The organism is Kitasatospora sp. NPDC004240, assembly GCF_053603215.1.
The window spans coordinates 1-54,202 of sequence record NZ_JBSGFD010000039.1 but is presented as its reverse complement, the minus strand read 5'-3'; the positions used below and the strand labels follow the sequence as shown (position 1 = coordinate 54,202).

The window sequence follows — 54,202 nt, the reverse complement described above, 5'->3', positions numbered from 1 at the left end:
GCCCGCGCGGCGCCCGCCGCCGCGGCCGCCGGGTCCGGCTTGGTCCGCGAGCGGCGCACCGCGACCCCGCGCGCCAGGTCGAAGGCGAGCGCCGGGTCGTCCTCCCCCGTCCACGGGTACGACCCGCACCACGGGCCCAGCAGCCGGAACTGCTCCAGCGCCTCCGCGTGCAGCCCGACCCGGCCGAGGTGGTACGCCAGCCGGTGCCGCAGCTGCCAGAGGTGCTCGTCGTCCTCGGGGACCGTCGCCAGCGAGGCGGCCACCGCGGTCAGCAGGTCCCGCGCAGCCCGGTCCTTCGGCAGCGCGCCCGCGCCGTTGCGCTTCTCCAGCTCCTGCAGCGCGTACAGGTGGATCCCCGCCAGCGGGCTGCCCGCCGGGGCCTTGCGCACGGCCTGCTCGGCGAAGTCCAGCATCTCCTCGTCGGAGCCGAACCACTTGGCGCACCAGTACTGCATCGCCTGCCAGTGCGCGTCGTAGTGGAACGGCGCGCGGGCGACCAGCTCGTCCCAGAGCGGCCGGAAGCGGTCCGGCTCGTACTGGGCCCCGCGGGCCGCGGTGATCATGACCACCCACGGGCCGGGGTTCTCCGGTGCCAGCAGCGAGGCCCGGCGCGCGGCCTCGATCGCGGCGGGCAGCAGGCGGCGGAACTCGGCCATGTCCGCCTCCGGCACCTCGTGCGCGTACTTGCTGCCGCGGATCTCCCAGGCCCGGTGCACCATCAGGCGGGCCTCCAGGGTGGCGGCGTCGCAGTCGCCCGGCTCGGCCGAGCGCCACGACTCCAGCCACTCGTCGCCCTTGGTGGCGATGTGTTCGAGCAGCTGGATCCGCGACCAGCGCTCGTCCCAGTCGTCCCGGGCCGAGGCCACGTACGCGGCGGCCGGCCGCCAGTCGCCCTGCCACGCGGAGTCGGCGATCGCCTGTATCTCCCGGCGGCGGTAGGACGGGCCGGGAGGTCCGGAACGCGCGGGCTCCAGTTCGTCGCGCGGCACCAGTCCGTAGGCGGCCGCGTCGAACGACCTCCGCGCCCAGTCACGGGCGCCGTCGTCGGCGTCGGCGGCGTCGCCGGAGGGGAAGAACTTTCGGAACAGGGCGGTGAGGAGGGCGGCCCCGAGAACGGCCAGGAGTGCAGTCACGGCCGGAGATCATCCCGTCCCGGCCGGGTAGCGCGCAACGTAAATCCGACCGCCCCCGAAGCGGCCCGTGGAATCATGGCGGCATGACCGGGACGCGGCCCATCCTGCGGGGAGAACTGGTGCGGCTCCGGCCGCCGACCGGCGAGGACGTGCCGGTCCTCGCGGCCATCCGGGCCGAGCCCGAGGTGTACGGACGCTGGCGCGGGGGCGACGACCTGACGGCGGCGGTCACCGACGACCTGGCCGACCCGGACGCGGAGACCTTCGCGATCGAGTACGAGGGCCGGGTGGTCGGCGCGATCCAGTGGTACGCCGAGGCGGACCCCGACTACCGCCACGCGGGCATCGACATCTACCTCGGCACCGCCGTCCACGGCCGCGGCGTCGGCACGGACGCCGTCCGCACCCTCGCCCGCCACCTCGTCGACGACCTGGGCCACCACCGGCTGGTCATCGACCCGGCGACCGACAACCTGGCGGCGATCCGCTGCTACACCAAGGTCGGCTTCCGCCCCGTGGGCATCCTGCGCCGGTACGAGCGCGGCCCCGACGGCAGTTGGCACGACGGGCTGCTGATGGACCTGCTGGCCGAGGAGCTGACCCGCTGACCCACGCAAACCGCGGACCCCCTGACCCGCAGACTCCGCGACCCGCCGGCCCCCGGAGTCGCCGGCGGTGTGTGACGGTCAGAGCGCGAGCGTGCGCCAGCCCAGGGTGATCTCCTCCCGGAGCGCGCCCGCGTCCGGCCGGGTGTGGCCGGGCCCCTCGGGTGCGGTGAGCAGGTCCAGCAGGGCGGCGCCGTCGGCGGGCCGCTCGGCGGCCTCGACGGCCAGCGCCCGGCGGACGGTCGCCGCGAGGGAGGGGTCGAGCGCCTCGACCGTCGCCATCGAGGCCGGTTCCGGGCCGGTGTCCACGATGCGGCGGATCACCGCGCCGGTGCTGGTCGCCGCGAACGGGCTGGCCCCGTGCGCCGCGCACACCACGCAGCAGGCCCAGGCCCAGACGTCGGCGGCCGGGCCCACCGGCTCGTCGCCGAACTGCTCGGGTGCCATGTAGGTCAGTGTCCCCGGGCCGCCGCCGGTCCGGGTCAGCCGGGTGCCGTCGACGATCGCCGCGATGCCGAAGTCCAACAGGCGCGGTCCGGCGGTGGTGAGCATGATGTTGCCGGGCTTGAGGTCCCGGTGGACCAGCCCGAGCCGGTGGACCCCGGCGAGCGCGGTCGCCAGCGCGAGGGCCAGGGCCCGCAGCGCCTGCGGCGAGCGGATCGGGCCCTGTTCGCGCAGGTGCGCGTCGAGAGGGCGTCCGTCCAGCAGTTCCATCGCCAGGTAGGGCCGCCCGTCCGCCACCCCGGTGTCCAGCACCCGTGCCGTGTACGCGCCGGACACCATGCCCAGCACCTCGGCCTCCCGTTCGAAGCGGCGCAACAGCTCGGTGTCGTCGAGCAGTTCGGGGTTGATGGTCTTCAGCGCCACCTGCGTCGCCGATCCCTCCCGGCGCGCCAGGTACACCGTCCCCATGCCACCCGTGCCGATCCGCCCGAGCAGCCGGTACCCGCCGATCACCCGTGGCTCGTACCCGCGCAGCTCCTGGTGCGGCACGGACCCGGCGGGCGCGGTGGGTACGGGCGCGGGCACGGGGGCGTGCGCGCCGGCACGGTCGACCTGGGTGGGCGTGTACGGCCGGGGCGCCGGAACGCCCTGGGGTGCGGACGCGGGTACAGGCACGGGTACGGGTGCCGGCGGGGTGGTCCCGGGGACGACCGGGGCCGGCCGCCGGCTGGCCGTGAAGGCGGCCGCCTGGAACACCAGGGCCGCGAGGACCAGCCCGATCGGCAGCACGAGCAGCCCGGTCACCAGCCCCGCGATGAGCCCCGCGACGATCCGCCCCCGGGCGGCCGCCCAGGCCGGTGCGGGCATGCCGATGGTCAGCAGGTTGCGCCGGGTCAGGAACCACAGCCACAGCCAGCCCACCAGGACGACCAGCGCGAGGCCGAGTTGTGGGCCGTAGAGCCAGTCGTAGTGGTGGCCGTACACGAGGCTGTAGGGCGAGAGCGGGCTGGTCACGATGGCGCCCCTCAGCTCCGGGAACCACAGGTCCCACAGGCTCCCCGTCTCGGCCTGCAGCAGGAGGAGGACGCCGACCACGGTGAGGCCGGTGACCAGCCGGTTGCCGAGCGCCGACGGCCCGCGCTCCGGCACCGGCACGCCGTGCGCCGCGGCCGCCCGCCGCCGTCCGGCCGCCTGGGCGTTGAGCAGCAGCGGGTACGTCCCCAGTCGTACGAGCAGGGCCGACCCGGCCACGACGGCTGCCGGTGTGCTCAGCAGCGCCCATCCCGCGATGGAAGCCTCGGCCATGTCCCACCCCTGTCCGAAAATCCCCGGCTCAAGCAGGGGGAGTATAGGGGGATCTGACGGTCGGTCGGAGAGGATCACGCCGAGCTGTCCAGCGGGATCCAGATGTCCGGCGCCGGGGCGGGTGTCGCGGTTCACGCGGGACGGCGGACGTACGCCCCCACCTTCGCCGCCGCGGCCGCGGCCCCCGCGGAGCGCTCGGCGTCCGCCGGGGTGGGCGGGTCCGGGCAGGTCAGCAGTCGGTAGTAGAGCGGGGCGGAGACCGCGCGGACGACTTCGCGCGGGTCGGTGCCGGGCGGCGCCTCGCCCCGCTCGACGGCCCGGTCGACGCAGGGCGCCCACTCGTCGACGCGGACGGCGTAGAAGCGGTGCAGCGCCTCGGCGGCCTTGGCGTCGCAGCTCGCGGCGGTGAGCAGGGCCCGGAACAGGGGGCCCTGCCGGGGGTCGGTCAGGGTGCGCTGGACGAGCAGGGCGTTGGCGGTCAGGTCGTCCAGCAGCGAGCCGGCGTCGGTGCGCGGCAGGGACTGCTCGGCCATGTCGGCGAGCAGGTCCGCGAGCAGGCCGGTCATCGAGCCCCAGCGGCGGTAGACGGTGGTCTTGCCGACCTCGGCCCGCCGGGCGACCTCGGCCAGGTCGGTCCCGGCGAAGCCGTGCTCGGCCAGGGTGTCGCCGGCCGCTCGGAGCACCGCCGCCCGCACCCGGGCCGTGCGCCCACCGGGCCGGACCGTGCCGGGATCGCCCGGATCACCCGGATCACCCGGGTCGCCCGCCTGGTCGGCGTCCTGGCCGGCGTCCTGGCCGGAGCCATGGTCGGGGCCCTTCGCGTGGGCCTGGCCGGAGCCCTGTGCGGGGCCCCTCGGCAGGCCCTGCGGGGTGCCCGCGAGGGCATCCTGCTCCTTCATAACGGGACTCCAGTTCCATTAGCGGCGTTCATCGTGTTACCGTCGATCACGAGCCTAACGGAACCACAGACCCGTTAGTGCTTGCTCACGCTATCGTCCCTGGGGGTTGAGATGGAATACAGGCAGCTGGGTGCGTCCGGACTCAAGGTCTCCGCGCTGAGCTTCGGAGCCGGCACCTTCGGCGGCCGGGGGCCGCTCTTCGAGGCCTGGGGCAACACCGGCGTGCAGGCCGCGCGCCGGCTCGTGGACATCTGCCTGGACGCGGGCATCACCATGTTCGACACGGCGGACGTCTACTCCGACGGGGCCTCCGAGGAGGTGCTGGGCGCGGCGGTCAAGGGCCGCCGGGACAAGGTGATCATCTCCACCAAGGCCGGGCTGCCCCTCGGGGACGGCCCGATGGACGCCGGGACCTCCCGCTCCCGCCTGATCGCGGCCGTCGACGCTGCCCTGCGCCGGCTCGACACCGACTACCTCGACCTCTTCCAGTTGCACGCCTACGACGCGGCGACCCCGGTCGAGGAGGTGGTCGCCACGCTGGAGACCCTGGTCCAGGCCGGCAAGGTCCGCTACCTGGGCGTGTCCAACTTCTCCGGCTGGCAGACCATGAAGTCGCTCGCCGCCGCCGATCGGCACGGCCGGCCCCGCTACGTCGCCCAGCAGGTCTACTACTCGCTGATCGGGCGTGACTACGAGTGGGAGCTGATGCCGCTGGGCGCCGACCAGGGCCTCGGGGCCGTGGTGTGGAGCCCGCTCGGCTGGGGCCGGCTGACCGGCCGGATCCGCCGCGGCGAGCCGCTCCCGGCCGGCAGCCGGCTGCACCGGACCGCCGACTACGGCCCGCCGGTGGCCGACGAGGACCTCTACCGGGTGGTCGACGCGCTCGACGGGATCGCCGCCGAGACCGGCCGGGCCGTCCCGCAGATCGCCCTCAACTGGCTGCTCCAGCGGCCCACCGTCTCGTCCGTGATCATCGGTGCCCGGGACGAGGAGCAGCTGAGGCAGAACCTCGGCGCGGTCGGCTGGCAGCTCACCCCCGACCAGATGGCCCGGTTGGACGCCGCGAGCGCCAGGCCGGCCCCGTACCCGTACTTCCCGTACGAGCGCCAGGAGGGCTTCGCCCGGCTCAACCCGCCGCTCACGGCCGCCCGCTGACACCGCCGTCCCCGGGTGCACCGCCGCCGTCCGCCCGTCCGCCCGTCCGCCCGTCGAGCGCAGGCGGGCGGACGGGCCCGCCGGCGGGCGCCTCAGGCCACCGCCGCGGCGCGGACGCAGAGCACGTCCGGGAGGTGGGAGACCAGCAGCCGCCAGGTCAGACCCTCGTCCCGGCTGGCGTAGACCTCGCCGGTGCGGTTGCCGAAGTAGATGCCGGCCGGTTCGAGGTCGTCGGTGCGCAGCGCGTCGCGCAGCACCACGCCGTAGTGGTCCTCGTCGGGGAGGCCGTCGGAGAGCGGCTGCCAGGTGGTGCCGGCGTCCTCGGTGCGGAACACCCGGCAGCGCCGGCCGGGCGGGATGCGGTCCCCGGAGCCGCCGAGCGGGAACAGGTAGGCGGTGTCCGCCCGGCTCGGGTGGGCGGCCACCGCGAAGCCGAAGTCGGCGGGCAGGCCGTCGGCGATGAACCGCCAGCTGTGGCCGGCGTCGTCGCTGCGGTAGACGCCGCCGTGGTTCTGCAGGTACAGGCGGTCCGGGTCGGCGGCGTCCTGGGCGATCTTGTGCACGCACTGGCCGAACTCGGGGTACTGGCTCTCCTCGGGCAGGAACTCGGCCCGCAGACCGGTGTTGGACGGCTGCCAGCCGGCACCGCCGTCCTTGGTCCGGTAGACGCCGCCGCTGGAGACCGCGACCAGCAGCCGCTGGGGGTCCCGGGGGTCGGTGACGATGGTGTGCAGGCCCTGGCCGCCGTAGCCGGCGCCCCATTCGGCGCGCTGCGGGTGCTCCCAGAGGGCCTCGACCAGCGAGAAGGTCTCGCCGCCGTCCTCGGAGCGGAACAGCGCGGCGGGCTCGGTGCCCGCGTACACCACCCCGGGCGCCTCCCGTCCGGCCGGCTGGAGCTGCCAGACCCGGGTGAGGGCGGCCCCGGTGTGCTCGGGGAAGCGGATCGCGGGGCGCGGCGGCTCGAACCAGCTCGCCCCGAGGTCGTCCGAGCGCCAGACCGACGGGCCCCAGTGGCTGCTGTCGGCGCCCACCAGGATCCGCACCCGGTCGGCGCGCCGGTCGACGGAGACGGAGTAGATCGCGTTCATCGCGAAGTGCGGCCCGCTGAACTCCCAGTCCAGCCGGTCGCGACTGCGGCCGAGAAAGAGGCCCTTCTCGGTTCCGACGGCCAACAGCACCTCGGTCAATTCCCTCACACCACCCGGGTCGGCGAAACGGCCCCCGGGAGCCCCTCCCCGGCTCCACCGGCCAGTCTGCCGCCGGACCGGCGCGGCCACATCCCGCCGCGCCGGTCTCCCGTGCGGGCGGCGGGCCGCGCCCGGCGTCTCCCGTACGGGCGGGGCGTCACCCCCGGCAACCCTCCAGCAGCCGCAGCCAGACCTCGCTGATCGTCGGGTACGCGGGCACGGCGTGCCAGAGCCGGTCGACGGGCACCTCGCCGACCACCGCGACGGTCGCGGAGTGCAGCAGTTCGGCGACGCCCGGGCCGGTGAGGCAGGCGCCGACCAGCACCAATCGGTCCAGGTCGACCACCACCCGGGCCCGGCCCCGGTAGTCGTCGCCGTACAGCGAGGCCCCGGCGACGGCGCCGAGGTCGTGGTCGACGGCCCGGACCCGCAGACCGGCCCGCTCGGCGGCCTCCAGGGTGAGGCCCACGGCCGCGACCTCCGGCTCGGTGAACACCACCTGGGGCGCCCCGGCGGTGTCGGCGGAGGCGGTGTGCGCGCCCCAGCGCGCGGTGTCCAGCTCGCTCCCCTTGGCGCGCGCGCCGATCACCGCGCCGGCGATCCGGGCCTGGTACTTGCCCTGATGGGTGAGCAGCGCCCGGTGGTTGACGTCGCCGGCCGCGTACAGCCAGTCGCCGTCCACCCCGCGCACGGTGCAGCTGTCGTCCACCGCCAGCCAGTCGCCGGGCTTCAGCCCCACCGTCTCCAGCCCGATGTCCGCGGTGCGCGGGGCGCGGCCCGTCGCGTACAGCACCTCGTCGGCGTGCAGCGGACCGCCCTCGGTGAGGGTGAGCGTCACGCCGTCCCCGTCGCGCGCCACGGCGCTCACCCCGGTGCCGAAGCGGAGGTCGACCCCGGCCGCGCGCAGCCCCTCGGCGACCAGCTCGCCGGCGAAGGGCTCCATCCGGGGCAGCAGCCGGTCGCCGCGGACCAGCAGCACCACCTCGCTGCCCAGCGCCCGCCAGGCGGTGGCCAGCTCCACGCCGACCACGCCGCCGCCGACCACCGCGAGCCTCCCGGGCACGGCCCGGGCGCCGGTCGCCTCCCGGTTGGTCCACGGTCGGGCGTCCGCCAGGCCGGGCACGTCGTGCGGCAGCACCGGGCGGCTGCCGGTGCAGACGGCGACGGCGTGCCGGGCGGTCAGCCGCCGTTCGGCGCCGTCCGCGGTCGCCACCGTCACCGTCCGTTCGCCGGCCAGCCGGCCGTGCCCGCGCACCAGGTCGATCCCGGTGTCGCGGAGCCACTTCACCTGGCCGTCGTCCTGCCAGTGGGAGGTGAAGGAGTCCCGGCGTGCCAGCACCGCCGCCGCGTTCAGCCGGCCGCCGCCCACGGCCTCCCGGGCGCCGGCCACCGAACGGGCCGCTTCGAGCGCCGCGACCGGCCGCAGCAGCGCCTTGCTCGGCATGCAGGCCCAGTACGAGCACTCGCCGCCGACCAGCCCGCTCTCCACGATCACCGTGCGCAGGCCGGCGGCGACCGTGCGGTCGGCGACGTTCTCCCCGGTGGAGCCGGCGCCCAGCACGATGACGTCGTACTCCTCGGCGTCCCCGCTCCCGCCGTGCGTGCCGGACCCGCCGCCGTGCTGCCCGCTCATACCCGCTCCTCCGTGGTGCCGTCGGTCACCCCGGCGGGCTGCGCCGGGGTGACCGGTTCACTGTTGGTCAGGGGCTCCGCGTACCCGGTGCCGCGCGGGCGTACACGTGTACACGTGTGTCCTGCACACGTGTGTCCGCGTGCGCGGTCAGGGTGTGGTCGGGGTGTGGTCGGGGTGCGGACGGGCGCCCGCCGGACGCCCCGTCGGGCTCAGCCCGCCGCGATCTCCGCCAGCGCCGCCGCCGTGTCGGCCGGCCGGGAGAACATCGGCCAGTGCCCGGTGGGCAGCTCGCGCAGCTCCCACTCGTCCCCGCCCAGCGCGGAGAAGAACGGGTGCCCGGAGGCGATCATGGCCCGCACCTGCTCCAGCGGGAACGAGCAGGTCAGCAGCGTCTTCGGCAGCTTCTCGCCGCCCCCGGTGAGCCGCAGCGGCCGGTTGACCGCCCCGAGCGGCTCCGGGGTCGCCCGCTCGCGGAAGCGGGCCAGCGCCGCCTCGTCGAGGCCGTCCAGGCTGGAGCCCTCGGCGGTCAGCTCCTCCCAGGACGGCAGCGGGTAGCCCCAGCCGTCGACCAGGGTGGCCGCGATCCGGGCGTTGGTCTCCGGCGGGAACAGGTCGGCGAGCGAGCTGCCGTCGAGGAGCGGGCCGCTGTCCACGTACACCACGCGGCTGATCCGCTCGGGCATTCGGTCGGCGGCGCCGGTGACCGGGGCGCCCCCGCCGCTGTGACCGACCAGGACGACGTCCCAGAGGTCCTCGCGGGTGAGCAGATCGGTCAGGTCGGTGATGTGGGTCTCCAGGTCGACCCCGGGCCCGCCCTCGGCGGAGCGCTCGGCCAGGCCGGTGGGCGTCACGGCGTGGACGGTGTGCCCGGCCTCGCGCAGCGGCCGGGCGACGTCGTCCCAGGCCCAGGCGCCGAGCCAGAAACCGGGAACGAGAACGAACGTGCTCATGGTGATCCACCTCGGGAGATCGCGGGACTTCCGACGTCTCCGACTCTAGGATCGAATCAGGACGGAACCCGCCCGGATTCGGGCCCGATGGGCGAGGAGTACGGATGGATCATCCGGTCAGCCGCGTGCTCGCCCTGCTGGAACTGCTCCAGGACCGGCCCGGCCTCACCGGCCCCGAACTGGCCGAGCGCCTGGACGTGGACGAGCGCACGGTGCGCCGCTACACCGCGCGGCTGGTCGAGCTCGGCATCCCGGTCCGGGCCGAGCGCGGCCGGTACGGCGGCTACCGGCTGCTGCCCGGCTACCGGCTGCCGCCGCTGATGCTGACCGCGGACGAGGCCGCCTCGGTGGTGCTCGGACTGCTCGCCGGGCGCCGCTCCGGGCTGTCCGTGGGCGAGCGGGCGGCGGAGTCCGCGCTCGCCAAGATCCAGCGGGTGCTGCCGCCGGCGCTGCGCGAACGGGTCGAGGCGGTGGAACTGACCCTCGGCCTGACCGCCGCCCCCGCCGCCGGGCCCAGTCCGGCCGCCGCCGCCCTGTTCACCCTCGCCGAGGCCACCCGCCGGGGCCGGCGCACCCGGCTCTCCTACCGGGACCGGCACGGGGAGCCCAGCGACCGCGAGTTCGACCCGTACGGGCTGGTCTTCCACTCCGGCCGCTGGTACACCACCGGCCTGGACCACCGCAGCGGCGAGCCGCGCACCTTCCGGGTGGACCGGATCACGCGCGCCGAACTGCGGGAGGTCGTGTTCGAACCGCCGGAGGGCTTCGACCCGGTGCGGCGGGTCATGGAGTCGCTGGCGGCGGTGCCCTGGCAGCACGAGGTCGAGGTGGTCCTGGACACCACCCTGGACGCCGCCCGGCTGCGCATCCCGCCCACCGCCGGCACGGTCACCGGGACCGGGGACGGCCGGGTGCTGCTGAGGGCCCGGGCCCAGCACCTGGACGGGATGGCGGTGATGCTGGCCGGACTGGGCTGGCCGTTCACCGTGCGCACCCCGGACGCCCTGCGCGAGGAGGTGCGGGCCCTCGCCGGGCGGCTCGACCGGTGGAGCGCGGGCTGACGGCCCCGCGGCCCCCCGCCCCTGCGGGCCCCGCCCCCGGGCGGCTCAGCGCGCCGCCGGCCACGCTCATCCCGACCTGGTCGTACGCCTGCTCCTCGACGGCCTCGCCGCACGCCTGCTGGCATGACGACGGGCCCGGGGTGCGTCACACCCCGGGCCGCTCGTCACGCCCGCCGAGGCCGGCGGGCGGCGGCTCAGACCGTCGCGTCCTCCGCGCCGCCCTGCTCGGCGACCTTCCGCTTCACCTCGGCCATGTCCAGCTTCCGGGCCTGGCCGATCAGGTCCTCGAACACCGCCTCCGGCAGCGCACCGGGCTGCGAGAACACCATGACGCCCTCCCGGATGATCGCCAACGTGGGGATCGACTGGATCCCGAACGCCGCCGCCAGCTCCTGCTGCGCCTCGGTGTCCACCTTGGCGAAGACCAGGTCGGAGTGCCGCTCGGCCGCCTTCTCGAAGACCGGCGCGAACTGCCGGCACGGGCCGCACCAGGCCGCCCAGAAGTCGATGAAGACGAAGTCCTTGCCCTCGGGGCCGGGGACGATCTCGTCGAAGTTCTCCTTGGTCAGCTCGACCGTGTTGCTCATGTCGGTAATCCTGCCTTCCGGAGGTGGCTCGATGCTGGTTCAGGCCGTGCGCCCCGGACAACGGCCCGCACCGCGCGGCTATTCCGGGCCCGCCCGCCCCGTCCGGGGGTACCGTGGCGGGCCCCTCGCCGGTCGCGGCCGTTCCGCCCGTACGGGCGGGGCATCCCCTGCCCGCGAGCCGGTGGCCGTTCCGACCCGACCCGACCCGACCCGACCCGACCCGACCCGACGAGTCGGCAAGGTTCCCGTTCCCACGGGTCGGGAACCGTCCCGTCCCCGCGGGCCGGGAGCCCGTTCGAACCCGCCGGAAAAAAATCCGCCGGGCGTTGAGCGATCTGCGGATCCGGTCCGTACTCATGGGCACGGGCGCCGCAGGAGGTGCCCGCACCGACACGACGGGACCGGCTCCGGGAGCGTGCCGGTCCGCGCCCACCCAGGGGGAACACCGATGCGCACCACCAGCCGAACCGGCCGCACCGCACTGCTGACCGCGGCGGGCCTCACCACGCTCGCCCTGGTGACGGCCTGCGGCTCCTCCGGTGACGGCGGAGCCGCCGCCCCGGCCACCTCCGCCCCGGCCACTTCCGCCGCTCCGTCCGCGCCCCCGACCGGGGCACCCGCCGGCGGCTCCCCGCTCCAGGTGGCCACGGACCCCAAGCTCGGTCCGATCGTCACTGACGCGGCGGGCCTGACGCTCTACCGCTTCGACAAGGACACCGCCAAGCCGCCGGTCTCCAACTGCAACGGGAACTGCGCCGTCACCTGGCCGCCCGTCCCCGCCGGGGACCCGGCCGCCGTGAAGGGCCTGGACGCCAAGCTCGTCGGCAGCGTCACCCGGGCCGACGGCGCCAAGCAGCTCACCCTGAACGGCTGGCCGCTCTACCGCTACGCCCCGGACACCAAGCCGGGCGAGACCAAGGGCCAGGGGGTCGGCGGCAACTGGTTCGTCGTCGCCCCGACCGGCGAGAAGGCGGCCGCGCCCACCGGGTCGGGCACCCCCGGCTACGGCGGCTACTGAGCCGGCGGCCGGCCCGGGGGCGCCCGTGGCCGGTCACCGTGCGAACGGACAGCCCCGAGCGCCCGCACCACCCGGCCGCTCGGGGCCGTGGAAACTCGACCCGGAGGTGATGGGTGCGCAAGGATGGCGTGGTGACTGGGGAGCACCGCCATAGCGACCCTGCGGCGCGCGGATCGTCCGCGCCCGATGAGGAGCTGATGCGCGCCCTGTACCGGGAGCACGCCGGGCCGCTGCTCGGCTTCGTGCTGCACCTGGTCGCGGGCGACCGCCAGCGCGCCGAGGACGTGGTGCAGGAGACCCTGGTCCGGGCCTGGCGCAACATCCACCGGCTCGATCCGGATTCCGGTTCGCTGCGGCCGTGGCTGGTCACGGTCGCGCGGCGGATCGTCATCGACGGCCACCGCAGCAGCCAGGCCCGTCCGCGCGAGGTGGACCCGGCGCCGCTGGAACTGCTGCCCGCCGAGGACGAACTCGACCGGGCGCTCCGGCTGATGACCATCTCCGAGGCGCTCAACGACCTGACCGAGGCGCACCGCCGGGTCATCGTCGAGACCTACCTGATGGGCCGGACGGTCAACGAGGCGGCCGTGGAACTCGGCATCCCCGCCGGTACCGTACGGTCACGGGTGTTCTACGCACTGCGGTCGCTGAAGCTCGCGCTGGAGGAAAGGGGAGTGACATCGTGACGCCGTCCGGGCAGGACCACGTCGACGTCGGCGCGTACGTCCTCAACGTGCTCGATCCGGCCGAGCGCGCCGCCTTCGAGGTGCACCTGGCCGGGTGCCCGGAGTGCGCCCGGCAGGTCGGCGAACTCTCCTTCATGGAGCGGTTGCTGGCCGAGTACGTGGCAGCCGCCGACCCGGCCGCGGGCTACGCCGCCCCGGCCGCTCCCGGCCCGCAGGACTCGGGAAGCTCCCGGCAGGGCTCGGGGGGCTCGGGGGGCTCCCCGCAGAACTCGGAGCACGAGGAGAGCCCGGCGAGCCTGGAGCGGCTGGTCGCCGAGGTGTCCACCCGGCGCCGTCGTGGCCGGACGCGTCGCCTCGTGCTGGCGCTGGCGGCCTCCGTACTGGTGATCGGCGGCCCGGCGGTCACCGCCGTCCTGGTCTCCGCCGACCCGGCGCCTCCCGCCACCGTCGCCGCGCCGCAGTTCGCCGCCACCGACCCGGACACCGGCGCACAGGCGCGCGTCGGCGTGGAGAGCAAGGGCTGGGGGAGCCAGGTGAGCCTCGAACTCTCCCGCCTGCAGGGGCCTTTGACCTGCAGCCTGATCGCCGTCGGACGCACCGGGGAGCGCCAGACCGTCACCAGTTGGAGCGTCCCCGCGGTCGGCTACGGTACGAGCGACATGCCCGCGCCCCTGCGCACTGTCGGCGGTGTGGGCTTCCGTCCCGCCGACATCGATCACTTCGAGGTACGCACCCTGGACGGGGGCAAGCTCCTGGTGAGCGTGCCGGCGGCGCCCGCCTGATCGCCGGGCCGGGCGCTGCGCCGGTGGGCTCTCACGTCGGTGACTTCTCAGGCCGGCGTGCTCCCGTGCCGGCCCATTCCCGCGGCCTGCTCTCAGTCCGCGGGAGCGGGGGGCGGGGCCGGGGGCTACGCCGGGGCCGGGGCCGGGGCCAGGGCGAGGTCGGGGCCGGGGTCGAGCGCGCGGGCGAGCGCGGCGGTGACCGGCGCGACGTGCCGGGCCGGGAGGGTGACGGCAGCCCAGCGGCCGGCCAGGTCCAGGAAGTCGACGAGGTCGCGCTCGGCCCCGGCGACGAGCCGGCGCAGCTCGGTGGCGGGCAGCTCGATCACCGGGCTGTCCTCCCGCTCGTTCGCCACGGTCAACCGGGCGGTGTCGCCGAGGAGTTCGGCGGAGGGGGAGGGGGAGGGGGAGGGGTCGTGACCGAAGCCGCGGGGGCCGTGCCCGTCGAGCATGTCCAGCCAGTCGCGCCACTCCTCGACTCCGTTGCAGCAGCCGGGAACGAGTACGGCACCGGTGGACGGGTCGGCCACCCGGAACCCGCCCGGCGCGTACGGCTGTTCGCAGTGGGCCGGCCCGCACAGCAGGGCGTCGAACGGGTCCTCGGCCTTGCCGTCGGGCCGGTCGGGCTCCTCCGGCTCGGCCCGCTTGTGGTCGGCGATCCGGGCGACGGCCGCGCCGACCTGCTCCGGGGTCATCGAACCGTCGAGCGCCAGGAAGCCGTACGGCTCGACCTCGGCGACGGGCCAGAGGTCGAAGTCGTCGGGGAGGACGATCTCAAGGACGGGCTGCAACACGATCACAAGAGGAGTCTTCCGTACGGCGGGCCCGTGCGCCGGTCGCCTCCCGGCTGGCGACTACCGCGCGGTGGAGGCGATTCGGGTCAGTGCGCGGCCGCAGGCACGGGCGAACAGCCGCTGGCCGAGTGGCATCAGCGGCCCTGCCGCCCGGGCGAGCCGGCTCTGCGGTCGGCTGAAGGCGTTGACGGTGAACCAGACCGCCTTGTCCGGGGCCATCTCCACCAGGAAGGTCTCCTCGCCGACGGCCAGGTGGCCCTCCCGGGTGCCGTACGCGAAGCCGTACCGGTCGGGGCCGCGCTCGCTCCAGATCACCCGGCAGGGGGCGCCGACCCGCAGCGGACCGAGGCCGATCGCGCAGGTGACAGCCGCCCCGGGCTCCGCCCGTACCGCGTCGGAGGTGACCAGCACGCCGCCCGCGCGGTGCATCCGCCAGTCGAGCACGGCCTCGCCTGCGGCCTCCAGGGCGGCGCGGCCGTGGCCGAGGAGCACCCGGTGGTGCAGGTGGCGGTAGCCCACGGGCAGCGGACCGGGCCGGGTACTGGCGCCGACCTCGGGGTAGTTGAGGTCGGGGTGGGTGCCGGGGTCCGGGTTCACGGGCGGGCCTCCTGGGGTGTGTGGTCGGGTGTGCGGACGGCTGTGTGGTCGGGTGTGCGGACGGGCGCCTCGGTGGCTCCGTGGCCGGGTGCGCCGCCGAGGCGGCGCCAGGCGAGCAGGGAGCAGAGGGCGAAGCCCAGCGCGTTGCCGACGCCGTGGGTGGCCGCCATCCAGCTCAGCGTGGGGTGAGGGATGCCGGAGGCCTCGCCCAGTGCCCACCAGAGGGCGAGCAGCATGGTCGCGGCGAGGACGGCCGAGGAGACGGCGAGCAGGGTGGCGGTGCCCCGGTCGGGGGTGCGGGTTCTCAGGTCGCGCCAGCCGAGCAGCCCGACCAGCCACATCCCGGCGGTCAGGACCACGGCGCCGGCGAGCTCGACCCAGTCCCCGGTGAAGTAGCCGGCCAGCACCAGCAGGGTGCCGCACGGCACGCTGAGCGCGGCCCAGCGGGCCTCGGCGCGGTCGGGCGCGGCGCGGCAGACCAGTCCGGCGACCAGGGCGGCGGTGAAGCCCGCGTAGTGGAAGTGCGGCACGGTGAGCGCCAGGATGTCGAGGTCGAAGCCGAGCAGCCGGTGACCGGAGCGTTCGGCGACCAGCGCGATCCCGGCGACGGGCGGCGAGGCCAGCGCGGTCAGCACGGCGATCTCGCGCGGGGCGAGGGAACGCTCCCGCAGCAGTCGCACCGGGGCGTGGGCGGCGACCGCGAGCGTACCGAGCGCGTACAGGGTCGCGCAGCCGGCGGCCAGGGCGCCGCGCGGAAGCCAGAGCGAGAGCGCGCCGGGTACGGCGGCCAGCGGCCACCAGCGGCGGAGGCGGGCGAGCCCGGGTTCGTCGATCAGCGCGAGGCCGAGGGGGATCACGGCGCCCATGCCGAGCAGGACGAGGAGGTTGACCAGTTCGGTGGTTCCGGCGGGCAAGGCGGACATCGGCGCACCTGTCTTGAACGTGTTCAAGTTCCTTCGTCGAGGACTGTACGCGGGAGATTGAACGCGTTCAAGTCCGCCATCTCTGGTGTTCACGCTGGGTGCGGCGCACTCTGGAGAGGTAACCGATGGAGGTGATCCGCCATGAAGACTCTGGTCGGTTGGCACATCGAGATGGAGTTCCGCGAAGAAGGGGCCAGGACGTCCGCGGCCGCGTTGCTCAGGCTGAGCGACGGTACGGAGCTGCGGGCGCACGGCTACACCAGCAGGCACCCGTCCGACCCGGAGCAACTGAGGGTCGGCGAGGAGATCTCGGCGGCGCGTGCGCTCAACGACCTTGCCTCGCAGCTCCTCGGCAAGGCGCACGGGGAGATCCAGGCGCTCAGCCCGATCCCGACCCACCCGCTGACCTGACCTCGGCGGGCGCCGGGCGGCCGGCGACCGGTGGCCGGTGCCAGGTGGCCGGCGGCCGGTGGCCGGCCGATGGCGCCGGTGGCCCTCGGAGGTGCCGGCTCGGGCCCGGCGGTTTCCAGGCAGGTTTCCCGTGGGGCATACGGAGGGAGGTCCGGATGCCGACAATCCCGCTGATCTGCCCGCGTTGTGGCCACCCGCAGTTGGTGGTGCCCAGCGACTCGGCGCGGCCGATTCTCGTGGTGCACGAGGGCACCGGCCGTGAGGCCTGTGAACCGGGGGACCTCGCCAGAGCCCCCGAGGACGTGACCCTGGAGGAGGCTCCTCGGGCAGTGGCATGCGGTGAACGATGACGGTGTGGTGAGCCGTGGCGCTCCGGTGAGCGTTCACGATCCGGTGAATGCCGGGGTTGTGGTGAGCGTTCACGGGAACGTGAACAGTGCCCGCGTGGTGGACCCTCACTCCAGGGTGAGCGGTGGCGCCATGGTGAACGGGAGCGCCGCGGTGCGTCGTGGTGTCGCCGTGAACGCCAACCCATCAGTGAACGTTCACGTAGCAGTGAACGCCGATGGGATGGTGAACGTCGGCGCAACGGTGAACGCCGACATGGCAGTGAACGCTGCCGAAACCGTGAATGCCAATGCCAACGTGAACATCAACCCCGCCGTAAACGCCACCGCAGCCGTGAACATCATTGCGGCAGTGAACGCGGACACAACGGTGAAGCCGACACAACAGTGAACGAGACGCGGGGCCGGCCCGAAGGCCGCCCCCGCGTCCCCGCCCGCTGCCGATCGTCGCCGTCCCACGCCGTCGGTCCCGGGCGCACCCTCGCCGTGGGCGGGACCCGGTGGGGTCGCGCCCTCAGTTCGGGCAGTACGTGGCCGGCAGCTCCCACTCCGGTCCGATCAGGCGTCGCTCGATCTCGCTGAGGGTGATGCGGATGCCGACCGTGCCGGCCAGGCCCACCTTGATGCGGCTGCGGGCGAGGGCGAACAGGGCGGTGAGGCCGTACTTGTTGATCAGCGAGGTCCGGTAGCGGGCGGTGTCGTCCTCGTCGCAGACGGCGGCGCGGGCCGGCAACCGACGCCCGGTGGGGCGGCCGTGGGCGTCGCAGGGGCCGATCAGGACCCGGGGGTGGCGGCGGATGCGTTCGGCCTCGCCGGAGTGGGTCGGGGTCCAGATGCCGAGTGCGGGGCCGTCGGCGACCACCCAGATCTGCGACTCCACCCGGCGGCCGTCCTCGTCGAAGGTGGTGAGCAGGAGGTATCTGCTGTCGGCGAGCCGGTCGGTGCGGTGGTGCACGGTGTCCTCCTCGCGTCCCGGGGCGACGGGCGGCCTGACCTCAGTGGCCGTGGTCGCCGGTGAGTTCGTGGTCCGAGCGGTCCGAGCGGTCCGAGCGGTTCGAGTGGCCTGAGTACCCCGGCCCCGAGTGCCCCGGCTCAGGGTCACCCGAGTGCCCCGGCCCGAGGTCACCCGGCCCCGCGTGCAGCGCCCGGTACTCCTCGGCCGTGGGCTTCGGGATCCGGTTGCCCTCCCCGTACAGCCCGTGGGAGAGCCGGGCCCGGGTGCGGGCGAGGATCCCCGTCCGCCGGGCGACACCATTCTCGTCCACCGGGGCCGGCAGTTCGAGGGCTCGGGGCTGCTCGTGCGCGGTGAGCCGGTGCAGTTCGGCCTGCGGGAGCGGTGCGTGCGCCTCGACGAACTCGCCGTGCGGCAGCCGCCGGATGACGCCGGTCTCGCGTCCGTGCAGCACCTTCTCGCGGTCGCGCCGCTGGAGGCCCAGGCACCAGCGGCGGGTGATGGCGAAGACCGCGACGGGAACCACGAAGAAGCCCACCCGTACGGCGTAGGTGATGGTGTTGAGCGACAGGTGGAGGTGGGTGGCGAAGAGGTCGTTGCCGCCGCCGGCCAGCATTACCAGGTAGAGGGAGATCCACGCGGCGCCGAGGGCGGTGCGGACGGGGGCGTTGCGCGGGCGGTCCAGCAGGTGGTGTTCCCGCTCGTCGTCGGTGATCCAGCTCTCGACGAACGGGTAGACCGCGATCGCGCCGAGGACCAGCGGGAACAGCGTGAACGGGATCAGCACGCCCAGGTTCAGCGTGTGGCCCCACAGGCCGATCTCCCAGCCCGGCATGACCCGGATCAGGCCCTCGGCGAAGCCCATGTACCAGTCCGGCTGGGCGTCGGTGGAGACCTGGTCGGGGCGGTACGGGCCGTACGCCCAGATCGGGTTGATGGTGGCGACGGCCGACATCACCGCGACGACGCCGAAGACCAGGAAGAAGAACCCGCCGGCCTTGGCCATGTACACCGGCATCAGCGGCATGCCGACCACGTTGCGCTCGGTGCGGCCGGGCCCGGCCCACTGGGTGTGCTTGTGGAAGAAGACCAGGATCAGGTGCGCGACGAGCAGGCCCACCATGATCCCGGGGACCAGCAGGACGTGGATGGTGAAGAACCTCGGGATGATGTCGGTGCCGGGGAACTCGCCGCCGAACAGGAACATCTGCACGTACGTGCCGACCAGCGGCAGGGCCAGCACGACGCCCTCGATGAACCGGATGCCGGTGCCGGACAGCAGGTCGTCGGGGAGCGAGTAGCCGAAGAAGCCGTCCAGCATGCCGAGGAAGAGCAGCAGGAAGCCGAACAGCCAGTTGATCTCGCGCGGCTTGCGGAAGGCCCCGGTGAAGAACACCCGCATCATGTGGACGAACATCGCCGCGACGAAGACCACCGCCGCCCAGTGGTGGATCTGGCGGACCAGCAGTCCGCCGCGCACCTCGAAGCTGAGGTCCACCGTGGAGGCGTAGGCCTCGGACATCGGCACGCCCTTGAGCGGCACGTACGAGCCGTCGTAGATCACCTCGCCCATGGACGGCTTGAAGAAGAGCGTCAGGTAGACGCCGCTGAGGATGATGATCACGAAGGTGTAGAGGCAGATCTCGCCCAGCATGAAGGACCAGTGGTCCGGAAAGATCTTGCGCAGATTGGCCCTGGCCAGGGTGTGGAGGCCCAGTCGGCCGTCCGCCCAGTCGGCCGCGCGCCGGGCGCGTCCGGGAGCCGGTGTGCGGGTCATGTCCCACTTCCCCCTGTCCGGTGGGCGCCGTGGCGGGCACCCCGAGGTTAAGCGGGGATTGCTCCCCGCTTTCGCGTGCGGGGACCACAATAACCGGGGGGTTCTCCCCGTTTGCTTCGGGGGTCCGTCCCGCCGACGACCCGGAGCCCTGGAGCCACGACGCTCCAGAGCCCCGACGCCCCAGAGCCCCGCGACCTGGAACCCCGGCCGCAGAGCCCCGGCGACCCGGAGGCGGAAAGCCGAAGCGGCCCGCCCGGTGACTCGCACCGGACGGGCCGCTCCTCATTCGCTCGGCCCGACCCGACTGGGCCCGGTCCGCCCGGGTCCCAGGCCGGCCGGTTCGCCCAGCTCCCGGTCCGCCCGGGTCCCAGGCCGGCCGGCTTGCCCGGCTTCCGGCCCGGCCGCCGCTAGTGGGCCATCACCGGCACCTTCTCCGCCTCGCCCGCGCCGGCCGCCGAGCCGGCGACCGTGCCCGCGCCGCCCGGCCGGCCGGTGTTGATCAGCGTGAACGCGATCGCGGCCGCGGCCAGCAGGATCCCGAAGGACCACCAGATGGCGGTGGAGTAGCCGTGCACCATGCCCTGGAACTGGAGGACCTTGGCGGCGGCCGGGGTGGCCGCGCCCTCCGCCGCGTGCGCGGCGAGGTAGGTCGCGGTGGCGCTGGCCGCGATGGTGTTCAGCAGCGCGGTGCCGATCGCGCCGCCGACCTGCTGCGAGGTGTTGACCATGGCGGACGCCACGCCGGCGTCGCGCGGCTGGACGCCGTGCGTGGCCAGGCTCATCGCCGGCATGAAGGCGGTGCCCATGCCGAGGCCCATCAGGATCAGGCCGGGCATGATCAGCGCCGGGTAGGAGCTGTCCAGGTCGATCTGGGTGAGGATCAGCATGCCCAGCGAGGCGACCAGGAAGCCGGGGGCCATCAGGTACCGCGGGGCGACCCGGGTCATCAGCCGGGCGCCGATCTGGGTGGAGCCGATGATCATGCCGGCCACCATCGGGAGGAAGGCCACGCCGCTGATCACCGGGCTGTAGCCCAGCACCACCTGGAGGTAGAAGGTCAGGAACAGGAAGAGGCCGAACATGCCGATCACGGCCAGGCCGAGCGACAGGTAGACCCCGCCGCGGTTGCGGTCCAGGACGACGCGCAGCGGCAGCAGCGGCGCCTTGACGACCCGCTCGACCAGGACGAACGCACCCAGCAGCACGGCGGCGGCGACGAACATCGCGATGGTCACGCCCGAGCTCCAGCCGTCGGACTCGGCGCGGGTGAAGCCGTACACCAGGGCCACCAGGCCGGTGGTCACCAGCAGCACGCCGGGGATGTCGAGCCGGTCGCGGTTGCGGCCCCCGGCGGGCTCGCGGATCACCAGGACGGCGCCGACGGCGGCGACCACGGCGAAGGGGATGTTGACGTAGAAGGTCCAGCGCCAGTTGAGGTACTCGGTCAGCAGGCCGCCGAGGATCAGGCCGATCGCGCCGCCACCGCCGGCGATGGCGCCGTAGATGCCGAACGCCTTGGCGCGCTCCTTGGCCTCGGTGAACATCACGGCGAGCAGCGACAGCGCGGCCGGTGCCAACAGTGCGCCGAAGACGCCCTGCAGGGCGCGGGCGCCGAGCAGCATCGGGGTGTTGACGGCCGCGCCGCCGAGCGCGGAGGCGGCCGCGAAGCCGACCAGGCCGACCACGAAGGCGCGCTTGCGTCCCCACAGGTCGGCGATCCGGCCGCCGAACAGCAGCAGTCCGCCGAAGGCCAGGGCGTAGGCGGTGATCACCCACTGGCGGTTGCCGTCGGATATGCCGAGGTCGCGCTGGGCGGAGGGGAGGGCGATGTTCACGATGGTCGCGTCGAGGACGACCATCAGCTGGGCGAGGCCGATGAAGATCAGGGCCTTCCAGCGCCTCGGATCGGGCAGCGCGGCGGCCGGTGTCGCGGCGGTTCGGGACATGGGGGTACTCACTTCACGGGTCAGGGCTTGCGAATGAAGGGCGGTGCGTGTGCGGACGCTATGGGTTCGGGTCAGACGTAAGGCGACAGGCTCAAGGCGGCAGGTGTAAGGCGCAGGTGTAAGGAGGCAGGCAGGGAACGGGCGTGACGGTCCGCGGGCATGCGGGTCGCGCCGGGGTTGTGCGGGGGCGTAAGGGGCGGGCCGGGTCGGGCCCCGGGGGCCGGGGGTCAGTCCTGCGGCCGGAAGTCCTCGAAGGTCGCCGCCCGGCCGGGCAGGGTGGAGCGGGCGGGCGCCCGCAGGCCGTCCAGGAACAGCTGCAGGTGCCGGTGGACGAAGTCGTCGAGCAGTACGCAGGACGTACCCGGCAGTGGGCGGGTCAGTTGGCTGACCACGATGAACAGGTCGGTGGGGTCGACGTCCGGCCGCAGTTCGCCCGCCTCGCGGGCGTGTTCCACGAGGGCGCCGACGCTGGCGGTGAGGCGCTCGCGCGTCTCGACCAGGGCCGGGTCCTCGGGGTCGAGGCGCCGGGTGAGCAGGGGGCAGAGCGCGCCGAGCTGCTCGTCCGCCGCCGCGTGCGCGAAGCGCTCCAGGGCGTTGAACGGGCCGGTGCTCTCCGCGGGTGCGGCCTCGGCGGCCGCCAGGATGCGGTTCTTGACCAGGAGCACCACCTCGCGGATCAGTGCGAGGCGGTCGGGGAAGTTCCGGTACAGCGTCGCGTTGCCCACGCCGGCCCGCTTGGCGATCTCGTCCAGCGGCGCGTCCGCGCCGAGCTCGACGAACACCTCCCGGGCGGCCAGCACGATCCGCTCGCGATTGCGGGTCGCGTCCGCCCGCAGCCTGGGCGTGCGGACGGCCTGCGTCGGGGCGGCGGCGCTGCTCACGGTTCTCCTCCTACGCTTCCGATGATAGCGGGGAAGTCTTCCCCGTTTTCACGTACGGAGGGTTAAACGGGGACTCCATCCCCGGTATTTCGATCTCAAGTGTGACCTGCATCACATCGCGGTCACATCGCCGTCACGTCGTACTGCGACCGGCCCGGACCAGGGCCGGGCGGTGCAGCGGGATCTCGAAGTGGACGGTGGCGACCCCGGGCCCGTGCTCACCGGTCGGGCGGGCGTCGTACACCTCCTCGGCGAGGCTGCGCCAGAACGCCTCGGCGCCCGGGATCGCCGTGTTGGTGTGCAGGTAGACCTGCCGGTAGCCGCCCTCGGCGGCCGCGAACCCGCAGGCCCGGCGGACGAGCTCGCGGGCCAGCCCGTGCCGGCGGTGCTCGGCGCGCACGTACACCCGGACCAGCTGGGCGGTCGGTCCGGACGGGTAGCGGTCGGCCAGGTCGCGCGGGTGCGGAGGGTGGGCCGGGCCGGTGGAGTGCAGCGCGGTGGTGGCCACCACCTCGGGCCCGTGGCGTGCGACCAGCAGGGTGTGGCGGGGGTGGTCCAGGTAGTGGCCCTGGAGGTCGACCACGTCGGCGTGCCAGTCGGGGACGTAGCCGTAGCCGAACTCGCGGTAGAGCGTGTCGAGGATCAGCCGACGGGCACCGGGGACGTCCTCGGGGAGCGCATGGCGGATCAGGTAAGGAGATTGACGCTTCATCAGATAGCTCCGGCGGGTGACGGCGGGCTGGGGCGAGCGGTAGCCTACATGAAAACGACTTTCATCTGCCGAACCGTCGAATGCATGTTGAAAATGAAAACGAATGCCGTTAAGTTCTCCCTCGGCACCACCCGGCCCCTCCGGCCGGGGCCGTCGACGAGGGAGAGCCGTGGCGCATCTGTTGGTCATCGAGAGCTGGGTCGGCTCCATGAGCAGGCTGTTGCCCAGGGCCCTGGGCGAGGGCGGCCACCGCTTCACCTTCCTCACCCGCGACCTGCACCACTACCTGCGCGCCGCCGGGGCACCGGCCGACGGCCCGCACCCGCTGCTCGCCGCCGAGAACGTCCTCACCGCCGACACCAACGACCCCGCCGCCCTGCTCCCGTACGCCGAGCGGCTGCACCGGGTGCTCGGCTTCGACGGGGTGCTCTCCTCCTGCGACTACTACCTGCCCGCCGTCGCCCGGGTCGCCCGCCACCTCGGTCTGCCCGGGCCCGACCCGGAGGCCGTCACCGCCGCCTGCCGCAAGGACCTCACCCGCGGCGCGCTCGGCGCGGCCGACGTCGCCGGGCCCGCGTACGCGCTCTGCGCCGACCGCGAGCAGGCCTTCGCCGCCGCCCGCGCCATCGGCTACCCGCTGGTGGTCAAGCCGGTCGACCTGTGCGCCGGGATGTACGTCCGCGAGGTCGCCGACCGGCGTGAACTCGACGCGGCGATGCGGGCGTTGGAGGGGTTCCCGGTGAACGCCCGGGGGCAGCGCCGGGAGTCCGCCGTGCTGCTGGAGGAACTGCTCACCGGCCCCGAGGTCAGCGTCGAGACGGTCTCCTACGGCGGCGCCACCCATGTGGTCGGGATCACCGACAAGAGCCTCGGCGGCGCGCCGTCCTTCGTCGAGACCGGCCACATGTTCCCCGCCGCGCTGGGCCCCGCGGACGCCCGGGCCGCCGCCGGCACCGCCGTCGCCGCGCTCGACGCCCTGGGCCTGGACCAGGTGGTCGCGCACACCGAGATCAGGCTCACCCCCGGCGGCCCCCGGGTGGTCGAGGTGAATCCGCGCCCGGCCGGCAACCGGATCACCGAGCTGGTCCGCCGGGTCACCGGGGTCGACCTCGCCGCCGCCGCGGTGGACGTCGCCCTCGGCCGGGTGCCCGACCTGGCCGTCCACCCCACCGGTGTGGCCAGCGCCGCCATCGCCTTCCTGCTGCCGGAGCGCGACGGGCTGCTGGAGGGCTTCGACGGGGAGCCCGAGGTGCGCCGCGACCCCGCCGTGGTGGAGCTGTCGCTGGCCGGCCCCGGCCGCGAGGTCCGGCCCGCGACCAGCAACAACGAGTACCTGGGCCACCTGATGACGGCCGACACCGAGGGCGCCGGCGCCCGCCGTACGGCCGAACGGCTGCTCGCCGCGCTCACCCCGCGCTACGCCGCCGAGGCGTGTCCGGCCGCCGAGCCGCAGGCGGTGCCCGCGTGACGACCCCCGCCGACCTCCGTACGCCCGCCGGCAACCAAGCCCCCGCCGGCAACCAAGCCCCCGCCGGCGACCAGGCCCCCACCGGCGACCAGGCCCCCGCCGTGGCGCGACGCCCCCCGGTCCTGGAGTCGCTGGCCGAGCGGGCCCGCGCCGGGCGGTACGGCCCCGACCCGGCGGGGGAGCGGATCGCCCTCGCCTTCACCACCACCCAGGCCGTCCGGCACGAGGGCCGTGCCAGTGGCTACCGCAACGAGGTGCTCGGCCTGCGGCTCGGCGCCGCCGTCGGCTCCTGCGCCGTCGAACCCGGTGAACTGCCCGCCGACGCCCTCACCGACTGCGTCGGCGCCAGCGTCGCCGAACTGCTCGACCACCCGCTCACGCCCGTCCGGGCCGCCGCCCTCGACGCCTACCTGATGCACTGCCGCCCGCACACCCCCGCCCACGGCGCCCGGCCCCACCGGCTGCCGGCCGGCTCCTCGCTGGAGAAGTCCCGGGCCCGCGCCCGGGCCGTGGCCGGTCTGCTGCCATCGGCCGGCATCCGCCGGGTCCTGGTCATCGGCGTGGTCAACTCCCTTCTGGAACAGCTGCGTTCGCGCGGTGTCGACTACCTGCCGTGTGACCTCAAGGGTGGCCGCACCGAGTGGGACGAACCGGTGCGCACCGACGCCGCCGCCCACCTGGCGGAGTGCGACGCGATCCTCGCCTCCGGCATGACCCTCGGCAACGGCAGCCTCGACCCGCTGCTCGACCACGCCCGCGCCACCGGCAAGCCGTTGGTGCTGTTCGCCCAGAGCGGCAGCGCCGTCCTGCCGCTGCTGCTCGGCGACGGGGTGAGCGCGGTCAGCGCCGAGCCCTACCCGTTCTTCTGGCTCGACGGCGGTCCGGGCGTGATCCACCTCTACGGCGGCCCCGACACGGCCCACCCGAACGCGGCCCACCTGCCCCTGACGCCTCACTCCCGGGCCAACCCGCCCCGGCCCCGCCCGTACGGCGCGCCGACGGTGAACGGAGGTGCCGCCCGATGACCGCCCTGCTCTCCACCGCGCTCGGCAACCCCGACCTGCTGTCCCTGCTCGGCCGCACCCCGCTCGCCCGGATCCGCACCCCGCTGCCGCACCCCCACCCCGGCTTCTGGGCCAAGCTCGAAGGCCTCGGCGCCGGCGGCATGAAGGCCCGCTCCGCCGTCGCGATGCTGCGCGGCGCCCACGCCCGCGGCGAACTCCGGCCCGGTGCCACCGTGGTGGAGTCCACCTCGGGCACCCTCGGTATCGGTCTGGCCTTCGCCGGACAGGCCCTCGGCCACCCCGTGGTGCTCATCGGCGACGCCGAACTGGAGCCTTCGATGCGGCAGTTGCTGCGCTCCTACGGCGCCCGGCTGGAGCTCGTCGACCGGCCCGCCCGGGAGGGCGGCTGGCAGGCCGCCCGGCTGCGGCGGCTGCACGAGGTGCTCGACCGGATCCCCGGCGCCTACTGGCCGGACCAGTACAACAATCCCGACAACGCGGCCGGTTACCACGCCATGGCACAGGAGTTCACCGCCGAGCTCGACCGGCTGGACGTCCTGGTGTGCAGTGTCGGCACCGGCGGGCACAGCGCAGGCCTCGCCGCCCCGCTGCGCCGCCGCTGGCCGGGCCTCACCGTGATCGGCGTGGACTCGGTCGGCTCCACCATCTTCGGCCAGCCGGCCCGCCCCCGGCTGATGCGCGGCCTCGGCAGCTCCATCCACCCGCGCAACGTCGCCCACCAGGTCTTCGACGAGGTGCACTGGGTCGGCCCGGCCGAGGCCGTCGACGCCTGTCGCCGACTGGCCCGGGGCTGCTTCGTCAGCGGCGGCTGGTCCACCGGGGCGGTCGCCCTGGTCGCCGCCTGGGCCGCCCGGGTCCACCCCGGGGCCACCGTCGCCACGGTCTTCCCGGACGGCCCGCACCGCTACCTCGGCACCGTGTACGACGACGCCTTCTGCCGCCGCCACGGCCTGGAGCCGGAACGGGCCGCGCCGCGCCCGATCGAGATCCCGCACCCGGGCGCGGTCGAGGTCACCGGCTGGGCCCGCTGCCGCACGGTCACCGATCCGGCTCGCCACACCGTCACCGATCCGGCCCACCGCGCCGTCACCGTCCCGGCCCGCCACCCGGCTGCCGATCCGGCCCACCGCGCCGCCGCCGTCACCGACCCGAACCACCACATCGCCGCCGTCCCCGGCCAGGCCTCCGAGCCCCGCCCGACCGACCACCCCAGGGAGCGCCCATGAGGCTCGACGTCCGTACCGTACGGCTTCAGCTGGCCGAGCCGCTGCGGATCTCCCGCTCGGTCATGGCCCACCGCGACGCCGTCCAGCTGGCGTTGCGCCACGGTGGGCTGACCGGGCACGGCGAGGCCGTCAGCAGCACCCACCTGCGCCTGCCCACCAGCCGCATCCTGCGCGAACTCGACGACGTGCGGCCCGCGTTGGAGCGGTTCCCGGATCCCGAGCAGGCGCTGGTCGAACTCCAGCGCGGCGACGCCCGGTTCAAGGAGCTGCCGGCCGGGGTGCTGGCCGCCGTCGAGGCCGCGCTGCTCGACCTGGTCGGCAAGCGGGCCGGCGCGCCCGTCCACCAACTCCTCGGCAGCCTGGCCCCGGTGGCCGCCCCGACCGCCCGCACCATCGGCATCTGCGAGCCCGCGCTCGCCGCCGTCCAGGCCGACCGGCTGGCCGCCGCCGGATTCCGGCTGCTCAAGGTCAAGGCCGGGTCCCCGGACCCCGCCGAGGACCTCGCCCGGGTCCGCGCCGTGCACGAGGCCGCCCCCGCCGTACGGCTGCTGCTCGACCCCAACGGCGCCTGGACGGCCGAGCAGGCGCTGCGGCTGATCCCGGCCTTCGCGGAGGCGGGCGTCGAGGCCGTCGAACAGCCGATCACCCCCGGCCACCCGGACGCCCTCGCCGCGGTCGCCGCCCGCTCCCCGCTCCCGGTGATCGCCGACGAGGACGCGGTCACCGTCGAGGACGCCGCCCGCCTCGCCGGCCGGGTCCAGGGCGTCAACGTCAAGCTCGCCAAGTGCGGCGGCGTCCACCGGGCGCTGCGCATCGAGCAGGCGCTCCGGGGCAGCGGCACCGAGCTGATGCTCGGCTGCCTGGCGGCCAGCTCCCTGGGCATCGCACCCGCCGTGCACCTCGCCGACCGCGCCCGCTGGGTCGACCTCGACGGGCACCTGCTGCTCGCCCACGACCCGTGGCAGGGCATCGGCGGCGCCGACGGCACCGTCCGCACCCCCGACCGCGGCGGCCTCGGCGTCCTGCCCACCCCGAACCCGACCGACCAGACCGACCTGGCCCACCCGGCCCACCCGGTCCGCCCGGACGGCCCCGCGAGCAGCCACCCCGCGAACAGTCACTTCGCGAGCAGCCACCCCACGAGCGGCCACCCCGCGAACGCGCACCGGACGAACGGCCACCGACCGGACGGCCACCCGGCGGCCGGCCGGTGAGGATACTGCGCGCCGTACGGTCCTTCCCGCTGCCCGTACGGCTGCTGCTGGTGAACCAGCTCGGTGTGAACACCGGCTTCTACCTGCTCATCCCGTACCTCGCCGGCCACCTCACCCAGGACCTCGGGCTCTCCGCCGTCGCCGTCGGCGTCGTCCTCGGGGTGCGCAACCTCAGCCAGCAGGGCCTGTTCATCATCGGCGGCTCGGCCGCCGACCGCCTCGGCGCCCGCGGCGTCATCATCGCCGGCTGCGCCCTGCGCACCCTCGGCTTCGGCCTGTTCGCGCTCGGCGACTCGCTCGGGGTGCTGCTCGCCGCCTCCGCGCTCAGCGGTCTGGCCGGCGCGCTGTTCAACCCCGCCGTCCGCACCTACCTCGCCCACGAGGCCGCCGACCGCAGGGCCGAGGCCTTCGCCCTGTTCAACGTGTTCGCCACCACCGGCGCGTTGGCCGGCCCGCTGCTCGGCACCCTCCTGCTGCTGGTCGACTTCCGCGCCGCCGCCCTCACCGCCGCCGGCATCTTCGCCCTGCTCACCGTCGCCCAGGCGCTGGTCCTGCCCGCCCGTACCGTCACCCCGCCCGACCGGGGCGTGCTCGCCGACTGGCGGGTGGTCGTCGCCGACCGGCGCTTCCTCGCCTTCGCCCTCGCCATGGTCGGCCTCTACGGGATGGAGAACCAGCTCTACCTGCTGCTGCCCGACGCCGCCCGCCGGGCCACCGGCTGGACCGGCGCCGTGGGAATGGTCTTCCTCACCTCCACCCTCGCCAACCTCGCCCTGCAACTGCGCGTCACCACCCGGCTGAAGCGGTACGCCGACCCGGCCCGCTGGATCGCCACCGGCCTGGCCACCGCGGGCAGCGGGTTCCTGCTGCCGCTCGCCGTACCCGGCCTGCCCGGCGTCCTCGGCGGCGTCCTGCTGCTCCAGCTGGGCCTGATGACCGCGCAGCCCTTCGTCATGGAGCTGATACCGGCCTTCGCCGGCCCCGGCCTGACCGGCACCTACTACGGCCTGTACTACGTGGTCTCCGGCCTCGCCGCCGCCCTCGGCAACGCCGCCGTCGGCCGGGCCATGGACACCGCCCCCGCCGCCCCCTGGCTGCTCTGCTGCGCCCTCGGCCTCGGCTCGGCCGCCGCCCTCACCCGGCTGCGCCGCACCGGCCGCCTCCCCGTTCCCGAGCACCCGATCCCCAGCGAGGCCCGATGAACCCGCCACCCCCGCCCCACCCGCCGGCCCCGGCCCACCTCACCGACCCACCGGCCCCGACGACACCGCCGGCCACCGACGGCAACCGCCCCACCTCCGGCAACCTGCTCACCGACAACCCCGCCCTCTACGAACTGCGCTTCCCCGACCCGGAGTTCACCGCCGCCCGGTGGGCCGAGTCCGCCCTGCGGGCCCACCGGGCCGGGCCCGAGCTGCTGGACCTCGGCTGCGGCACCGGCCGTGACGCCGGCTGGCTCCACCGCACCGCCGGGCGTACGGTCACCGGCCTGGACAGTTCCCCGGCGATGATCGCCCACGCCCGCGCGCACCACCCCGGACCGGACTACCACGTCGGCGACATGCGGGACTTCGACCTCGGCCGCCGCTTCGACGCCGCGCTCTGCCTCGACAGCGCCCTGCTCCACTGCCACACCAACCGGGACCTCGACGCCCTGCTCGGCCGGCTCCGCGCCCATCTGCGCCCCGGCGGGCTGCTGGTCGCCGAGATGCGCAACGGCGCCTTCTTCCTCGGCCGTACGGAACTCCTCGACGCCCCCCGCACCGACACCGTCACCCGCGACGGCACCACCCACACCTCGCACACCACCCTGTGGATCGACCACGCCGCCCAACTCCTGCGCCGCGCAAGGGTCTGGACCGCCGACGACGGCACCGGTCCGGTCGAGCAGCACTCCGCCTGGCGGCTGCTGTTCCCGCAGGAGCTGCGCTACGTCCTGGCCGCCAACGGCTTCGACGTCCTCGCCCTCTACGACCGGCCCGGACCGCGCACCGAGCCGCCCTGGACCGAGGGCGACCGGCCCGCCGACACCGCCGCCGAGGACCGCCTCCACCTGATCGCCAGACTCAACACCAGACCCACCGAAGGCAGTTGACACCCGCATGAGCAGCCTCCGTACGAGCACCCCCGGCCTGAGCACCCCCGGCATGAGCACCCCCCGCACGGACAGCCCCCGCACGGACAACCCCCCGTCCCGCCGCACCCTCCTCGCCGCCGGCACCACCGCGGGCCTCGCCGCCCTCGGTCTCGCCGCACCGGTCCTCACCGCCTGCACCCCCGCCCCCGCCACCCCGGGCACCGCCGCCGACGCCGCCGCGGCGGCCACCCCGCGCGCCGGAGGACGGCTGCGCGCCGTCTTCGCCGGCGGCGGCGCCAACGAGACCCTCGACCCGCACCTGACCAACCTCTTCGCCGACGCGGCCCGCGCCAAGGCCCTGTACGACAAGCTCGCCGACCTCGGCCCCGACCTGGCCGCCGTCCCCCGGCTGGCGAGCGGCTGGGAGCCCAACCCCACCCTCGACGTGTGGACGGTGCGGCTGCGCCGGGCCGCCTTCCACGACGGCCGCCCGGTGACCGCCGCCGACGTGCTGTACAGCTACCGCCGGATCGCCGACCCCGGGCGGGCCTTTCGGGCCAAGGCCTCGCTGGAGCCGGTCGACCTCGCCGCCAGCCGGGCCGTCGACGCCGCCACCGTCGAGTTCCGCCTCAAGCGCCCCTACGCCGAATTCCCCAACGTGCTGGCCGCGTTCGGTGCCTACATCGTCCCCGAGGGCACCGAGGACTTCGGCCGGCCGGTCGGCAGCGGCCCGTTCGCCTTCGTCTCGTTCCGGCCCGGCGCCTCCCTGCTGCTCCGCCGCCACCCGGACCACTGGGACGGCGCCCCGCACCTGGACGAGCTGGAGATCCTGGTGGCCAACGAGGAGTCCGCCCGGGTCAACGCCCTGCTCGGCGGACAGGCCGAGTACGCCCACGAGTTGGCCCCCGCCACCGCCCGCGCCCACCAGGGCGGCGGACGGATCGGCATCGTCCGGCTGCGCAACAGCGCCATGCAGGGCTTCGTGATGAAGACCGACCGGCCGCCCTTCGACGACCGGCGGGTCCGCCAGGCCTTCTTCCTGATCGCGGACCGGCAGGAGCTGGTGGACGGCGCGCTCTCCGGGGCCGGCGAGATCGGCAACGACCTCTTCGGCAAGGGCGCCCGGTACTACCCGGCCGGTCTGCCGCAGCGCGTCCAGGACCTCGACCGGGCCCGCGCCCTGCTGCGCGAGGCCGGTGCCGAGGGCCTGCGGGTCACCCTGGACACCTCCCCGGTCGCGGCGGGCTTCGTCGAGGCCGCCGGGATCTTCAAGGAGCAGGCGGCGAGGGCCGGCGTCACCGTGGAGGTCAGGGTGGGGAACAAGGACACGTACTGGAAGGACATCCTGGACGGCGGAGTCCTCGCCTCCTACCGCTCCGGCGCGCTGCCGATCGAGTCCCACCTCTCGCAGCGGCTGCTCAGCGGCTCGACCACCAACGCCACCCACTGGCGGCACCGCGACTTCGACGACCTGTACACCCAGGCGCAGTCGACCGGGGACGACGCCGCCCGCACCGCGCTCTACGAGCGGATGCAGCGCCGGCTGTACGAGGAGGGCGGCTTCCTGATCTGGGGCTTCGCCGACTGGATCGTCGGCACCTCGACCCGGCTGCGCGGCATACGCTCCGACGCCCCCGCCAACACGCTGGACTGGGCCCGCTTCGACAAGGTCTGGCTGGCGTGAGCCCCCTGCGCGGATGGTTCGGCCGTCGGCTGCTGCTCGGAGCGGTCCAGGCGGCGGCCGTGCCGGTCCTGGTCTTCGCGCTCACCGAGACGCTGCCGGGGGACGCCGCGGTGGCCCTCGCCGGGGACGACCCGGACCCGGCGCGGATCGCGCTGATCCGTGCCCGGATGGGCCTCGACCGGCCCGCCGGGGAGCGCTTCCTGGACTGGGCGGGGGAGCTCGCCCACCTGGACCTCGGCGTCTCGCTGGTCTCCGGCCGCCCGGTGGCCGGCTACCTGGCGGACGGGCTGGCCCCGACCCTGCTGCTGGCCGGCCTCACCCTCGCCCTGCTGGTCCCGGTGGGCCTGGGCCTGGGCATGCTGGCCGCCCGCCGGGAGGGCGGCCCGCTGGACCGCGTGATCAGCACCCTCGCCCTCGCCCTGTACGCGGTACCGGAGTTCGCCCTCGGGGTGCTGCTGACCTCGGTGTTCGCGCTGCGTCTCGGCTGGCTGCCGCCGACCGCGGTCGGCGGGGTGTGGCAGCAGCCGGCGGTGCTGGTGCTGCCGGTGGCGGTGCTGCTGGCCCGTCCCGTCTGCTCGATCGCCCGGCTGGTCCGGGCCGGTTCGATCGAGGCGCTGGCGGCCCCGTACGCGGTGCACGCCCGCCGGTGCGGGGTCCCGGCGGGCCGGGTGCGGTGGGCGCACGCGCTGCCCAACGCGCTGGCCCCGGCCGTCCAGCAACTCGCCCGCACCGCCGACTGGTTGCTCTGCGGGGTGATCGTGGCGGAGGCGCTGTTCGTGATCCCCGGCCTCGGCACGGTGCTGCTGGACGCGGTGGCGGCCCGGGACGTCCCGGTGGTCCAGGGGCTCGCGGTGCTGTTCGGCCTGGTCGCGGTGGTGCTCAACCTGGGCGCCGACCTGGTCGCCCGGCGGCTGGCCCCGCGCGCGGAGGTGGCCGGATGAGGTCCCGCTACGCGCTGGGGGCGGCCCTGGTCGCCGTCCCGCTGCTGCTCGCCCTGTTCGGCCCGCTGATCGCCGGCGAACCGGGCCCGCGCGCGGTCTCCTTCACCACCGGCGGCGGTCACTGGCTCGGCACCGACTTCACCGGCCGGGACGTCTGGCGCCAGGTCCTGCTCGGCGGCCGCCCGGTGGTGCTGGTCGCGCTGGCGGCCACCGCGTTGGCGTACGCGCTGGCGCTGCCGCTCGCCCTGGCCGCCGCGCTCACCGGTCGGTCCTGGCTGGAGGAACTGCTGCTGCGGCCGCTGGACGTGCTGATCGCGATCCCCTCGCTGCTGCTGGTGCTGCTGGTCGCCACCGCCCTGCGGCCCGGCCCGGCGGGGCTGACCCTGCTGGTCGCGCTGGCCGCCGTCCCCGACGTGGCGCGGGTGGTGCACGCGGCGGCGGTCGAGGCGGCGGCCCGGCCGGTGGTGGAGGCGCTGCGGCTGCACGGCGAGTCCTGGTGGCGGATCGCCTTCGACCAGGTGGCCCGGACCGTCCGGCGCACCCTCGCCGCCGACGCGGGCACCCGGCTGGTCGGCGCGCTCTACCTGGTCAGCACGGCCGCCTTCCTGGGCGTCGGGGTGGAGACGGACGCCGCCGACTGGGCGGTGATGGTCGACCGCAACCGGCCCGGCCTCTTCCTCCAGCCCTGGGCGGTGGTCGTCCCCGCGCTGCTGATCGCCGGCCTGTCCACCGGCACCAACCTGCTGTTCGACGCGGCCCTCCAGGGCCGGCCCGCCCTCCGGCGGACGCCCGCCCTCCGGAGCCCACGGAACGCGGCCCCGCGTGGCCCGCGGAAGGAGGCACGCGGATGACCGAGCCGGCCGCGCTGGCCGTGATCGAGGACCTGCGGATCGAGGTGGCCGGCCGCGCCCTGGTCGACGGGGTCGCCCTGCGGGTGCGGCCCGGCCGGGTGACCGCGCTGGTCGGGCCCTCCGGCAGCGGCAAGACCACCACCGCCCTCGCCCTGCTCGGCGAGTACCCGCCCGGCGCCCTGGTCCGCGGCACGGTGACCACCGGCGCGGGCCCGGTCGGGTACGTGCCGCAGCACCCCGCCGCCGTGCTCAACCCGGCCCGCCGGGTCGGCGTCCTGCTGCGCGACATCGCCCGGCGCACCGGCGGCGGCCCCGGAGCCGTCCGCGAGGCCCTGCGGCAGGCGCAGCTCACCGAGGTCGAGGCGGTGGCCCGGCGCTACCCGCACCAGCTCTCCGGCGGACAGCAGCAGCGCGTGGTGCTCGCCCAGGCGCTGCTGCTCGGAGCCCGGGTGATCGTCGCCGACGAGCCCACCACCGGCCAGGACGAGGCCACCAAGCGACGGATCACCGCCGAGCTGGCCGCCCTCGTGGCGGGCGGCATCGGCCTGGTCCTGCTCAGCCACGACCTGGACGTGGTCAGGGAGTTGGCCGACGAGGTGGTGGTCCTGCGGCAGGGGCGCACGGTCGCGGCCGGGCCGCCCTCGGCGGTCCTGCCCGCGCCCGCGGCCGCCCCCGGCCGTGCCGCCGGACCTCCTGCGGGGCCGGTCCGGCTGGAGGTCGCCGGGCTCACCGCCCGCCACCCCGGCGGGGCGCCCGTGCTGCACGGGGTCGGCTTCGGCCTGCGTGCGGGGGAGTGCCTGGCCCTGACCGGCCGTTCCGGCAGCGGCAAGACCACCCTCGGCCGCTGCCTCGCCGGCCTGCACCCGCGCCACCACGGCACCGTCCTGCTCGACGGCCGCCCGCTGCCGCGCGCCACCCGGCACCGCGACCGGGCCCGACTCGCCGCCGTGCAGTACGTGTTCCAGGACGCCCGGGCCGCCTTCGCGGAGCACCGCCCGATCGCCGACCAGGTGGCCCGGGCCGCCGTCCGGCTGCGCGGCCGGTCCGCCGGGGAGGCCCGCCGGGAGGCGCTGGACCTGCTCGGCGCACTCGGCCTCACCGCCGGCCAGGCCGCCCGGACGCCCGCCGGGCTCTCCGGCGGGGAGCTCCAACGGGCCGCGTTGGCGCGGGCGTTGATCGTCCGTCCGGAGGTGCTGGTCTGCGACGAGATCACCTCCGGCCTGGACACCGTCACCCGGGAGGCGATCCTCGACGAGCTCGCCGCCCGGCGGGCCGCCGAGGGGCTGGCGGTCGTCCTGATCACCCACGATCCCGCGGCGGCGGCCCGCGCCGACACCGTGGCCGAACTGGCCGCGGGCCGGCTCGTCCACCACGGCTCCGCCGCCGCCACCACGGCCCCGGCGCCCCGCTGACGGGCTGTCGGAGGGCTGGTCTAGAGTCCCGGCATGAACTCCGCGATTCCCACCGATGCCGATCTCGCCAAGCTGGTCGACGTGCTGCTCGCCGACGAGGACGAGGGCCGCGACCGGGCCGGGCTGGAGGCCTTCGCCCGCGAGCGCTTCGCCGCCGAGGTGCCGGGCGAGCTGCCCGACCACTGGTGGATCGCCGTTCCGGGGGAGACCTACGAGGCGGCGTTCGAGGTGCTCGGCCTGCACGACCGGATCCCGGTCACCGTGCGCTACGGCCACGACTCCCAGCCGAACGACGACAAGTTCACCCCGGAGCCCGTGTACCGGGTGTTCATCACCCCCGAGTACGCCGGCTGGCGGCTGATCTACGCCAACAGCCCGCTCGGGCAGAACCAGTGGTGGTACTTCGACGTCGCCGAGCGGCTCAGCAAGGCCTGCGGCCGGGCCCAGGCGTACTACCAGGACCCGTTCGCCGACGGCATGATCTGGGCGGCCGCGGAGGACGGCGTCCTGGTGCGCTCGTACGCCCGTAGCGGCGAGCCCGAGTGGACCGGCGAGCCGCTGCCCTGGGAGGAGGTGCTGACCGTGGACGACTTCGACGACCAGGAGCACTACGAGGACCACTACCTGGAGCCCAACCAGTCCGAGTGCGCCGACGTCAACACCGCCGCCGCCCACCTCTCGCTGGACCCCTCGATGATCACCGCCGACACCCCGGTCCGCGGCCACGCCTGGCTGGCCCTGACCGTCGCCGGCGCCGGCTTCGACGGCTTCGACGAGACCCCGGAGCTCTGACGGCCCTCGCCCCGGTCCGCGTGCCGTGCCGCGCCCCGGTCACCTTCTGAGCCTAGGCTGAGGGCGTCCGGGCGGCCCGAACGGCCGCGGGGAGCCGGGAGGGGCCCGGCGGGCGGGCGGAGGAGGTACGGATGGGCAGCGGTGGGAGCTCCGACGAGTCCGCCCCGGTGCGCTGCGTGGCGGCCGTGCCGTGCTGGGTGAGCCTGATGGCCCACGATCTCGACGGGGCGAAGGCCTTCTACGGCCCGCTGCTCGGCTGGGACTTCGAACCCGGACCGGACCGCTTCGGCCCGTACGTGCACGCGGTGGCCGGCGGCGAGGCGGTCGCGGGCCTGGGCACGTCCGGCGCCGGCTGGGGCATGCCGGTCGCCTGGACCAGCTACTTCGGCACCGAGAGCGCGGACTACGCCGCGGACGCCGTCCGTGAGCGCGGGGCGACCCTGGCGGTCGGCCCGCTGGCCTTCGACGCCGGCCGGGTGGCCTTCGCGGCCGACCCGGCCGGCGCGGTCTTCGGCATCTGGGAGGGGCCGCTCGGCCGCGCCCGGAAGCTGGACCTGCCGGGCGCGCCGGTCTGGATCGAGCTGCGCACGCCCGACCCGTTCGCCGCGGCGCTCTTCTACGGCGAGGTGTTCCGCTGGGACGGCCGCGACCCGGAGCAGTTCGAGGTGCGCTGGGAGCACGACCGGGTGGTGCTGCGCGCCGAGGGCCACAGCGTGGCGGCGCTCGCCCGCGAGCAGGCCGGCGGCCCGGCCGGCATGCCGCCGCACTGGGAGGTCTCCTTCTCGGTGCCGGACACCGACGCGGCGGTGGAGCGGGCCCGCGGGCTCGGCGGCGCGACGCTCGGCCCCGCCTTCGACTCCCCGTACGGCCGGGTGGCCCGGCTGCAGGACCCCGAGGGCGGCCGGTTCGCGGTGATCAGCCCCAAGGGCTGAACGGGTGAGCCGCCCCCGGCCCCGGACCGGCCGGGCGGCTCAGGCCTCCGCCACCCGCTCCGCCCGCAGCCGGTCGCCCAGCTCGCCCCGGACGGCGGCGGGCAGCGCCTTGCGGGCGGCCGGGTAGAGCCGCGCCTCCTCGGTCGCCAGGTGACGCCGGACGATGTCGGTCAGGCCGCCCAGCAGGGTGATGAACACCGGGTCGCCCGGTGACAGTCCTTGCAGGTCGGAGAGGTACTGGCCGATCGCCAGGTGCTCGTGGATGCTCGCGAACACCAGCGACCCGCCGCCCGTCACGTCGTGCTGGACGGCCGGGAACAGGTGCTCCTCCTCGGCGGCGCAGTGGCTGAACAGCAGATCGGTCAGCCGGGTCAGCAGCTCGGCCCGCTCGGGCCCGCCCTCGGGGGCGGTCTCCAGGCGGGCGAGCAGGTCGGTGACCGCCTGGTGCTCCGCGGTCAGCTCGCCGAGGATGTCCGGCCTGCGGCTCATGGTCGCCTCGCCCGTCTCGCTGGTACTGGCACTTCCAGTATCCGGCCCGGCGTGCGGTCCCGGGTGAACCCGCGGGTCAGCACCGACCGGCCGGCGCGGGGCGGCTCACGGCCGGTCGCGACGGCCGGTGAGCGCCAGCAGCCGGGTCTGCGGGCTCGCGTCGTCGGGGACCGGCAGCGGCGGGTCGAACAGGCCGCTGCCGGAGAGGTCGCCGTACCCGCCGATCTCGGTCAGCGCGAAGTCGACCAGCGCGGCGGGCAGCCGGGTGCGCCGGTTGATGCCCTCCGCGAGGTCCCAGGTGTGCACGACCGCGTCGGCGGTGAGCTGGTCCAGGTAGGCCCGCGAGGAGACCTCGCCGTACGACAGGTGGACGGTGAGCCCGGTCGAGCCGGGCACCCGGAACGCGTCCGCGGCGGCCTGCGCGGCGGTGGTCCAGGCGGCGACCGGGTCGTCGCCCAGCACGTCGCCGTCGAAGCGGTCACCGACCTCGCCGATCGTCGCGCCCATCAGCAGCTCCGGCACCCAGAGCTGCTCGGCGGTGAGGTGGTTGACGAGGTCCCGGACGGACCACTCGGTGCACGGCGTCGGATCCCCCCACTGCCCGGGCGCGACCAGCCGCACCCGGCTGCCGAACTCGTCCAACGCCTCCTCGTACGGCGCGGCGGGGCGCGCCTTGTCACGCTGAGCCATACCTCCACCCTCCCGCACCCGGCCCCACCCCACCACCGGTCACCCGCACCCGGTCCCTCCCGCCCCTTCTCCCGCCCGGTCCCGCCCGCCCGCACCTTGCCTGCCCGCGCCGCGCCCCGCACCCCGCCCACCCGCGCCGCGAGCCGCCCCTCCCGGCCTCCCGCCCCCGCCGGACGGCGGGCTCGAAGACCCCCCGAAGGCAAGTTGTTCAAATTCAAACTTCCGGGTACGGTCAAACTCGCTGTTCGAATTTGAACAACCTCCCGCTCCCGACCCCGATGGAGACGACCATGCCGAGCACCAGCCCGAGCACGACCGCCCCCACCGCCGCCACGGCCTCCCCGCACGCCTACGACGCCGGCCTCCTGCTGCTGAGGCTGGCCCTCGGCCTGACGATGGCCGCGCACGGCAGCCAGAAGCTGTTCGGCTGGTTCGGCGGTGGCGGGCTCGACGGCACCGGGAAGTTCTTCACGATGAGCGGCTACCCGGCCGGCGACGCGATGGCCGTGGTGGCCGGTCTCAGCGAGACGCTGGGCGGCCTCGCGCTGGCCGTCGGCCTGCTCACCCCGCTGGCCGCCGCCGCGCTGGTCGGCGTGATGGTCAACGCGCTCGCGGTGACCTGGGGCGGTGGCTTCTTCGCGCCGAAGGGCAGCGAGTACGAACTGCTGCTGACCGCCGGCGCCGCCGCGCTCGCGCTGACCGGGCCGGGCCGCTACGCCGTGGACCGCTTCCTGCCGGTGGTCCGCGCGCACCGCCTGGCGTACGGCGCGGCCGCCCTCGTGGTGGGCCTGGCGACCGCCGGCGTGACCCTCCTGCTGCGCAAGTAGTGGGTGGTCCGGCCCGGTTCGCCAAGTGGCGGACGGGCCGCCGTAGTTCATCGCCCGACGGAACGGCCGTCGCGACGGGAGGTCAGATCCCCCTGTCGCGGCGGCCGTTCCGGTCGTGCTCACGTCACGGGCCTTCCCATGCGATGTGGCGTGTGCCATGGTACATGTCACACTCCCCACCGTGCGTACGGCGTGTGCCACCCCTCGGCGCCGCCGTGAACGGTCCTCGCTCCGTTACGGCCGCGCCCCCAACGCGGCCGATGAAGGCCCGGAGGCCCCCACGTGAGTACCGCCCGAATACTCCGACTGCCGCAACTGGCGCGGCTGTTGACCCTCGCGCTGGCGCTCTGCCTGGCGCTCGGCCTGTTCGCCCCGAGCGGTCAGGCCGCCCCCGCCCCGACCGCGCCCGCCCCGGCCGGCGGCCCCGGCTCGGGCTCCGGTTCCGGCTCCGACGCGTGGGCCCCGCAGCCCGCCCCCGGCAGCTCGCGGCAGACCGCGGAGGCCGAGCACGGCACCGGTGAGGGCGTCGCCGCCCGGGAGCGCGTGCCGCTCACCCCGGACCTGACCACGCTCGCGTCCGCCAAGTCCCTCGGCCTGCAGGCCCCTTCGGCCGCCGCGGCCGCCGCGTGCAACACCGCCGACTTCACCAACCGCAGCGGCGACGCCCTGGTCCAGCTGATCAAGGCGTCCGAGACCGGCTGCGTCAACCAACTGTTCAGCCTCACCGGCAGCGCCGCCCACGGCGCCTTCCGGGAGGCCCAGATGGTGACCGTGGCGGACGCGCTGCGCGCCAACGCCGCCGCGTACCCGGGTGACAACAGCACCTCGACGGCCCAGCTGGTGCTCTTCCTGCGGGCCGGCTACTTCGTCCAGTGGTACAACGCCGACGCGGTCGGCACCTACGGCACCGCCCTGCGGACCTCGATCCGCGGCGCGCTGGACACCTTCTTCAACAGCGCCCACTCCCGCGACGTCACCGCAGCCAACGCCGGCATCCTCGGCGAGTCGGTCGTCCTGATCGACAGCTCACTGGAGAACGCCCGCTACCTCCCGGTCGTCAAGCGGATCCTGACGGACTACGACCCGGCGAGGTACAACGGCGTGCAGGGCATGGCGGGCGCGGTCAACGGCGTCTTCACCGTGCTGTTCCGCGGCCACCAGATGACCGGGTTCCCGGCCGCGGTCGAGGCCGACCCGAGCGTGCTCGACACCCTGTACTCCTTCGCCGCGCGTAACAGCGCGCTGCTCGGCACCGACTTCGGCTACCTGGTCTACAACGCCACCCGCGAGCTCGGCCGCTTCCTGCAGTACGGCACGCTCCAGCCGAAGACCCGTCCGCTGCTCGCGGGCCTGGCACAGCAGAGCTCCCCGAGCGGGCGCACCGCCTACCAGTGGGCCGCCGTCGCCGAGATGGTCGCCGAGTACGACGCGGCCAACACCGCCTACTACGGCACCACCGACGCGGCCGCCCGGCTGCGCGCCGGCATCCTGACGGTCACGCACAGCTGCAGCCCGAGCATCCGGGTGCTGGCCCAGCAGGTGACCCCCGAGCAGCTGAACACCGCCTGCCAGAGCCTGATCTCCCAGGACGCGTACTTCCACTCGGTCGCCCGGGACAACGGGCCGGTGGCCGATGACCGCAACGGCACCATCGAGGTCGTGGTCTTCGACACCCGCTTCGACTACCAGGTGTTCGCCGCCGCGATCTACGGCATCCGCACCGACAACGGCGGCATGTACCTGGAGGGCAACCCGGCCGCGGCCGGCAACCAGCCGCGCTTCCTCGCCTACGAGGCGGACTGGGTGAAGCCCGAGTTCCAGGTGTGGAACCTCAACCACGAGTACACCCACTACCTCGACGGCCGGTTCGACATGCACGGCGACTTCAACGCCGGCGTGACCACCCCGACCATCTGGTGGATCGAGGGCTTCGCCGAGTACGTCTCGTACTCCTACCGCAAGGTGACCTACGACGCGGCGATCGCCGAGGCGGGCAAGCACACCTACGCGCTGAGCACCCTGTTCGACACCACGTACGAGAACACCAACAGCGACCGCACCTACCGCTGGGGCTACCTGGCCGTGCGCTACATGCTGGAGAAGCACCGGGCGGACGTGGACGCGGTGCTGGCCAAGTACCGTACGGGGGACTGGAACGGCGCCCGGACGCTGCTGAAGACCACCATCGGTACCCGCTACGACGCCGACTTCGACGCCTGGCTGACCGCCTGCGCCGCCGGTGCCTGCGGGACCACCCAGCCGCCCGCCAACAAGGCGCCGACGGCCGCGTTCACCGCCTCCGTCAACGGGCTGAGCGTCACCTTCGGCGACCTGTCCACCGACGCCGACGGCACCGTGGTGGCCCGGAGCTGGAACTTCGGCGACGGCTCCGGCTCCACCACCGCCAACCCGTACAAGACCTACTCGGCGGCCGGTACCTACACCGTGACCCTGACGGTCACCGACGACAAGGGCGCCAAGGCGACCAGCAGCCGCAGCCTGGTCGTCGGTGCGGCGGCCGAGTGCACCGACCCCGACCCGCGGAAGCTGGACCGCAACTGCCGGCGGGTCAACGTCACGGCCGCGACCGGCAATTACGCCCACTTCTACCTGTACGTGCCGGCCGGGACCAGGAACCTGACCGTCACCAGCAGCGGCGGCACCGGCAACGGCGACCTGTACTACAACGCCACCGGCTGGGCCTACACCGACAGCTACACCACCCGCTCGGCCCAGGCCGGCAACGGTGAGAGCCTGACCGTGACGGACCCGCCGGCCGGGTACGTGTACTTCAGCCTCTACGCCCAGGAGGGCTTCTCCGGGGCGACGGTCACCGCACGCTACTGACCGCGTCGCCGTACGGATGACCCCGTCGCCGTACGGACGGTGGCCCCGGCCGAGCGCACCCGCGCCCGCCGGGGCCACCGGCGTGCCCCCGGCCCACCCGTCCGCCCCTCCCGTGCGGCCCACCCGTCCGTCCCTCCGCCCTCCCGCCCGCCTCACTCGCCGATCCGGACCAGCGCCAGCGTGATGTTGTCCGGGCCGCCCGCCTCGATCGCGGCCTTCCACAGCTCGAACGCGGCCCGGCCGTCGGCCCGTTCGGCCTCGTCGAGGGAGTGGACGAGGACCTGGTGGAGCTCCTCCTCGGTGACCGGGTCGGTGAGGCCGTCGCTGCACACCAGATAGCGGTCGCCGGCCGCCAGCGGTGCCTCGTTCACGTGCGGCTCGACGTAGGTCAGGCCGAGCGAGCCGCCGAGGGTCTGGGTGACCACGGAGGTGGTCCGCGCGCCGGGCGCGGGCGGCGGGCTGTCGTCGACGCTGACCCGGGTGAGGCCTTCGCCCCCGATCCGGTAGACCCGGCTGTCGCCCACGTTGAAGACCACCGCCCGCTCGGGGAGCAGCAGCACACCGGCCACCGTGGTGCCCATCGCGGCCAGCTCGGGTTCGCCGGCCGCGGCCGCGTACACCGCGCGGTTGCAGTCCCGGAGCTCCTCGCGGACGGTCTCCTCGCCGTCCAGGGACGGGCCGTCGGCGGCCAGCCGGCAGGCGACCAGGGCGCTCGCCACCTCGCCGCCCGGGTGGCCGCCGAGGCCGTCGGCCACCGCGACCACGCAGGGCGGGCCGAGCGGGAAGAGCAGGGTCTGCGGATTGGTGGTGACCGTCGCGCAGAGTGTCCACGGTCCGACGGTCAGGCTGTCCTCGTTGTGCTCCCGGATCAGTCCCTCGTGGCTCAGCGCGCTCACCGCGATATAGCCCGCCATCGGCCTGCCGCCTTCCGGTACTCCGGGCCGGCCCTCTTCCGTGCACCTCCCATTGTGGCTCCCGCCCCGGGCGGCGGCCCCCGCGGCGGGGGTGGGCGGGCCCGCAGTGGGGTGGGCGGGCCCGTGACGGGCCGGGAACAGCCCCGGGCCGCCCGGTGCTAGGATGGTTGAAACTTTGACGATCGGCTCGATCGAGTCGACCGCCTGGAGCACCTGGAGCGTGGTGAGCAGCATGCAGTTCGGAATCTTCACCGTTGGTGACGTCACCCCCGACCCCACCACCGGCCGCACCCCGACCGAGCACGAGCGGATCAAGGCCATGGTGGCCATCGCCCGCAAGGCCGAGGAGGTCGGTCTGGACGTCTTCGCGACCGGTGAGCACCACAACCCGCCGTTCGTGCCGTCCTCGCCGACCACCATGCTCGGCTACATAGCCGCGCAGACCGAGCGGATCATCCTCTCCACCTCGACCACCCTGATCACCACCAACGACCCGGTGAAGATCGCCGAGGACTTCGCCATGCTCCAGCACCTGGCCGAGGGCCGGGTGGACGTGATGATGGGCCGCGGCAACACCGGCCCGGTCTACCCGTGGTTCGGCAAGGACATCCGCCAGGGCATCCCGCTCGCCGTCGAGAACTACGCGCTGCTGCACCAGCTCTGGCGCGAGGACGTGGTCGACTGGCAGGGCCGCTTCCGCACCCCGCTGCAGTCCTTCACCTCCACCCCGCGCCCGCTGGACGGCGTGCCGCCGTTCGTCTGGCACGGCTCGATCCGCAGCCCGGAGATCGCCGAGCAGGCCGCGTACTACGGCGACGGCTTCTTCGCCAACAACATCTTCTGGCCCAAGGAGCACTTCCAGAAGCTGATCGACCTCTACCGCGCCCGCTACGCCCACTACGGCCACGGCACGCCCGAGCAGGCGTACGTCGGCCTCGGCGGGCAGGTGTTCATGCGGAAGAACTCGCAGGACGCGGTGCGGGAGTTCCGCCCGTACTTCGACAACGCCCCGGTGTACGGCCACGGGCCCTCGCTGGAGGAGTTCACCGAGCAGACGCCGCTCACCGTGGGCAGCCCGCAGGAGGTCATCGAGAAGACGCTGACCTTCCGCGACTCCTTCGGCGACTACCAGCGCCAGCTGTTCCTGATGGACCACGCCGGCCTGCCGCTGAAGACCGTGCTGGAGCAGCTCGACCTGCTCGGTGAGGAGGTCGTGCCGGTGCTGCGCGAGGAGTTCGCCAAGAACCGTCCGAGCGAGGTGCCGGACGGACCGACGCACGCCGCCCGGGTGGCCGAGCGGCTGCGGGAGCCGGAGGTGACGCCGTGACCGGGATCGTCGTGATCAGCGCCGGACTGAGCAAGCCGTCCTCGACGCGGCTGCTGGCCGACCGTCTGGCGGAGGCGACGACCCGCCGGCTCGGCGGCGGGGAGGTGACGGTGATCGAGCTGCGCGACCTCGCGACCGAGATCGCCCACAACTTCGTCACCGGATTCCCCGGGGCGCGGCTGCGTGAGGCGGTCGAGGCGGTGACCCGGGCGGACGCCGTGATCGCGGTGACACCGATCTTCACCGCCTCGTACAGCGGCTTGTTCAAGTCCTTCTTCGACGTGATCGACAACGACGCGCTCACCGGCAAGCCGGTGCTGATCGCCGCCACCGGCGGCACGCCCCGGCACTCCCTCGCCCTGGAGCACGCCGTCCGTCCGCTCTTCACCTACCTGCGGGCGGTGGTCGTCCCCACCGCGGTCTACGCGGCCACCGACGACTGGGGCGGCGCCGGCGACGCGCACACCGACGGCCTGCCGGCCCGGATCGAGCGCGCCGCGGGCGAGCTGGCCGCGCTGCTGGCGGGCCGCCCGGCGGCGGTGCCGGGCCAGCAGACCGAGGAGGTCGTGCCCTTCGCCGAGCAGCTGGCGGCGCTGCGGACCGGCTGAGCCGCCGTCACCGCGAGGGCGGGCCGTGGTGGCGACCACGGCCCGCCCCGGCGCGTCCGGCGGGGTCCGGGCGGAGGTGCGCAGGAACGGAGAGGCGCAGGAGCGGACGGCGGGTCAGGCGGACGGCCGGGCCGGGACGGGGGACTCCTGCTCCACCCGCGCGTCGTAGCGCGCCCGGGCCGCGGCGATCTCCTGCCGGTGCGACTCCGTCCAGGTCACCAGCGACCGGATGGTGGTGTGCAGGGTGCGGCCGAGGGGGGTCAGCGCGTAGTCCACCCGGGGCGGCACCACGGGGTGGACGGTGCGCAACACCAGCCCGTCCCGCTCCAGTTGGCGCAGGGTCACGGTCAGCATCCGCTGGCTGACGCCGTCGATCTCCCGCCGCAGCTCGGTGAACCGCAGCGAACGGCGGTCCAGCAGGGCGATCACCAGCAGCGACCACTTGTCGGCGATCCGGTCGAGGATCTGCCGGACCTCGCAGTCCTCCCGGGAGTCCCACTGGAGGACGTCGTAGTCGGCCTCGGTTCCCGTGCAGTGACTCGGTGACTTCGAAGTGCCTTCTTCCACGTCTCCCGATGCTGCCGCAGGATGGCGGTGGTTACAAGAGGGAACTGACAGGCCGTGAGAGAACCGCGCCGGCCGCCGCCCTCGCCTTCCCCGCCGCGAGGAGACATCGCATGTCCGTGTCATCAGCCGTGCCCGAAACCGCCCCGGCGCCCCCGCCGGCCGGCCCGCAACGGATCACCGGCCGGCCCGCCGCCGTCCTGCTCGTCCTGTGCGGGGCGATCTTCCTGGAGGGCATCGACGTCGCGATGCTCAACGTGGCGCTGCCCGCCATCCGCGCCGACCTGGGCATGGACACCGGCGCGCTGAGCTGGGTGCTCAGCGCGTACGTCCTCGGCTACGGCGGGTTCATGCTGCTCGGCGGCCGGACGGCCGACCTGTTCGGCCGGCGCCGGATGTTCCTGCTCTGGCTCACCGTGTTCGTCCTCTTCTCCGGCCTCGGCGGGCTCGCCACCGAGGGCTGGGTGCTGATCCTCGCCCGCTTCGTCACCGGGCTGTCCGCCGCCTTCATGACCCCCGCCGGGCTGGCGATCATCACCACCACCTTCGAGGAGGGCGCCCGGCGCAACCGCGCCCTGCTGGTCTACGCGGGCACCGCGGCCGCCGGGTTCTCCCTCGGCCTGGTGGCGGGCGGCCTGCTCGCCGCCGTCAGCTGGCGCTGGGTGTTCTTCGCCCCGGTCCTGCTCGCCGGAGCCCTGCTGGTCGCCGCCCTCCCGCTGATCCCGCGCGACCCGGACGGCGGGCGGCCCGGCGGCCGCTTCGACCTGGCCGGCGCCGTCACCGCCACCGGCGCGATGCTGCTGCTCGTCCACACCGTCGTCCGGCTCGGCGAACCGGACGCGGCCGTCGGCCGGACCGTCGCCACGGCGGCCGGCGGACTGCTCCTGCTGGCGGCCTTCGTCGCGGTCGAACGCCGCTCGGCCTCGCCGCTGGTGCGCCTGGGCATCCTCCGGTCCGGCCCCCTGGTGCGGGCCAACCTCGGCGCGATGCTCTTCGCCGGTTCGTTCTTCGGCTTCCAGTTCGTGGTGACCCTCTACCTCCAGGACCTGCGCGGCTGGTCCTCCCTGCAGACCGGCCTGGCCCTGCTCGCGATCGGCGTCGACGCCGTCCTCGCCCCCACGCTCACCCCCAGGCTGGTCGAGCGGTACGGCAACGTGCGGGTGATCCTCGGCGGCTTCTGCCTCGCCGTGCTCTCCTACGCGCTGTTCCTGCCGGTCGGACTCGACTGGACGTACCCGATGATGTTCCCGACCATGCTGCTCACCGGCCTCGCCTTCGCCCTCGCGTACGGGCCGCTGACCATCGCCGCCACCGACGGCGTCGCGGAGGAGGAGCAGGGGCTGGCCGGCGGCCTGCTCAACACCTCCTTCCAGTTCGGCGCGGCGCTCGGCCTGTCGGTGGTGACGGCCGTCAACCTCGCCGTCACCGACGCGTCCGGCGCGGTCCTCGCGGGCGAGGCGGGTCTCGACGGCTTCCGTGCCGCGCTGGTGGTGCCCGTCGTGGCGGTGGCCCTGGGCGCGGTGGTCACCGCCACGGGCCTGCGCCGCCGTACCGCCGCCTGATCCGCCCGCCGCCCCCTCCGGGCCCGCCGCCCCCGCCGGGCCCCTGCCGGACCTCCGTCCGGTAGGGGCCCGGGTGCGTCCGGGGTGCGTGTTGACCGTGGCGATATGTCCGCTGTGCGGTGTAATCGTCCGCGTGATCAGACGTGCGCCGGCCGCCACCCCGCCACCCCGGCCGGCCGGGCCCCAGGCCTCCTGACCCGTCCGGAGCTGACATGCCACCCCAACCGCAGGCCGTGCTCGCCCCGCTCACCCGCGCGGCGCTCTTCCTCACCCTCACCGTCGACCCCGGCGGCGAGGACACCGTCCGCGCGCTGCTGCCCGACCTCGCCGCCCTGCGTCGGGCGGTCGGCTTCCGGGCCCTGGACGGCGGGCTCACCTGCGTCACCGGCATCGGCTCCGCCGTCTGGGACCGCCTCTTCGCCGGCCCCCGGCCCGCCGGACTGCACCCCTTCACCGAGCTCGACGGCCCCCGCCACCGGGCCCCGGCCACCCCCGGCGACCTGCTGCTGCACATCCGGGCCGAGCGGCCCGACCTCTGCTTCGAGCTCGCCTCCCAGATCACCGGGCGGCTGGCCGGGGCCGCCACCGTCGTCGACTCCGTCCACGGCTTCCGCTACTTCGACGACCGCGACCTGATGGGCTTTGTCGACGGCACCGAGAACCCCACCGGCCCGGCCGCCACGGCCGCCGTCGTCGTCGACGACGAGGACCCGGACTTCGCCGGCGGCAGCTACGTCGTCGTGCAGAAGTACCGGCACGACCTCACCGCCTGGAACGCCCTCCCGGTGGAGCGGCAGGAGCGGGCGGTCGGCCGGACCAAGCTCACCAACATCGAACTCGACGACGACACCATGCCCGCCGACTCGCACGTCGCCCTGACCACCCTGCCGGACGCCGACGGCCGCCCCCAGGAGATCCTGCGGGCCAACATGGCGTTCGGCACCTTCGACGCGGACGGCGGCGAGTTCGGCACGTACTTCATCGGCTACTCGCGCACCCCCGGGGTCACCGAACGGATGCTGCGCAACATGTTCCTCGGCGACCCGCCGGGCAGCGGGCACGACCGGATCCTCGACTTCTCGACCGCCGTCACCGGCGCGCTCTTCTTCGCCCCGGCCGCGGACCTCCTGGCCGACCCGCCACCGGCCCCCGCGGCCGCCGCTGCACCCGCGCCGGCCGCCGCCGTTCCCGCCGCCACCGCCGTTCCCGTCGGGGCGTCGGCCACCGACGGCTCGCTCGGCATCGGCAGCCTCCGACGCGCCCGCTGAGCCGAGGACCTCCCGAATCCAAGGACCTCCCCGAATCCAAGGACCCCCGGAAAGGGACCCCGCACCATGAACAACCTGCACCGCGACCTCGCCCCCATCTCCGCCGCGGCCTGGGCGGAGATCGAGGAGGAGGCCCGCCAGACCTTCGAGCTCCACATCGCCGGCCGCCGCGTCGTCGACCTCGACGGCCCGGACGGTCCCGCCCTCGCCGCCGTCGGCACCGGCCACCTCACCGGGATCGCCGGCCCCGCCGACGGCGTCATCGCCCACGCCCGGGACACCCGGCCGGTCGTCGAGCTGCGGGTGCCGTTCACGGTGAGCCGCGAGGCCGTCGACGACGTGGAACGCGGCGCCAAGGACTCCGACTGGCAGCCGGTCAAGGACGCCGCCCGCACCATCGCGCTCGCCGAGGACCGCGCGATCTTCGCCGGCTACCCGGCCGCGGGCATCGAGGGCATCCGGGCCGGTGCCTCCAACCCGGAGATCGAGCTGCCCGCGGACGTCCGGGAGTACCCCAACGCGGTCAGCCGCGCCCTCACCGCGCTACGCCTCGCCGGCGTCGGCGGCCCGTACTCGCTGCTGCTCGGCGCGGACGCCTTCACGGCCGTCAACGAGACCTCCGACCACGGCTACCCGATCCACAACCACATCGCCCGGCTGCTCGACGGCGAGATCATCTGGGCCCCCGCGATCGACGGCGCCTTCCTGCTCTCCGCCCGCGGCGGCGACTTCCAGCTCCACCTCGGCCAGGACCTCTCGATCGGCTACCTCTCCCACGACGCCAAGAGCGTCCAGCTGTACCTCCAGGAGTCGCTGACCTTCCTGCTCCACACCGCCGAGGCGGCGGTGGCGCTGACCGGCTGAGCGGTCCGTCCGGGGACGTTCCCGTTCCCGTTCCCGCTTCCGTGCCGTTCCCGTTCCCGCGCCGGTCAGGGCCGGTCAGGGCCGGTCAGGGCCGGACGGGTGCGGGCCGGGGGCCGTCCGCCTCCCGGGCGGTCCAGGAGAGCAGCAGCCGCAGGGCGTCCTCGGAGTCGCTGCCGGGCACGGGGGCGTAGGTGATCAGCGCCTGGGTGGGGTCGTCGGCGCTGCGCAGGGTCTCGTACGCGAGCTCCAGCGTGCCGACGACCGGGTGGGTGAACCGCTTCGTCCCGGAGGTCTTGTCCCGGACCGGCAGTTCTGCCCACCAGGTGCGGAACTCCGGGCTCTTCACGGCGAGTTCGCCGATCAGCTCGCGCAGCCGGGGGTCGTCCGGGTACCGGCCCGCCTCCATGCTCAGATAGGCGACGTTCTCCTGCGCACAGGAGTCCCAGTCCGCGTACAGGGAGCGGGATTCGGGGCGCAGGAAGGTGATCCTGGCGATGTTCCGGGCGGACGGGTCCATGGCGTCGAGGTCGCCGAGCAGCGCGCTCGCCGCCCGGTTCCACGCCAGGACGTCCATCCGCCGTCCCATCACCAGGGCCGGCAGCTCCGGCAGCGACTCCAGCAGGGTGCGGAGCATCGGCCGGACCTCCTGGGGGCGTTCCGCGCCCGGCCGCCGCCGGCCGCGCGGGGCGGCGGAGGGCCGGGCGATCCGGTGCAGGTGCCGCGCCTCCTCCTCGTCCAGCCGCAGGGCGCGGGCGAGCGCGTCGAGCACCGCGGCCGAGGCGTTGCGGACCCGCCCCTGTTCCATCCGGGTGTAGTAGTCGACGCTGACCCCGGCGAGCTCGGCGATCTCCTCGCGGCGCAGTCCCGCCACCCGGCGCGGACCGAGGCCGCCGGGCAGGCCGACGTCCCGCGGGCCCAGCCGGGCGCGCCGGGAGCGGAGGAATGCGCCGAGACTCGTGGTGGTGGTCATGCGGCGATTCTCGCCGAGCGCGGCGGTGGGGTGCCTGGCCCTGTCAGGACCAGGCACCCCAGCGGGCCGGGGGCGACGGACGGGGGCGTCAGACGGCGACCTTCACCACCAGGCCGCCGTCCACCACCAGGTCCTGCCCGGTGATGTAGGCGGACCGCTCGGAGAGCAGGAAGGCCACCGCCTCGGCGACCTCCTCCGAGGTGCCCACCCGCCGGAGCAGCGGGGCGACCCGGGTGGCCTCGCGGGCCGCGTCCGCCACGATGATCTCGTCGTACATCTCCGTGTGGATGTAGCCGGGGCTCACCGAGTTCACCCGGATCCCGCGGTCGGCGAGGCCGGCGCTCATCGAACGGGCGAGGCTGTGCACGGCGGCCTTGGTGGCCGCGTACACCGGGGCCGGCGCCATCGCGCGGTGCAGGGTCCAGGAGGCGTTGATCACGACCGCGCCGCCGCCGGCCGCGTCCAGCAGCGGCAGGGCGCGCTGGACGGTGAAGAACACGCCCTTGAAGTTGACGTCGACCAGGTCGTCGAAGGCCTGCTCGGTGGTCTCCGCGACCGGTTCGAAGATCCCGATCCCGGCGTTGGCGAAGACCCCGTCGAGCCGCCCGTACCGCTGCCGGACCGCCTCCATCAGCCGGTCGGTGTCCGACAGGCTCGCCGCGTCGGCCCGGACGGTGAGCAGCCGCCCGCCGCCGTCGGACACGTCCGCCAGTTGTACGGCGGCGCGCTCCAGACGCTCCTCGGTGCGGCCGGTGACGACGACCGCGGCCCCCTCGGCCAGCAACTGCCGGGCCGTGGCCAGGCCCATCCCGCTCGTCCCGCCGGTGACCAGGACGACCTTGCCGGTGAACCCGGCCCGCTCAGTGGTGTTCTCGTTCATGACCATCACCCTGCCGGGGGCCCGGAGCCGCGACCAGGCCCCGCCGTTCCCGGGGACCACCTCTCCCCGGGACGGCCTCTCCCCGGGACCGCCGGGGCCACCCGGGGCGCGCGGACGGCGTCAGGAGGGGCGGCTGCCCGGGATCTTCCACCAGAGCAGCCACGAACCGGTGCCCAGGATCAGCATGTTGGCGACGATCTGCCAGGGCGCCTCGCCGAAGCCGGTGCCGCCCGTGTGCAGTTGGTCCAGCAGGAACTGCTTGGTGGCGAAGTACAGCACCACGTCGAACAGGACGATGCCCACCCAGGCCGCCGCCGGGTGCCAACGCGGCCTGGGCACGGCGTGGATGAGGGCCAGCACGCCGGTGACGGCCAGGGCCATCGGGACGAAGTCCTCGCGCACGCGGTCGAGGTAGTTCCACGGCAGCGCGGTTCCGGTGACCCACAGCAGCCCCATGCAGCCCACGAACCGCACCAGCACGGCCCCGAAGGCGCTCGCCGCCGGGGTGGCGGCGGGAGCGGCGGGTACGGCTGGCGCGGTGGGCGCGGTCGGCCCCGGGTGCGGGTGCGGGGCGTACCCGGCGGGCGGCACGGGCTGCCAGGTCTGCGCCGAGGAGCCGATCGGCGGCGCCGCCGAGGGCACCACCACCGGCGTCGGCGCGAACGGCCCCGGCGCCACCGGCCCCGGCCGGACGGCCTCCGTCGGCGTCCACACCGGGCCCGCCGCGCCCGCGGCCACACCGGTTCGCGCGACCCCGTCCAGGGTGGCGAGCGCCTGCTCGGCGGTCACCCGCAGCGCCGGGTCCTTGGTCAGCAGCCCGCCCAGCAGCGGCGCCAGCACGCCCGCCCGTACCGCGGGGCGGGGCTCCTTGATCGCCACCGCGACACACAGCGCGCCGAAGGTGCCCCCGGAGAAGGGGGCCTCGCCCTCGACCGCGCAGTAGAGCGTCGCGCCCAGCGACCACAGGTCGTTGGCGGGGGAGGGCGGCCGGCCCTCCAACTGCTCGGGGGCCATGTACGCGGGCGTCCCGATGACCACGCCGGTGCGGGTGAGGGCGGTGGTGGCGTCCGTCATGTGGGCGATGCCGAAGTCGGTGATGATCACCCGGTCGCCCATCAGCAGCACGTTGTCGGGCTTGAGGTCGCGGTGCACGATCCCGGCCGCGTGGGCCTCCCGCAACGCCTTGAGCATCGCCGCGCCGATCTCGGCGACCCGCTGCACCGGCAGCGCCCCGGAGCGGGCGATCAGCGCGCCCAGCGACTCCCCGGTGACGTACTCCATCACGATCGCGGGCGTGCCCTCGTGCTCGACCACGTCGTGCACGGTGATGATCCCCGGGTGGTTGAGCCGGGCCGCGGCGCGCGCCTCGCGCAGCACCCGCTGCAGGTAGTGGTCGCGCTCCTGGTCGGTGAGGCCGTGCGGCAGCAGCACCTCCTTCACCGCGACGTCCCGTCCGAGGGTCTCGTCCTGCCCCCGCCACACCCGGCCCATCCCGCCCTGGCCGATGAGGTCCAGGAGGCGGTAGCGGCCCCCGATCAGTGCCCCGCTCACTGCTGCCATGACGCCAGCCTAGCCCTCACCCGATCTTCCCCCGCCGTCGAAGGCCCGGTCAGGAACCGAAGTTGAGGGCGTACAGGGTGCGGGCCAGGTCGGCGGTGACGAAGTCCATCGGGACGGTTCCGAGCACCGGACGTGCGGCGCGGTCGAGCCCGCCCACGTACGAGCGGAGCTTGGGCGTGATGGCGTCGGCGGCCTGGCGCGGCCACAGGCCCCAGCCGCTGCTGGAGGTGAAGGTGAGGTACAGCCGCTGCGGGTCGGTGGAGGTGCGGGCGGCCTCCAGGTGCGACCTGACGCCGGGCCACTTGCGCGAGTTGAGCTCGAAGATGGTGCCGATCGAGTAGTCGTCGGCGATGTCGGTACGGGGACCGCCCCACCGCAGGCCCGGCAGCGCCGGGTTGTCCGCGAGCAGGACCACCCGGCCGCGCACCTCGCCGAGCGCGGGGACGCGGTCCTCGGTCCACAGCAGTCCGGGCCAGCGGCGCAGGTAGTCGGCGAAGACCGCCCCGAAGTCGGCCGCGGGTGCCTCGGAGTACTCCTGCTTGACCCGCATCACCAGGGTCTCACCGGGGTGCGCCGCCAGGAACGCCTGGCACCGGTTGAGCACGTCGCCGAAGAACAGGTGCTGGAACACCACGCCGTGGTGGATCGCGAACACCCCGTCGATCAGCCGGCAGCGGATGTCGAGGAACCGCACACCGGCGGCGAACTGTTCCGGCAGCCCCAGGGTCTGGGTCTGCGCCAGACCACCGCCGTACAGCGCGCAGCTGTCGTGGCTGCCGGGCAGGGTGATCCGCGCCAGCGGGGTGCGGGGGTCGAGCGCGGCCAGCCAGTCCGGGCCCGCCGGCACGGCCGTGGCCACCGCGGCCGGAGCCCCGGTCCCGAGGCCGGCCGCGGCCAGGGCGCCCACCAGGGCGGTGCGGCCGAAGGCGCGACGGCTGAGGGTACGGCTGAGAATGGCGTGCGGAGTCTCGGGCATGCGTGATTCCCCCCGGGTGGACGACCGGTCAGGCCGGCACGCCGCCAAGGCGGCATGTCCATTACTGACGAAGAGTCTCACTGTAGCCCCGACCCCGTGGCGGAGGACCCGGAACCGGAGCCTCCGTCAGATACGTCTTCGTCCGGGTGCGCGGGGGGAGGCCCCGGTGCGCGGGGGAGAGGCGGGGGAGATGGCGACGGACGGACCCACCCGGTGGCGGTACGGCCTCGGGGCGGGCGGCGCCGCGCTGACCGTGTCCGCGGTCCTGCTCGCCGGAGCGCTGGCCCGCCCCGGCGCGGTACCGAACACCGTGGGCCGGGCCGGGAGCCTGGTCGAGACCTTCCTGCCCTGGCTCGGCCTGCTCGTCCCGGTGCTGCTGGTGACGGCCCTGCTGCGCCGCTCGGTCGCCGCGCTCTGCGCGCTGCTGCTACCGGTGACCGCCTGGGCGGGTGCCTTCGGCGGACTGGCACTGCCCGCGTCCGGACCCGGCGGCGACCTCGGTGACCTCACGGTGGTGCAGCACAACGTCAGCGACGAGAACCCCGACCCTGCGGGCACCGCGCGGCGGCTCGCGGCCACCGGGGCCGGGCTGATCGCCCTGGAGGAGCTGACCCCGGCGAACCTGCCGGACACGGCCGCCGTCCTGGCGGCCGAGTACCCGTACCACGCCATCGTCGGCACGGTCGGCCTCTGGTCCCGCCACCCGCTGACCGAGGTGCGGCGGGTGGACATCCGGCCGGAGGACATCGGCGAGGGCTGGGACCGCGGCCTGCGGGCCACCGCCCGTACGCCGCGGGGCGAGGTCGCCGTGTACGTGGCGCACCTGCCCTCCGTCCGGATCGGCCCGGGCGGGCTGCGCTCGGCACGCCGGGACCGCAGCGCGGAACTCCTCGGTGCGGCGCTCGCGGCGGAGCCGCTGGAGCGGGTGATCCTGCTCGGCGACCTCAACGGCACCGTCGACGACCGCGGACTCGCCCCGCTCACCGGCCGGCTGCGGCCGCCCGCCACGGGTTTCGCCCTCAGCTGGCCCGCCGCCCTGCCGCTCGCCCGGATCGACCAGGTCCTCACCCGCTCCGCCGTGGCCACCGACATCCGGACCCTCCCGGCGACCGGCAGCGACCACCTCCCCGTGCTGGTCCGCGTCCGTCTGTGACCGGCCCCTCGGGGCCGTAGGGTACTGAGTTCCTTTACGAGGGGTACTGAGTGCCGTATCCTCTCGAACGAGCCTCTGACAACCGTCGAAGAGCGCCGACACGGCATCCCGGTTCAGGTGCGGCTGCTGTCCGCAGCGGCCCGCGTGGGCCGGCCTGGCACTCAGTACCCTCGGCACCGAAACTGAGGCCCTGGACCAGCACCCGTACAGGAGAACCGACCATGACCTTGAGGATCGTCGTCTGTGTGAAGTATGTGCCGGATGCGACGGGTGACCGTCGTTTCGCGGACGATCTCACC

At 74.6% G+C, this 54,202-nt stretch carries 50 protein-coding genes and 1 pseudogene; 28 read left to right on the top strand and 23 right to left on the bottom strand.

Annotated features, from left to right (window positions below):
- On the bottom strand, positions 1–1,133 hold a 1,133-nt coding region (locus tag ACWEQL_RS13510), incomplete at its 3' end, for a hypothetical protein (RefSeq protein ID WP_452150381.1).
- An 83-nt stretch (positions 1,134–1,216) separates the two neighbouring features.
- Here ACWEQL_RS13510 and ACWEQL_RS13505 point away from each other — a divergent pair.
- A complete protein-coding gene (locus tag ACWEQL_RS13505) occupies positions 1,217–1,741 on the top strand; it encodes a GNAT family N-acetyltransferase (RefSeq protein ID WP_452150380.1) in 525 nt (174 codons plus the stop codon).
- A gap of 78 nt (positions 1,742–1,819) precedes the next feature.
- Here the strand turns inward: ACWEQL_RS13505 and ACWEQL_RS13500 are convergent, their stop codons facing one another.
- Together ACWEQL_RS13500 and ACWEQL_RS13495 are read right to left on the bottom strand one after the other, a co-directional pair.
- Positions 1,820–3,487 carry a serine/threonine-protein kinase gene (locus tag ACWEQL_RS13500; RefSeq protein WP_452150379.1) on the bottom strand — a complete coding sequence of 556 codons (1,668 nt, stop codon included), beginning with the start codon at positions 3,485–3,487 and terminating at the stop codon, positions 1,820–1,822.
- 131 nt (positions 3,488–3,618) lie between these two features.
- On the bottom strand, positions 3,619–4,386 hold the full coding sequence (locus tag ACWEQL_RS13495; protein WP_452150378.1) for a TetR/AcrR family transcriptional regulator: 768 nt from the start codon (positions 4,384–4,386) through the stop codon (positions 3,619–3,621).
- Positions 4,387–4,497: 111 nt separating this feature from the next.
- On the opposite strand from ACWEQL_RS13495, the gene ACWEQL_RS13490 reads away from it, so the two are divergent.
- On the top strand, positions 4,498–5,541 hold the full coding sequence (locus ACWEQL_RS13490; RefSeq protein ID WP_452150377.1) for an aldo/keto reductase: 1,044 nt from the start codon (positions 4,498–4,500) through the stop codon (positions 5,539–5,541).
- A gap of 92 nt (positions 5,542–5,633) precedes the next feature.
- Here ACWEQL_RS13490 and ACWEQL_RS13485 read toward each other — a convergent pair whose 3' ends face one another.
- The 3 genes from ACWEQL_RS13485 to ACWEQL_RS13475 all read right to left on the bottom strand — a co-directional run bounded on the left by ACWEQL_RS13485 (position 5,634) and on the right by ACWEQL_RS13475 (position 9,311).
- Positions 5,634–6,728: a WD40/YVTN/BNR-like repeat-containing protein gene (locus tag ACWEQL_RS13485; RefSeq protein ID WP_452150385.1), complete on the bottom strand. Its 1,095-nt coding sequence runs from the start codon at positions 6,726–6,728 to the stop codon at positions 5,634–5,636.
- 157 nt (positions 6,729–6,885) lie between these two features.
- A complete protein-coding gene (locus tag ACWEQL_RS13480) occupies positions 6,886–8,361 on the bottom strand; it encodes a dihydrolipoyl dehydrogenase family protein (RefSeq protein WP_452150376.1) in 1,476 nt (491 codons plus the stop codon).
- Positions 8,362–8,570: 209 nt separating this feature from the next.
- The gene (locus ACWEQL_RS13475; RefSeq protein WP_452150375.1) at positions 8,571–9,311 is read right to left on the bottom strand and encodes an alpha/beta fold hydrolase; all 741 of its coding nucleotides are present in this window, start codon (positions 9,309–9,311) and stop codon (positions 8,571–8,573) included.
- A 104-nt stretch (positions 9,312–9,415) separates the two neighbouring features.
- Here ACWEQL_RS13475 and ACWEQL_RS13470 point away from each other — a divergent pair, with 104 nt between their 5' ends.
- The gene (locus ACWEQL_RS13470; RefSeq protein ID WP_452150374.1) at positions 9,416–10,372 is read left to right on the top strand and encodes a helix-turn-helix transcriptional regulator; all 957 of its coding nucleotides are present in this window, start codon (positions 9,416–9,418) and stop codon (positions 10,370–10,372) included.
- A 194-nt stretch (positions 10,373–10,566) separates the two neighbouring features.
- On the opposite strand, the gene trxA is transcribed toward ACWEQL_RS13470, so the two are convergent.
- Positions 10,567–10,959, bottom strand: a complete 393-nt coding sequence (gene trxA / locus ACWEQL_RS13465) for a thioredoxin (RefSeq protein ID WP_452150373.1) — start codon at positions 10,957–10,959, stop codon at positions 10,567–10,569.
- Between the two features lie 448 nt (positions 10,960–11,407).
- On the opposite strand from trxA, the gene ACWEQL_RS13460 reads away from it, so the two are divergent.
- The 3 genes from ACWEQL_RS13460 to ACWEQL_RS13450 all read left to right on the top strand — a co-directional run bounded on the left by ACWEQL_RS13460 (position 11,408) and on the right by ACWEQL_RS13450 (position 13,445).
- Positions 11,408–11,977 carry a hypothetical protein gene (locus ACWEQL_RS13460; RefSeq protein WP_452150372.1) on the top strand — a complete coding sequence of 190 codons (570 nt, stop codon included), beginning with the start codon at positions 11,408–11,410 and terminating at the stop codon, positions 11,975–11,977.
- A gap of 113 nt (positions 11,978–12,090) precedes the next feature.
- On the top strand, positions 12,091–12,663 hold the full coding sequence (locus ACWEQL_RS13455) for a sigma-70 family RNA polymerase sigma factor (RefSeq protein WP_452150371.1): 573 nt from the start codon (positions 12,091–12,093) through the stop codon (positions 12,661–12,663).
- Complete coding sequence (locus ACWEQL_RS13450) at positions 12,660–13,445, top strand: zf-HC2 domain-containing protein (protein WP_452150370.1); 786 nt, start codon at positions 12,660–12,662, stop codon at positions 13,443–13,445. Before ACWEQL_RS13455 ends, ACWEQL_RS13450 begins: the two co-directional genes overlap by 4 nt.
- 125 nt (positions 13,446–13,570) lie before the next feature.
- On the opposite strand, the gene ACWEQL_RS13445 is transcribed toward ACWEQL_RS13450, so the two are convergent.
- Genes ACWEQL_RS13445 through ACWEQL_RS13435 form a run of 3 tightly spaced genes read right to left on the bottom strand, consistent with a single transcriptional unit; the run spans position 13,571 to position 15,756 of the window.
- Positions 13,571–14,242: a hypothetical protein gene (locus tag ACWEQL_RS13445; RefSeq protein WP_452150369.1), complete on the bottom strand. Its 672-nt coding sequence runs from the start codon at positions 14,240–14,242 to the stop codon at positions 13,571–13,573.
- Positions 14,243–14,296: 54 nt separating this feature from the next.
- Positions 14,297–14,833: a DUF1990 family protein gene (locus ACWEQL_RS13440; protein WP_452150368.1), complete on the bottom strand. Its 537-nt coding sequence runs from the start codon at positions 14,831–14,833 to the stop codon at positions 14,297–14,299.
- A complete protein-coding gene (locus ACWEQL_RS13435; protein WP_452150367.1) occupies positions 14,830–15,756 on the bottom strand; it encodes a YndJ family protein in 927 nt (308 codons plus the stop codon). The genes ACWEQL_RS13440 and ACWEQL_RS13435 overlap by 4 nt, the downstream gene beginning before the upstream one ends.
- Before the next feature lie 141 nt (positions 15,757–15,897).
- On the opposite strand from ACWEQL_RS13435, the gene ACWEQL_RS13430 reads away from it, so the two are divergent.
- Both ACWEQL_RS13430 and ACWEQL_RS13425 read left to right on the top strand, forming a co-directional pair.
- Entirely contained in the window at positions 15,898–16,167 is a 270-nt protein-coding gene (locus ACWEQL_RS13430; protein ID WP_452150366.1) for a DUF1876 domain-containing protein, read from the top strand.
- A gap of 339 nt (positions 16,168–16,506) precedes the next feature.
- Positions 16,507–16,905: a hypothetical protein gene (locus ACWEQL_RS13425; RefSeq protein ID WP_452150365.1), complete on the top strand. Its 399-nt coding sequence runs from the start codon at positions 16,507–16,509 to the stop codon at positions 16,903–16,905.
- A 123-nt stretch (positions 16,906–17,028) separates the two neighbouring features.
- On the opposite strand, the gene ACWEQL_RS13420 is transcribed toward ACWEQL_RS13425, so the two are convergent.
- The 5 genes and pseudogenes from ACWEQL_RS13420 to ACWEQL_RS13400 form a co-directional block, all read right to left on the bottom strand.
- Entirely contained in the window at positions 17,029–17,469 is a 441-nt protein-coding gene (locus ACWEQL_RS13420; RefSeq protein ID WP_452150364.1) for a PPOX class F420-dependent oxidoreductase, read from the bottom strand.
- Between the two features lie 169 nt (positions 17,470–17,638).
- A pseudogene (qcrB, locus tag ACWEQL_RS13415) lies at positions 17,639–19,243 on the bottom strand (cytochrome bc1 complex cytochrome b subunit); the annotation flags it as partial.
- A 407-nt stretch (positions 19,244–19,650) separates the two neighbouring features.
- Positions 19,651–21,189 (bottom strand): MFS transporter, encoded by a 1,539-nt coding sequence (locus tag ACWEQL_RS13410; protein WP_452150363.1) that lies wholly within the window; start codon positions 21,187–21,189, stop codon positions 19,651–19,653.
- A 227-nt stretch (positions 21,190–21,416) separates the two neighbouring features.
- On the bottom strand, positions 21,417–22,070 hold the full coding sequence (locus ACWEQL_RS13405; protein WP_452150362.1) for a TetR/AcrR family transcriptional regulator: 654 nt from the start codon (positions 22,068–22,070) through the stop codon (positions 21,417–21,419).
- 133 nt (positions 22,071–22,203) lie between these two features.
- On the bottom strand, positions 22,204–22,782 hold the full coding sequence (locus ACWEQL_RS13400; RefSeq protein WP_452150361.1) for a GNAT family N-acetyltransferase: 579 nt from the start codon (positions 22,780–22,782) through the stop codon (positions 22,204–22,206).
- A gap of 169 nt (positions 22,783–22,951) precedes the next feature.
- Here ACWEQL_RS13400 and ACWEQL_RS13395 point away from each other — a divergent pair, with 169 nt between their 5' ends.
- From ACWEQL_RS13395 to ACWEQL_RS13340, 12 genes are all read left to right on the top strand, one after another.
- The gene (locus ACWEQL_RS13395) at positions 22,952–24,250 is read left to right on the top strand and encodes an ATP-grasp domain-containing protein (RefSeq protein WP_452150360.1); all 1,299 of its coding nucleotides are present in this window, start codon (positions 22,952–22,954) and stop codon (positions 24,248–24,250) included.
- Between the two features lie 101 nt (positions 24,251–24,351).
- Positions 24,352–25,275: a Rossmann-like domain-containing protein gene (locus tag ACWEQL_RS13390; RefSeq protein ID WP_452150384.1), complete on the top strand. Its 924-nt coding sequence runs from the start codon at positions 24,352–24,354 to the stop codon at positions 25,273–25,275.
- Entirely contained in the window at positions 25,272–26,501 is a 1,230-nt protein-coding gene (locus ACWEQL_RS13385) for a PLP-dependent cysteine synthase family protein (protein WP_452150359.1), read from the top strand. The genes ACWEQL_RS13390 and ACWEQL_RS13385 overlap by 4 nt, the downstream gene beginning before the upstream one ends.
- Positions 26,498–27,715, top strand: coding sequence for a dipeptide epimerase (locus ACWEQL_RS13380; protein WP_452150358.1), 1,218 nt, complete (start codon positions 26,498–26,500; stop codon positions 27,713–27,715). The genes ACWEQL_RS13385 and ACWEQL_RS13380 overlap by 4 nt, the downstream gene beginning before the upstream one ends.
- Complete coding sequence (locus ACWEQL_RS13375; RefSeq protein ID WP_452150357.1) at positions 27,712–28,917, top strand: MFS transporter; 1,206 nt, start codon at positions 27,712–27,714, stop codon at positions 28,915–28,917. Before ACWEQL_RS13380 ends, ACWEQL_RS13375 begins: the two co-directional genes overlap by 4 nt.
- Positions 28,914–29,810, top strand: a complete 897-nt coding sequence (locus ACWEQL_RS13370) for a class I SAM-dependent methyltransferase (RefSeq protein WP_452150356.1) — start codon at positions 28,914–28,916, stop codon at positions 29,808–29,810. Before ACWEQL_RS13375 ends, ACWEQL_RS13370 begins: the two co-directional genes overlap by 4 nt.
- A gap of 52 nt (positions 29,811–29,862) precedes the next feature.
- Complete coding sequence (locus ACWEQL_RS13365) at positions 29,863–31,476, top strand: ABC transporter substrate-binding protein (RefSeq protein WP_452150383.1); 1,614 nt, start codon at positions 29,863–29,865, stop codon at positions 31,474–31,476.
- Complete coding sequence (locus ACWEQL_RS13360) at positions 31,473–32,417, top strand: ABC transporter permease (RefSeq protein ID WP_452150355.1); 945 nt, start codon at positions 31,473–31,475, stop codon at positions 32,415–32,417. The genes ACWEQL_RS13365 and ACWEQL_RS13360 overlap by 4 nt, the downstream gene beginning before the upstream one ends.
- A complete protein-coding gene (locus ACWEQL_RS13355) occupies positions 32,414–33,268 on the top strand; it encodes an ABC transporter permease subunit (protein WP_452150354.1) in 855 nt (284 codons plus the stop codon). Before ACWEQL_RS13360 ends, ACWEQL_RS13355 begins: the two co-directional genes overlap by 4 nt.
- Positions 33,265–34,680 carry an ABC transporter ATP-binding protein gene (locus tag ACWEQL_RS13350; RefSeq protein WP_452150353.1) on the top strand — a complete coding sequence of 472 codons (1,416 nt, stop codon included), beginning with the start codon at positions 33,265–33,267 and terminating at the stop codon, positions 34,678–34,680. The genes ACWEQL_RS13355 and ACWEQL_RS13350 overlap by 4 nt, the downstream gene beginning before the upstream one ends.
- A 33-nt stretch (positions 34,681–34,713) precedes the next feature.
- Positions 34,714–35,472 (top strand): hypothetical protein, encoded by a 759-nt coding sequence (locus tag ACWEQL_RS13345; RefSeq protein WP_452150352.1) that lies wholly within the window; start codon positions 34,714–34,716, stop codon positions 35,470–35,472.
- A gap of 131 nt (positions 35,473–35,603) precedes the next feature.
- Positions 35,604–36,404 (top strand): VOC family protein, encoded by an 801-nt coding sequence (locus ACWEQL_RS13340; RefSeq protein WP_452150351.1) that lies wholly within the window; start codon positions 35,604–35,606, stop codon positions 36,402–36,404.
- A 39-nt stretch (positions 36,405–36,443) separates the two neighbouring features.
- Here the strand turns inward: ACWEQL_RS13340 and ACWEQL_RS13335 are convergent, their stop codons facing one another.
- Positions 36,444–36,893 (bottom strand): hemerythrin domain-containing protein, encoded by a 450-nt coding sequence (locus ACWEQL_RS13335; RefSeq protein WP_452150350.1) that lies wholly within the window; start codon positions 36,891–36,893, stop codon positions 36,444–36,446.
- 105 nt (positions 36,894–36,998) lie between these two features.
- Positions 36,999–37,583: a TIGR03086 family metal-binding protein gene (locus ACWEQL_RS13330; RefSeq protein WP_452150349.1), complete on the bottom strand. Its 585-nt coding sequence runs from the start codon at positions 37,581–37,583 to the stop codon at positions 36,999–37,001.
- Positions 37,584–37,873: 290 nt separating this feature from the next.
- On the opposite strand from ACWEQL_RS13330, the gene ACWEQL_RS13325 reads away from it, so the two are divergent.
- Together ACWEQL_RS13325 and ACWEQL_RS13320 are read left to right on the top strand one after the other, a co-directional pair.
- Positions 37,874–38,410, top strand: coding sequence for a DoxX family protein (locus ACWEQL_RS13325; protein ID WP_452150348.1), 537 nt, complete (start codon positions 37,874–37,876; stop codon positions 38,408–38,410).
- 282 nt (positions 38,411–38,692) lie between these two features.
- Complete coding sequence (locus ACWEQL_RS13320; RefSeq protein WP_452150347.1) at positions 38,693–41,257, top strand: collagenase; 2,565 nt, start codon at positions 38,693–38,695, stop codon at positions 41,255–41,257.
- Between the two features lie 152 nt (positions 41,258–41,409).
- On the opposite strand, the gene ACWEQL_RS13315 is transcribed toward ACWEQL_RS13320, so the two are convergent.
- Positions 41,410–42,171, bottom strand: coding sequence for a PP2C family protein-serine/threonine phosphatase (locus tag ACWEQL_RS13315; protein ID WP_452150346.1), 762 nt, complete (start codon positions 42,169–42,171; stop codon positions 41,410–41,412).
- Positions 42,172–42,403: 232 nt separating this feature from the next.
- On the opposite strand from ACWEQL_RS13315, the gene ACWEQL_RS13310 reads away from it, so the two are divergent.
- Together ACWEQL_RS13310 and ACWEQL_RS13305 are read left to right on the top strand one after the other, a co-directional pair.
- Positions 42,404–43,498: an LLM class flavin-dependent oxidoreductase gene (locus ACWEQL_RS13310; RefSeq protein ID WP_452150382.1), complete on the top strand. Its 1,095-nt coding sequence runs from the start codon at positions 42,404–42,406 to the stop codon at positions 43,496–43,498.
- On the top strand, positions 43,495–44,106 hold the full coding sequence (locus ACWEQL_RS13305) for an FMN reductase (protein ID WP_452150345.1): 612 nt from the start codon (positions 43,495–43,497) through the stop codon (positions 44,104–44,106). The genes ACWEQL_RS13310 and ACWEQL_RS13305 overlap by 4 nt, the downstream gene beginning before the upstream one ends.
- Before the next feature lie 114 nt (positions 44,107–44,220).
- On the opposite strand, the gene ACWEQL_RS13300 is transcribed toward ACWEQL_RS13305, so the two are convergent.
- The gene (locus tag ACWEQL_RS13300) at positions 44,221–44,673 is read right to left on the bottom strand and encodes a winged helix-turn-helix transcriptional regulator (protein ID WP_452150344.1); all 453 of its coding nucleotides are present in this window, start codon (positions 44,671–44,673) and stop codon (positions 44,221–44,223) included.
- A gap of 110 nt (positions 44,674–44,783) precedes the next feature.
- Between ACWEQL_RS13300 and ACWEQL_RS13295 the strand changes: the two genes are divergently transcribed.
- The 3 genes from ACWEQL_RS13295 to ACWEQL_RS13285 all read left to right on the top strand — a co-directional run bounded on the left by ACWEQL_RS13295 (position 44,784) and on the right by ACWEQL_RS13285 (position 48,364).
- Positions 44,784–46,232 carry an MFS transporter gene (locus ACWEQL_RS13295; protein ID WP_452150343.1) on the top strand — a complete coding sequence of 483 codons (1,449 nt, stop codon included), beginning with the start codon at positions 44,784–44,786 and terminating at the stop codon, positions 46,230–46,232.
- Positions 46,233–46,444: 212 nt separating this feature from the next.
- Entirely contained in the window at positions 46,445–47,500 is a 1,056-nt protein-coding gene (locus ACWEQL_RS13290; RefSeq protein ID WP_452150342.1) for a Dyp-type peroxidase, read from the top strand.
- Between the two features lie 66 nt (positions 47,501–47,566).
- On the top strand, positions 47,567–48,364 hold the full coding sequence (locus ACWEQL_RS13285) for a family 1 encapsulin nanocompartment shell protein (protein WP_452150341.1): 798 nt from the start codon (positions 47,567–47,569) through the stop codon (positions 48,362–48,364).
- 85 nt (positions 48,365–48,449) lie between these two features.
- Here the strand turns inward: ACWEQL_RS13285 and ACWEQL_RS13280 are convergent, their stop codons facing one another.
- The 4 genes from ACWEQL_RS13280 to ACWEQL_RS13265 all read right to left on the bottom strand — a co-directional run bounded on the left by ACWEQL_RS13280 (position 48,450) and on the right by ACWEQL_RS13265 (position 52,750).
- A complete protein-coding gene (locus tag ACWEQL_RS13280; RefSeq protein ID WP_452150340.1) occupies positions 48,450–49,334 on the bottom strand; it encodes a helix-turn-helix transcriptional regulator in 885 nt (294 codons plus the stop codon).
- Positions 49,335–49,422: 88 nt separating this feature from the next.
- The gene (locus tag ACWEQL_RS13275; RefSeq protein ID WP_452150339.1) at positions 49,423–50,214 is read right to left on the bottom strand and encodes an SDR family NAD(P)-dependent oxidoreductase; all 792 of its coding nucleotides are present in this window, start codon (positions 50,212–50,214) and stop codon (positions 49,423–49,425) included.
- A gap of 120 nt (positions 50,215–50,334) precedes the next feature.
- Positions 50,335–51,774 (bottom strand): protein kinase domain-containing protein, encoded by a 1,440-nt coding sequence (locus ACWEQL_RS13270; RefSeq protein WP_452150338.1) that lies wholly within the window; start codon positions 51,772–51,774, stop codon positions 50,335–50,337.
- Between the two features lie 49 nt (positions 51,775–51,823).
- Entirely contained in the window at positions 51,824–52,750 is a 927-nt protein-coding gene (locus ACWEQL_RS13265) for a phosphatidylinositol-specific phospholipase C (RefSeq protein WP_452150337.1), read from the bottom strand.
- Between the two features lie 190 nt (positions 52,751–52,940).
- Here ACWEQL_RS13265 and ACWEQL_RS13260 point away from each other — a divergent pair, with 190 nt between their 5' ends.
- On the top strand, positions 52,941–53,903 hold the full coding sequence (locus tag ACWEQL_RS13260) for an endonuclease/exonuclease/phosphatase family protein (RefSeq protein WP_452150336.1): 963 nt from the start codon (positions 52,941–52,943) through the stop codon (positions 53,901–53,903).
- Positions 53,904–54,202: the final 299 nt, after the last annotated feature.

Bases quoted from the DNA above. Each gene is read 5' to 3' on its own strand.
- ACWEQL_RS13505 (WP_452150380.1), top strand. From the start codon at position 1,217: ATGACCGGGACGCGGCCCATCCTGCGGGGAGAACTGGTGCGGCTCCGG.
- ACWEQL_RS13500 (WP_452150379.1), bottom strand. From the start codon at position 3,487: ATGGCCGAGGCTTCCATCGCGGGATGGGCGCTGCTGAGCACACCGGCA.
- ACWEQL_RS13495 (WP_452150378.1), bottom strand. From the start codon at position 4,386: ATGAAGGAGCAGGATGCCCTCGCGGGCACCCCGCAGGGCCTGCCGAGG.
- ACWEQL_RS13490 (WP_452150377.1), top strand. From the start codon at position 4,498: ATGGAATACAGGCAGCTGGGTGCGTCCGGACTCAAGGTCTCCGCGCTG.
- ACWEQL_RS13480 (WP_452150376.1), bottom strand. From the start codon at position 8,361: ATGAGCGGGCAGCACGGCGGCGGGTCCGGCACGCACGGCGGGAGCGGG.
- ACWEQL_RS13475 (WP_452150375.1), bottom strand. From the start codon at position 9,311: ATGAGCACGTTCGTTCTCGTTCCCGGTTTCTGGCTCGGCGCCTGGGCC.
- ACWEQL_RS13470 (WP_452150374.1), top strand. From the start codon at position 9,416: ATGGATCATCCGGTCAGCCGCGTGCTCGCCCTGCTGGAACTGCTCCAG.
- trxA (WP_452150373.1), bottom strand. From the start codon at position 10,959: ATGAGCAACACGGTCGAGCTGACCAAGGAGAACTTCGACGAGATCGTC.
- ACWEQL_RS13460 (WP_452150372.1), top strand. From the start codon at position 11,408: ATGCGCACCACCAGCCGAACCGGCCGCACCGCACTGCTGACCGCGGCG.
- ACWEQL_RS13435 (WP_452150367.1), bottom strand. From the start codon at position 15,756: ATGTCCGCCTTGCCCGCCGGAACCACCGAACTGGTCAACCTCCTCGTC.
- ACWEQL_RS13430 (WP_452150366.1), top strand. From the start codon at position 15,898: ATGAAGACTCTGGTCGGTTGGCACATCGAGATGGAGTTCCGCGAAGAA.
- ACWEQL_RS13410 (WP_452150363.1), bottom strand. From the start codon at position 21,189: ATGTCCCGAACCGCCGCGACACCGGCCGCCGCGCTGCCCGATCCGAGG.
- ACWEQL_RS13400 (WP_452150361.1), bottom strand. From the start codon at position 22,782: ATGAAGCGTCAATCTCCTTACCTGATCCGCCATGCGCTCCCCGAGGAC.
- ACWEQL_RS13385 (WP_452150359.1), top strand. From the start codon at position 25,272: ATGACCGCCCTGCTCTCCACCGCGCTCGGCAACCCCGACCTGCTGTCC.
- ACWEQL_RS13380 (WP_452150358.1), top strand. From the start codon at position 26,498: ATGAGGCTCGACGTCCGTACCGTACGGCTTCAGCTGGCCGAGCCGCTG.
- ACWEQL_RS13370 (WP_452150356.1), top strand. From the start codon at position 28,914: ATGAACCCGCCACCCCCGCCCCACCCGCCGGCCCCGGCCCACCTCACC.
- ACWEQL_RS13365 (WP_452150383.1), top strand. From the start codon at position 29,863: ATGAGCACCCCCCGCACGGACAGCCCCCGCACGGACAACCCCCCGTCC.
- ACWEQL_RS13355 (WP_452150354.1), top strand. From the start codon at position 32,414: ATGAGGTCCCGCTACGCGCTGGGGGCGGCCCTGGTCGCCGTCCCGCTG.
- ACWEQL_RS13350 (WP_452150353.1), top strand. From the start codon at position 33,265: ATGACCGAGCCGGCCGCGCTGGCCGTGATCGAGGACCTGCGGATCGAG.
- ACWEQL_RS13345 (WP_452150352.1), top strand. From the start codon at position 34,714: ATGAACTCCGCGATTCCCACCGATGCCGATCTCGCCAAGCTGGTCGAC.
- ACWEQL_RS13340 (WP_452150351.1), top strand. From the start codon at position 35,604: ATGGGCAGCGGTGGGAGCTCCGACGAGTCCGCCCCGGTGCGCTGCGTG.
- ACWEQL_RS13335 (WP_452150350.1), bottom strand. From the start codon at position 36,893: ATGAGCCGCAGGCCGGACATCCTCGGCGAGCTGACCGCGGAGCACCAG.
- ACWEQL_RS13330 (WP_452150349.1), bottom strand. From the start codon at position 37,583: ATGGCTCAGCGTGACAAGGCGCGCCCCGCCGCGCCGTACGAGGAGGCG.
- ACWEQL_RS13325 (WP_452150348.1), top strand. From the start codon at position 37,874: ATGCCGAGCACCAGCCCGAGCACGACCGCCCCCACCGCCGCCACGGCC.
- ACWEQL_RS13315 (WP_452150346.1), bottom strand. From the start codon at position 42,171: ATGGCGGGCTATATCGCGGTGAGCGCGCTGAGCCACGAGGGACTGATC.
- ACWEQL_RS13310 (WP_452150382.1), top strand. From the start codon at position 42,404: ATGCAGTTCGGAATCTTCACCGTTGGTGACGTCACCCCCGACCCCACC.
- ACWEQL_RS13295 (WP_452150343.1), top strand. From the start codon at position 44,784: ATGTCCGTGTCATCAGCCGTGCCCGAAACCGCCCCGGCGCCCCCGCCG.
- ACWEQL_RS13290 (WP_452150342.1), top strand. From the start codon at position 46,445: ATGCCACCCCAACCGCAGGCCGTGCTCGCCCCGCTCACCCGCGCGGCG.
- ACWEQL_RS13285 (WP_452150341.1), top strand. From the start codon at position 47,567: ATGAACAACCTGCACCGCGACCTCGCCCCCATCTCCGCCGCGGCCTGG.
- ACWEQL_RS13280 (WP_452150340.1), bottom strand. From the start codon at position 49,334: ATGACCACCACCACGAGTCTCGGCGCATTCCTCCGCTCCCGGCGCGCC.
- ACWEQL_RS13275 (WP_452150339.1), bottom strand. From the start codon at position 50,214: ATGAACGAGAACACCACTGAGCGGGCCGGGTTCACCGGCAAGGTCGTC.
- ACWEQL_RS13270 (WP_452150338.1), bottom strand. From the start codon at position 51,774: ATGGCAGCAGTGAGCGGGGCACTGATCGGGGGCCGCTACCGCCTCCTG.
- ACWEQL_RS13265 (WP_452150337.1), bottom strand. From the start codon at position 52,750: ATGCCCGAGACTCCGCACGCCATTCTCAGCCGTACCCTCAGCCGTCGC.
- ACWEQL_RS13260 (WP_452150336.1), top strand. From the start codon at position 52,941: ATGGCGACGGACGGACCCACCCGGTGGCGGTACGGCCTCGGGGCGGGC.